At 61.4% G+C, this 57,671-nt stretch carries 48 protein-coding genes (1 of these 48 only partly in view); 24 read left to right on the top strand and 24 right to left on the bottom strand.

Annotated features, from left to right (window positions below; translation table 11 throughout):
* The first annotated feature begins 270 nt into the window (after positions 1–270).
* Entirely contained in the window at positions 271–474 is a 204-nt protein-coding gene (locus AC4CWF_RS00525) for a hypothetical protein (RefSeq protein WP_491283204.1), read from the top strand.
* Between the two features lie 73 nt (positions 475–547).
* Here AC4CWF_RS00525 and AC4CWF_RS00520 read toward each other — a convergent pair whose 3' ends face one another.
* Positions 548–784 carry an Lrp/AsnC ligand binding domain-containing protein gene (locus AC4CWF_RS00520; RefSeq protein ID WP_491283203.1) on the bottom strand — a complete coding sequence of 79 codons (237 nt, stop codon included), beginning with the start codon at positions 782–784 and terminating at the stop codon, positions 548–550.
* Between the two features lie 51 nt (positions 785–835).
* Positions 836–1,765, bottom strand: coding sequence for a LysR family transcriptional regulator (locus AC4CWF_RS00515; protein WP_491283202.1), 930 nt, complete (start codon positions 1,763–1,765; stop codon positions 836–838).
* A gap of 115 nt (positions 1,766–1,880) precedes the next feature.
* Here AC4CWF_RS00515 and AC4CWF_RS00510 point away from each other — a divergent pair, with 115 nt between their 5' ends.
* The 3 genes from AC4CWF_RS00510 to AC4CWF_RS00500 all read left to right on the top strand — a co-directional run bounded on the left by AC4CWF_RS00510 (position 1,881) and on the right by AC4CWF_RS00500 (position 5,880).
* Positions 1,881–3,164 carry an NAD(P)/FAD-dependent oxidoreductase gene (locus AC4CWF_RS00510; RefSeq protein ID WP_491283201.1) on the top strand — a complete coding sequence of 428 codons (1,284 nt, stop codon included), beginning with the start codon at positions 1,881–1,883 and terminating at the stop codon, positions 3,162–3,164.
* A 70-nt stretch (positions 3,165–3,234) separates the two neighbouring features.
* Entirely contained in the window at positions 3,235–4,776 is a 1,542-nt protein-coding gene (gene amaB / locus AC4CWF_RS00505; protein WP_491283200.1) for an L-piperidine-6-carboxylate dehydrogenase, read from the top strand.
* A 108-nt stretch (positions 4,777–4,884) separates the two neighbouring features.
* Positions 4,885–5,880 carry a P1 family peptidase gene (locus tag AC4CWF_RS00500; protein WP_491283199.1) on the top strand — a complete coding sequence of 332 codons (996 nt, stop codon included), beginning with the start codon at positions 4,885–4,887 and terminating at the stop codon, positions 5,878–5,880.
* Between the two features lie 2 nt (positions 5,881–5,882).
* Here the strand turns inward: AC4CWF_RS00500 and AC4CWF_RS00495 are convergent, their stop codons facing one another.
* Complete coding sequence (locus tag AC4CWF_RS00495) at positions 5,883–7,250, bottom strand: APC family permease (protein WP_491283198.1); 1,368 nt, start codon at positions 7,248–7,250, stop codon at positions 5,883–5,885.
* Between the two features lie 178 nt (positions 7,251–7,428).
* Here AC4CWF_RS00495 and AC4CWF_RS00490 point away from each other — a divergent pair, with 178 nt between their 5' ends.
* Positions 7,429–9,147 carry a catalase gene (locus AC4CWF_RS00490; protein ID WP_491283197.1) on the top strand — a complete coding sequence of 573 codons (1,719 nt, stop codon included), beginning with the start codon at positions 7,429–7,431 and terminating at the stop codon, positions 9,145–9,147.
* A 170-nt stretch (positions 9,148–9,317) separates the two neighbouring features.
* Here the strand turns inward: AC4CWF_RS00490 and AC4CWF_RS00485 are convergent, their stop codons facing one another.
* The 8 genes from AC4CWF_RS00485 to AC4CWF_RS00450 form a co-directional block, all read right to left on the bottom strand.
* A complete protein-coding gene (locus AC4CWF_RS00485; protein WP_491283195.1) occupies positions 9,318–9,833 on the bottom strand; it encodes a ferritin-like domain-containing protein in 516 nt (171 codons plus the stop codon).
* Between the two features lie 67 nt (positions 9,834–9,900).
* Positions 9,901–11,283, bottom strand: a complete 1,383-nt coding sequence (locus tag AC4CWF_RS00480) for an FGGY-family carbohydrate kinase (protein ID WP_491283194.1) — start codon at positions 11,281–11,283, stop codon at positions 9,901–9,903.
* The gene (rhaM, locus tag AC4CWF_RS00475; protein WP_491283193.1) at positions 11,280–11,600 is read right to left on the bottom strand and encodes an L-rhamnose mutarotase; all 321 of its coding nucleotides are present in this window, start codon (positions 11,598–11,600) and stop codon (positions 11,280–11,282) included. Before rhaM ends, AC4CWF_RS00480 begins: the two co-directional genes overlap by 4 nt.
* A complete protein-coding gene (locus AC4CWF_RS00470) occupies positions 11,597–12,610 on the bottom strand; it encodes an ABC transporter permease (protein ID WP_491283192.1) in 1,014 nt (337 codons plus the stop codon). Before AC4CWF_RS00470 ends, rhaM begins: the two co-directional genes overlap by 4 nt.
* On the bottom strand, positions 12,607–13,596 hold the full coding sequence (locus tag AC4CWF_RS00465; RefSeq protein ID WP_491283191.1) for an ABC transporter permease: 990 nt from the start codon (positions 13,594–13,596) through the stop codon (positions 12,607–12,609). The genes AC4CWF_RS00470 and AC4CWF_RS00465 overlap by 4 nt, the downstream gene beginning before the upstream one ends.
* A 10-nt stretch (positions 13,597–13,606) precedes the next feature.
* Complete coding sequence (locus tag AC4CWF_RS00460; RefSeq protein WP_491285517.1) at positions 13,607–15,076, bottom strand: sugar ABC transporter ATP-binding protein; 1,470 nt, start codon at positions 15,074–15,076, stop codon at positions 13,607–13,609.
* 275 nt (positions 15,077–15,351) lie between these two features.
* On the bottom strand, positions 15,352–16,356 hold the full coding sequence (gene rhaS, locus AC4CWF_RS00455; RefSeq protein WP_491283190.1) for a rhamnose ABC transporter substrate-binding protein: 1,005 nt from the start codon (positions 16,354–16,356) through the stop codon (positions 15,352–15,354).
* Between the two features lie 55 nt (positions 16,357–16,411).
* Positions 16,412–17,224 (bottom strand): DeoR/GlpR family DNA-binding transcription regulator, encoded by an 813-nt coding sequence (locus AC4CWF_RS00450; RefSeq protein WP_491283189.1) that lies wholly within the window; start codon positions 17,222–17,224, stop codon positions 16,412–16,414.
* A gap of 200 nt (positions 17,225–17,424) precedes the next feature.
* Here AC4CWF_RS00450 and AC4CWF_RS00445 point away from each other — a divergent pair, with 200 nt between their 5' ends.
* The 3 genes from AC4CWF_RS00445 (at position 17,425) to AC4CWF_RS00435 (ending at position 22,157) form a co-directional block, all read left to right on the top strand.
* Positions 17,425–19,521, top strand: a complete 2,097-nt coding sequence (locus AC4CWF_RS00445; RefSeq protein ID WP_491283188.1) for a bifunctional rhamnulose-1-phosphate aldolase/short-chain dehydrogenase — start codon at positions 17,425–17,427, stop codon at positions 19,519–19,521.
* A 170-nt stretch (positions 19,522–19,691) separates the two neighbouring features.
* Positions 19,692–20,984, top strand: coding sequence for an L-rhamnose catabolism isomerase (gene rhaI / locus AC4CWF_RS00440; protein ID WP_491283187.1), 1,293 nt, complete (start codon positions 19,692–19,694; stop codon positions 20,982–20,984).
* 186 nt (positions 20,985–21,170) lie between these two features.
* Positions 21,171–22,157 carry a crotonase/enoyl-CoA hydratase family protein gene (locus tag AC4CWF_RS00435; protein WP_491283186.1) on the top strand — a complete coding sequence of 329 codons (987 nt, stop codon included), beginning with the start codon at positions 21,171–21,173 and terminating at the stop codon, positions 22,155–22,157.
* A 9-nt stretch (positions 22,158–22,166) separates the two neighbouring features.
* Here AC4CWF_RS00435 and AC4CWF_RS00430 read toward each other — a convergent pair whose 3' ends face one another.
* A complete protein-coding gene (locus tag AC4CWF_RS00430; protein ID WP_491283185.1) occupies positions 22,167–24,665 on the bottom strand; it encodes an ATP-binding protein in 2,499 nt (832 codons plus the stop codon).
* Positions 24,662–26,827, bottom strand: coding sequence for a putative bifunctional diguanylate cyclase/phosphodiesterase (locus tag AC4CWF_RS00425; RefSeq protein WP_491283184.1), 2,166 nt, complete (start codon positions 26,825–26,827; stop codon positions 24,662–24,664). Before AC4CWF_RS00425 ends, AC4CWF_RS00430 begins: the two co-directional genes overlap by 4 nt.
* A 338-nt stretch (positions 26,828–27,165) precedes the next feature.
* On the opposite strand from AC4CWF_RS00425, the gene AC4CWF_RS00420 reads away from it, so the two are divergent.
* Positions 27,166–27,381, top strand: coding sequence for a hypothetical protein (locus AC4CWF_RS00420; RefSeq protein WP_491283183.1), 216 nt, complete (start codon positions 27,166–27,168; stop codon positions 27,379–27,381).
* Positions 27,382–27,512: 131 nt separating this feature from the next.
* Complete coding sequence (locus tag AC4CWF_RS00415) at positions 27,513–27,989, top strand: hypothetical protein (protein WP_491283182.1); 477 nt, start codon at positions 27,513–27,515, stop codon at positions 27,987–27,989.
* Between the two features lie 21 nt (positions 27,990–28,010).
* On the opposite strand, the gene AC4CWF_RS00410 is transcribed toward AC4CWF_RS00415, so the two are convergent.
* The gene (locus tag AC4CWF_RS00410; RefSeq protein WP_491283181.1) at positions 28,011–28,229 is read right to left on the bottom strand and encodes a DUF1674 domain-containing protein; all 219 of its coding nucleotides are present in this window, start codon (positions 28,227–28,229) and stop codon (positions 28,011–28,013) included.
* A 135-nt stretch (positions 28,230–28,364) separates the two neighbouring features.
* Here AC4CWF_RS00410 and htpX point away from each other — a divergent pair, with 135 nt between their 5' ends.
* From htpX to purH, 4 genes are all read left to right on the top strand, one after another.
* Positions 28,365–29,327, top strand: coding sequence for a zinc metalloprotease HtpX (gene htpX, locus AC4CWF_RS00405; RefSeq protein WP_491283180.1), 963 nt, complete (start codon positions 28,365–28,367; stop codon positions 29,325–29,327).
* Positions 29,318–30,727, top strand: coding sequence for an RsmB/NOP family class I SAM-dependent RNA methyltransferase (locus AC4CWF_RS00400; RefSeq protein ID WP_491285515.1), 1,410 nt, complete (start codon positions 29,318–29,320; stop codon positions 30,725–30,727). Before htpX ends, AC4CWF_RS00400 begins: the two co-directional genes overlap by 10 nt.
* A gap of 107 nt (positions 30,728–30,834) precedes the next feature.
* A complete protein-coding gene (locus tag AC4CWF_RS00395) occupies positions 30,835–32,520 on the top strand; it encodes a heparinase II/III family protein (RefSeq protein WP_491283179.1) in 1,686 nt (561 codons plus the stop codon).
* 130 nt (positions 32,521–32,650) lie between these two features.
* Positions 32,651–34,267, top strand: a complete 1,617-nt coding sequence (gene purH / locus AC4CWF_RS00390; protein WP_491283178.1) for a bifunctional phosphoribosylaminoimidazolecarboxamide formyltransferase/IMP cyclohydrolase — start codon at positions 32,651–32,653, stop codon at positions 34,265–34,267.
* 66 nt (positions 34,268–34,333) lie between these two features.
* On the opposite strand, the gene AC4CWF_RS00385 is transcribed toward purH, so the two are convergent.
* Together AC4CWF_RS00385 and AC4CWF_RS00380 are read right to left on the bottom strand one after the other, a co-directional pair.
* Entirely contained in the window at positions 34,334–35,668 is a 1,335-nt protein-coding gene (locus AC4CWF_RS00385) for an MFS transporter (RefSeq protein WP_491285513.1), read from the bottom strand.
* Between the two features lie 91 nt (positions 35,669–35,759).
* Positions 35,760–40,511, bottom strand: coding sequence for an NAD-glutamate dehydrogenase (locus AC4CWF_RS00380; RefSeq protein ID WP_491283177.1), 4,752 nt, complete (start codon positions 40,509–40,511; stop codon positions 35,760–35,762).
* 149 nt (positions 40,512–40,660) lie between these two features.
* On the opposite strand from AC4CWF_RS00380, the gene pdxY reads away from it, so the two are divergent.
* Together pdxY and AC4CWF_RS00370 are read left to right on the top strand one after the other, a co-directional pair.
* On the top strand, positions 40,661–41,530 hold the full coding sequence (gene pdxY, locus AC4CWF_RS00375; protein ID WP_491283176.1) for a pyridoxal kinase PdxY: 870 nt from the start codon (positions 40,661–40,663) through the stop codon (positions 41,528–41,530).
* A gap of 140 nt (positions 41,531–41,670) precedes the next feature.
* Complete coding sequence (locus AC4CWF_RS00370) at positions 41,671–42,312, top strand: carbonic anhydrase (RefSeq protein WP_491283175.1); 642 nt, start codon at positions 41,671–41,673, stop codon at positions 42,310–42,312.
* Between the two features lie 48 nt (positions 42,313–42,360).
* Here AC4CWF_RS00370 and AC4CWF_RS00365 read toward each other — a convergent pair whose 3' ends face one another.
* The gene (locus tag AC4CWF_RS00365; RefSeq protein WP_491285511.1) at positions 42,361–43,134 is read right to left on the bottom strand and encodes a lytic murein transglycosylase; all 774 of its coding nucleotides are present in this window, start codon (positions 43,132–43,134) and stop codon (positions 42,361–42,363) included.
* A gap of 234 nt (positions 43,135–43,368) precedes the next feature.
* The gene (locus AC4CWF_RS00360) at positions 43,369–44,403 is read right to left on the bottom strand and encodes an aspartate-semialdehyde dehydrogenase (RefSeq protein WP_491283174.1); all 1,035 of its coding nucleotides are present in this window, start codon (positions 44,401–44,403) and stop codon (positions 43,369–43,371) included.
* A 415-nt stretch (positions 44,404–44,818) separates the two neighbouring features.
* Here AC4CWF_RS00360 and AC4CWF_RS00355 point away from each other — a divergent pair, with 415 nt between their 5' ends.
* From AC4CWF_RS00355 to AC4CWF_RS00345, 3 genes are read left to right on the top strand one after another with little or no spacing between them, the layout of a single operon-like run.
* On the top strand, positions 44,819–45,889 hold the full coding sequence (locus AC4CWF_RS00355) for an MraY family glycosyltransferase (protein ID WP_491283173.1): 1,071 nt from the start codon (positions 44,819–44,821) through the stop codon (positions 45,887–45,889).
* A gap of 19 nt (positions 45,890–45,908) precedes the next feature.
* Positions 45,909–46,871 carry a UDP-glucose 4-epimerase family protein gene (locus tag AC4CWF_RS00350; protein ID WP_491283172.1) on the top strand — a complete coding sequence of 321 codons (963 nt, stop codon included), beginning with the start codon at positions 45,909–45,911 and terminating at the stop codon, positions 46,869–46,871.
* A 34-nt stretch (positions 46,872–46,905) separates the two neighbouring features.
* Entirely contained in the window at positions 46,906–48,810 is a 1,905-nt protein-coding gene (locus AC4CWF_RS00345) for a polysaccharide biosynthesis protein (RefSeq protein WP_491283171.1), read from the top strand.
* A gap of 3 nt (positions 48,811–48,813) precedes the next feature.
* Here AC4CWF_RS00345 and AC4CWF_RS00340 read toward each other — a convergent pair whose 3' ends face one another.
* From AC4CWF_RS00340 to AC4CWF_RS00320, 5 genes are all read right to left on the bottom strand, one after another.
* Entirely contained in the window at positions 48,814–49,647 is an 834-nt protein-coding gene (locus AC4CWF_RS00340) for a phosphatase PAP2 family protein (protein ID WP_491283170.1), read from the bottom strand.
* A 252-nt stretch (positions 49,648–49,899) separates the two neighbouring features.
* On the bottom strand, positions 49,900–51,009 hold the full coding sequence (gene leuB, locus AC4CWF_RS00335; protein WP_491283169.1) for a 3-isopropylmalate dehydrogenase: 1,110 nt from the start codon (positions 51,007–51,009) through the stop codon (positions 49,900–49,902).
* Between the two features lie 103 nt (positions 51,010–51,112).
* Positions 51,113–51,499 (bottom strand): RidA family protein, encoded by a 387-nt coding sequence (locus tag AC4CWF_RS00330; protein ID WP_491285509.1) that lies wholly within the window; start codon positions 51,497–51,499, stop codon positions 51,113–51,115.
* 20 nt (positions 51,500–51,519) lie between these two features.
* Positions 51,520–52,125: a 3-isopropylmalate dehydratase small subunit gene (gene leuD / locus AC4CWF_RS00325; protein ID WP_491283168.1), complete on the bottom strand. Its 606-nt coding sequence runs from the start codon at positions 52,123–52,125 to the stop codon at positions 51,520–51,522.
* A gap of 169 nt (positions 52,126–52,294) precedes the next feature.
* Positions 52,295–52,543: a hypothetical protein gene (locus AC4CWF_RS00320; protein ID WP_491283167.1), complete on the bottom strand. Its 249-nt coding sequence runs from the start codon at positions 52,541–52,543 to the stop codon at positions 52,295–52,297.
* Between the two features lie 111 nt (positions 52,544–52,654).
* On the opposite strand from AC4CWF_RS00320, the gene AC4CWF_RS00315 reads away from it, so the two are divergent.
* From AC4CWF_RS00315 to murA, 3 genes are all read left to right on the top strand, one after another.
* On the top strand, positions 52,655–53,560 hold the full coding sequence (locus AC4CWF_RS00315; protein WP_491283166.1) for an HpcH/HpaI aldolase/citrate lyase family protein: 906 nt from the start codon (positions 52,655–52,657) through the stop codon (positions 53,558–53,560).
* A 14-nt stretch (positions 53,561–53,574) separates the two neighbouring features.
* Positions 53,575–53,781 carry a DUF1737 domain-containing protein gene (locus tag AC4CWF_RS00310; RefSeq protein ID WP_491283165.1) on the top strand — a complete coding sequence of 69 codons (207 nt, stop codon included), beginning with the start codon at positions 53,575–53,577 and terminating at the stop codon, positions 53,779–53,781.
* Positions 53,782–53,919: 138 nt separating this feature from the next.
* The gene (gene murA, locus AC4CWF_RS00305; RefSeq protein WP_491283164.1) at positions 53,920–55,230 is read left to right on the top strand and encodes a UDP-N-acetylglucosamine 1-carboxyvinyltransferase; all 1,311 of its coding nucleotides are present in this window, start codon (positions 53,920–53,922) and stop codon (positions 55,228–55,230) included.
* A 13-nt stretch (positions 55,231–55,243) separates the two neighbouring features.
* Here the strand turns inward: murA and AC4CWF_RS00300 are convergent, their stop codons facing one another.
* Positions 55,244–55,687 carry a metallopeptidase family protein gene (locus AC4CWF_RS00300; protein ID WP_491283163.1) on the bottom strand — a complete coding sequence of 148 codons (444 nt, stop codon included), beginning with the start codon at positions 55,685–55,687 and terminating at the stop codon, positions 55,244–55,246.
* 209 nt (positions 55,688–55,896) lie between these two features.
* Here AC4CWF_RS00300 and AC4CWF_RS00295 point away from each other — a divergent pair, with 209 nt between their 5' ends.
* Both AC4CWF_RS00295 and AC4CWF_RS00290 read left to right on the top strand, forming a co-directional pair.
* Positions 55,897–56,871: a hypothetical protein gene (locus AC4CWF_RS00295; protein WP_491283162.1), complete on the top strand. Its 975-nt coding sequence runs from the start codon at positions 55,897–55,899 to the stop codon at positions 56,869–56,871.
* A gap of 40 nt (positions 56,872–56,911) precedes the next feature.
* Positions 56,912–57,671 carry the 5' portion of a Y-family DNA polymerase gene (locus AC4CWF_RS00290; RefSeq protein ID WP_491285507.1) on the top strand. It continues 674 nt past the right edge of the window, so only the first 760 of its 1,434 coding nucleotides appear in the window; it begins with the start codon at positions 56,912–56,914; its stop codon lies beyond the right edge, outside the window.

Below are 57,671 nucleotides of genomic sequence, written 5' to 3'. Positions count from 1 at the left end.
AGGAATTCGATTGAAGTTGCCGATCGACTCACATATGGTCCGCCATCAAGGACAAGCTGAAATTTTGCTCGTCCGGAAGAGCGCAACACCAACAGGGAGAGTGACATGTCGAAATCCGTCCGTAGTGCTGCCCTTCGTTGGCGTGCGCATGATGTGAAACGCGCGGGAATTTTCTCCACCCCGTGCTGTCGAATGTGACGCTTCACCTTCCAAGGATCTGAAAAGTCAATTCGTCGTGCTGTCTTGAACAGCCACACCAGGAGTATGACCATGCAAAAGCAGGTTATCGAATACGGCGGCGAGCCTGTCGGCATCGTCGTGCCCGATCAGGACCGCCTGAAGTTCATCGCCGTGAAGTTTCACGTCATTGATCTGGACGAACAACGGTTTGCGTCCGCAGACGAGGTTCGTCTTGCGATCCGCAACCATGTCCGTGCCCAGAGCGAAGCGATCGCGACTGCTGCGGTCGCCTGAGACTGACCCGATGGGACCAAAATCGAGCCGCCCAGACTCTGGCCCGGGCGGCTTTTTCATGGGTGCTGCGGGCTTAGAAGGCGGTAAAGGTCAGCGTCGTCAGGGAACGTTCGATGCCGGGAATGGTGGCGATCTTCTCATTCACGAAGCGGCCGATTTCCTCGCCTTCCGGCAGATAGATTTTCAACAGCAGATCCCAGTCACCGCTGGTGGAATAAAGCTCGGACACAAGCTCGGTCTTGTAGATGGCATCCGCCACTTCGTAAGTGGTTCCCGGCGCACAGCGCAACTGAACGAAAATCGGCTTCATGGCAGGTTTTTCTCCTCGGATCGGCTTTGACGATCTGGTGATGGTTGCCGACTATTGGCCGATGCGGCCGGAGCGCGCAAGCCGGTCCTTGCCGATCTCGCTGAGAAGCCAGTCGCGAAACGCCACCAGCGGCGGATAGTTTGCCCGGTCCGGCGGGTAGGCCAGGTGATAATCTCCCGTGCGCATATCCGTGTCGGGCACTGCCTCGACCAGCTGGCCAAGCTGCAGTTCGCGCGCAATGAGCACGCGCGGCAGAAGCGCCACGCCAAGGCCTGCGGTTGCAGCCTCCGCCATGGTGATGAACTGGTCAAACAGCATGCCGTGCAGGGCATCGAACGCGACGCCCTGCTGGCGAAACCACATCTCCCAGGCATCGGGGCGCGAGTTCAGATGCAGGAGCGGTCCTTTCAGCAGATCGTCTGCCCCTCTAAGGCCGTACCGGGCGAAAAAATCCGGGCTGCAGGCGGCAACCACCTCTTCGCCCATCAGCGTCACAAGCGTTGCTCCCGGCCAGCGCGGCGGACCGAAATGAATGGCGGCATCCAGCGTGTCGAAGCGAAAATCGAACGGTTCGAGCCGGGTGATGAGGTTCACCACCATGCCCGGATAGGCATCGAGAAAGTGCGGCATGCGCGGCGTCAGCCAGCGCGTGCCGAAGAACGGCAGGATCGCCAGGTTGAGCGTGCCGCCGGACGGATTGGCCCTGAGGTTGAGCGAGGCGCCGGAAATGCGCCGCAAGGCCTCGCGCACCTCGCGGGCATAGGTGTCGCCGGCAATCGTCAGGCGGATCGTCTGGCGTTCACGCAGGAACAGCGCCACGTCGAGTTGCTTTTCGAGCGCCGAAATCTGCCGGCTGACAGCGCTCTGGGTGAGGCCGAGTTCCTGGGCTGCCGCCGTGACGCTACCGGTGCGGGCAGCGGCCTCGAACGCGGCCAGCAGTGAGAAGGATGGCAGGAAGCGCCGGGGCGGCAGCATGGTCATTCCTCCAGAGAATGAACTGTTGAGAAGAATTCGATATTCACTGGCAGAAGCCGGCTGTAAAGATACGATCTGCGGCTTTCCGGAACCCTCCGGCCGCCTCATCCGGACATCCCCCATGCTCAACGATCCCCGCTCCCACGGCCTCTGGGAAAAGACCGCCCCCGCCCCGCCGGAAACCCGCGTCCTCAAAGGGACGGCCAATGCTGACGTGGTCATCATCGGCGGCGGCTATACCGGTCTTTCGGCAGCCCTTCATCTGGCTGAAGCCGGGCGCTCTGTGGTGCTTCTGGAGGCAAAGGAAATCGGTTTCGGCGGTGCCGGGCGCAATGTCGGGTTGATCAATGCCGGCATGTGGGTGATGCCAGACGATCTTCCAGGCGTGCTCGGCGCCACGCATGGCGAGCGCCTGCTCGATCTGCTCGGCAACGGGCCACAGGCGGTGATGGCGCTGATCGACCGCCATGGCATCGACTGCGAACTGACCCGCACCGGCACGCTGCATTGCGCTGTCGGCGAGGAAGGCTTGAAGGAAATCAAAGACCGCGCCCGCCAGTGGCAGGTGCGCGGCGCCCCAGTCAGCGTGCTTAATGCAGCAGAAACCGAACGGCGGATCGGCACCCGCGCCTATCACGGCGCGCTTCTCGACATGCGCGCCGGCACGCTGCAGCCGCTGGCCTATGCGCGCGGGCTTGCCCATGCCGCCGTCAAGGCGGGTGCCGCCCTTTATACGCAAAGCCCGGTCATCGGCTGGCGCCAGGCGCAAGGGCGCCACACGGTGGAAACGCCTGAGGGGTCCGTCATCGCCGACTGGGTGATCGTCGCCACGGATGCCTATACGACCGGCCCGTTCCAGGCTGTGCGCACCGAACAGGTCCGCCTTCCCTACTTCAATTTTGCCACCCTGCCGCTGTCCGACAATCTGCGCCGCTCCATCCTGCCGGAGCGCGAAGGGTGCTGGGATACGAAGGAAATCCTGTCCTCGTTCCGCATGGATGCCAGCGGACGGCTGGTGTTCGGCTCGGTCGGCGCGCTTCGCGGCACCGGCGCTGCCGTTCACCGCAACTGGGCCAAACGCGCCCTTGTCCGGCTGTTTCCGCAACTGGGCGACGTGGCGTTTGAGGCGGAATGGTATGGCCAGATCGGCATGACCGACAATGCGCTGCCCCGCTTCCACAAATTCGCAGATCGCGTCATCGGTTTTTCCGGTTATAACGGGCGTGGAATTTCACCCGGCACCGTGTTTGGCCAGGTCCTTTCGCGCCATGTGCTGGGAGAGATGGGTGAAGAAGATCTTCCCCTGCCTCTCAGCGCGCCGAAGGACCCGGCCTTTCGCACGCTGAAGGAAGCCTATTATGAAGCGGGCGCGCAGATTGCCCATTTTACCGGTGACCGGTTCTAGAGCCTGATGGTTCGACCAGCGCCGGACAGATATCAAAGATGACCCATACAGAAAGACGAGAAGGACAAAGATGACCCTCGCCACGCTCAACCTTACCGCCGAAACCGCTGCCATCCTTGCAAAGCTTGGCGTTGACGCTTCTGCCTATACCGGCGGCACGCTTGCTGTTCGCTCGCCAATCACAGGCACGGAAATCGGCCGCCTGCCGGAAATTTCCGCGCCCGATACGACAAAGGCCATCGATGCCGCGCACCAGGCCTTTCTGGAATGGCGCCAGGTGCCGGCACCGAAGCGCGGCGAACTGATCCGCCTGCTCGGCGAGGAACTGCGTGCGGCGAAGGCCGATCTCGGCCGCCTCGTTTCCATCGAAGTGGGCAAGATCACCTCCGAAGGTCTCGGCGAAGTGCAGGAAATGATCGACATCTGCGATTTCGCCGTCGGCCTGTCGCGCCAGCTTTATGGCCTCACGATCGCCACCGAACGCGCCGAACACCGCATGATGGAAACCTGGCATCCGCTCGGCGTCACCGGCATTATTTCCGCCTTCAACTTCCCCGTTGCCGTCTGGGCATGGAATGCGGCGCTGGCGATTGTGTGCGGCAATTCCACCGTCTGGAAGCCATCGGAAAAGACGCCGCTGACAGCACTGGCCACGCAGGCAATCTTTGAAAAGGCGCTCGCTCGTTTTATCGCCGAAGGCGGCAAGGCTCCGGCCAACCTGTCGACGCTGTTGATCGGCGGGCGCGAGATCGGCGAAGTGCTGGTCGACCATCCGAAGGTACCGCTCGTCTCGGCCACCGGCTCCACCGCCATGGGGCGTGCCGTCGGCCCGCGCCTTTCCAAGCGTTTTGCCCGCGCCATTCTGGAACTCGGTGGCAACAATGCTGCAATCGTCACCCCGACGGCCGATCTCGACCTGACCCTGCGCGGCGTTGCCTTTTCCGCCATGGGCACCGCCGGCCAGCGCTGCACCTCGCTTCGCCGTCTTTTCGTGCATGAAAGCGTCTACGACAACCTCGTGCCGCGCCTGCAAAAGGCCTATCAGTCGGTCACCATCGGCAATCCGATGGCGGACGGCAATCTTGTGGGACCGCTGATCGACAAGGCAGCGTTTGACAAGATGCAGACGGCTCTTGCGGCCGCAAAGGCCGAAGGCGGCAGCGTGACCGGTGGCGAGCGTGTGTCTGCCGATGAAGCCGCTGACGCCTATTACGTGCGCCCGGCCATCGTCGAAATGCCCTCGCAATGCGGCCCGGTGATCGAGGAAACCTTTGCGCCGATCCTCTACGTGGTCAAATATTCCGATTTCGACGCGGTGCTGGCGCTCCATAATGATGTGCCGCAGGGCCTGTCCTCCTCAATCTTCACCAATGACATGCGCGAGGCCGAAACCTTCATTTCCGCCCGTGGCTCCGATTGCGGCATTGCCAATGTCAACATCGGCCCATCCGGTGCGGAAATCGGCGGAGCCTTCGGCGGCGAGAAGGAAACCGGTGGCGGTCGCGAATCGGGCTCCGACTCCTGGAAGGCCTATATGCGCCGGGCAACCAACACCTTTAACTACGGCCGCACGCTGCCGCTGGCGCAGGGCGTGAAGTTCGACATCGCCTGAGTGCAAGATCGAGGGGGCAGCGGCGATGCCGTTGCCCCCTCCACGACAGGGGCCGCGCAACGCGCTAGTCTTCCGGCCGAATCGCCGATGACTTGGAAGGACCCCGCCATGACCTCCCCCCTCAATCTCCTCACCGACATCGACGGCGTGAGCGTCGGACACGCCACGGATCTCGCGCTCGGCTCAGGCGTCACTGCGGTGGTTTTTGATGAACCGGCCATCGCCTCCGGCATCGTTCTGGGTGGTGCGCCGGGCGGGCGCGATACCGCGCTGCTCGATCCATCGCTGACGGTCGAAAAGGTGGATGCGCTGGTGCTGTCCGGCGGATCGGCCTTCGGGCTTGACGCGGCCGGCGGCGTGCAGGCGGGGCTTCGCCAGATCGGCCGGGGCCTGCAGGTGGGCACAACCCGTGTGCCGATCGTTCCGCAGGCGATCCTCATGGATCTGCTGAACGGCGGCGACAAGGACTGGGGTCTGCATTCGCCCTATCGCGACATGGGTTATGATGCCTTCAAGGCGGCGGCCAAGGGGTCCTTTGCGCTTGGAAGCGTCGGCGCCGGCACCGGGGCGACCACGGCAACCTTCAAGGGCGGGCTCGGATCCGTCAGTGCCGTAACCGCGAACGGCCACCGAATTGCGGCCCTTGTCGCCGTCAACGCGCTGGGCTCGGCGACGGTTGGCGATGGTCGTCATTTCTGGGCAGCACCATTCGAAGAGGACGGTGAATTCGGCGGGCTTGGGCTTCCGGAGACATTCACAGCCAGCGATATATCCATGCGCCTAAAAGGTGTGAACCTCACGGCCACCACCATCGGCATCGTTGTGACCGATGCAATCCTCACCAAGGCGCAGGCGCATCGCCTGTCGATCATGGCGCATGACGGGCTGGCGCGTGCCATCCTGCCCGCGCATCTGCCGGCCGATGGCGATACGGTGTTTGCCGCGTCAACCGGCAAACACGCGCTTCACGATCCGCACGACTTCATGGCGCTTTGCCATCTGGCAACGCTCACCTTTGCCCGCGCGGTCGCACGCGGCGTGTTCGAGGCAAGTGCGCTTCCGGTCGAAAAGACCCAGAAAGCCTGGCGCGACCGGGCGGATTGACCTCAGACCGCCGGCTGGGCCTGCCGCTTCATCACGGTGACGGTGACGAACCACAGCACGACGCCCAGCGCAATCAGGATGCCGGCGATGGTATATTGCACCGGATCTCGCCCGGTCCACGGACCGGCCAGAAAGGCGCAACTGACGGCACCCAGCACCGGCACGATTGTCGGCGTGCGAAAATGCTTGTGCTCCACCTTGTCCTTGCGCAGCACCAGAACCGCGACATTGACGATGGTGAAGACGCAGAGCAGCAGCAGCGCCGTGGTGCCGCCGAGTGCCGGCACGCCACCGGCAAAGGTGATGAGCAGCGCGGCAATCAGCGTGGTGAAGAGGATGGCGACGAAGGGCGTTCGGCGCGCAGAATGCACCTTGCCGAGCACGGGCGGCAGCACGTTTTCCCGCGACATGCCGTAGATGAGCCGGCTTGCCATCATCATATTGATGAGCGCCGAATTGGCCACTGCAAACATGGTGATGAGGCCAAAAATGCCAACCGGAAAGCCGGGCGCCCCCGCCTGCACCACCTTCAGCAGCGGCGTTTCGCCCTCGCCCAGTTCAGCGGCCGGAACCAGCGTGATCGCGGAGATGGAAACCAGCACATAGATGATGCCGGTCAGCACCAGGCCGCCCAGCAGCACTTTTGGAAAGATCCGGCTCGGCTCCTTGCATTCTTCCGCCATGTTGACGCTGTCCTCAAAGCCAACCATGGCGAAGAAGGCGAGCGTGGTTGCCGCGACCACGGACCAGATGGCGCCGCGATCGCCCGCCGGCTGGAATGTCCAGGCGCGTGAGACATCGCCCTCTCCACCGGCAATCGCCCAGAAGCCAATGCCGATGATGAGCAGCAGGCCGGAGAGTTCGATGACGGTCAGCACCACATTGACCTTGACGCTTTCACCGACGCCGCGAAAGTTGACGATGCCGACCAGCGCCATGAAGGCGAGCGCGACGCCGGTGACACCGAAGGCGCCCGCATCAAAGCCGGTGGAGGCGGCGAAATTGGCCGCAAAAGCCCGCGAGGCTGTGGCCGCCGAGGTGACGCCGGAGGACATAACGGCAAATGCCACGAGAAACGTCACGAAATGGATGCCGAAGGCCTTGTGCGTATAAAGTGCGGCACCGGCAGCGCGCGGATATTTCGTCACCAGTTCCAGATAACTGAAGGCTGTCAGCAGCGCCACGATAAAGGCGACGAGGAACGGCAGCCAGACGACACCACCCACTTCCGCCGCCACCTGGCCCGTGAGCGCATAGATGCCTGTGCCCAAGATATCGCCAACGATGAACAGGAGGAGAAGCCCCGGCCCCATCACGCGCTTCAGCTCCGGCTGGCTGCCGAGATGCTCCGCCATCTTATTTTCCTGCATGATCCTCTCCCTCCAATGTTTGGCTTAAACGTCAACCATGACGCCCGGTTCCCCTTTTCCGGACCGGATCGCAAACATGCGGGAACAAGTCTCCCATCCCGCAGTTCGGGACCGAATGCTGCCGCTTTCCAGATTGGCGGCCGCGTACCTATGTCTCACAAAAACAGGAGGGATGACCATGGACGACAGGAAATCCGGCACGATGCCATCAGGCACGGATGACAAGGTTCTGACCAACCGGCAAGGCCATCCGATCACCAACAACCAGTCGCAGCGCACGGTGGGCGCGCGCGGGCCGGCAACGCTTGAAAACTACCAGTTCCTTGAAAAGATCAGCCATTTCGACCGTGAGCGCATTCCGGAACGCGTCGTGCATGCACGCGGTTTCGTCTGTTACGGCGAGCTGGAAGTGACCGGCAAGATCGGTGACGAGCCCGCATCGAAATATACGCGCGCCAAGCTATTCCAGACGGCGGGCAAAAAGACGCCGCTCGCCATTCGTTTCTCCACCGTCATCGGCGGCCGCGATTCCTCTGAAACGGCGCGCGATCCCCGCGGTTTTGCCGTCAAATTCTACACGGAGGACGGCAACTGGGATCTGGTCGGCAACAACCTTGCCGTCTTCTTCATCCGCGATGCGATCAAGTTTCCCGACGTCATCCATTCGCTGAAGCCGGATCCGGTCACCTTCCGGCAGGAACCGAACCGCATTTTCGACTTCATGAGCCAGACGCCGGAAAGCATGCATATGCTGACGCATCTGTTTTCCCCGCGCGGCATTCCCGCAAGTTATCGCCACATGGAAGGTTTTGGCGTCAACACCTACAAGATGGTGAATGACAAGGGCGAGACCGTGCTGGTGAAATACCATTTTCATCCACGCGCCGGCCTTGCTTGCCTCACGGCAGAGGAAGCCGCCAAGGTGCAGGGCCAGGATTTTGGCTCGGCCTCGAAGGATCTCTTCACGTCGATCGAGCGCGGCGATTATCCGCAGTGGGACATGTTCGTGCAGATCATGGAAGATCACGACCATCCCGAACTCGACTGGGATCCGCTCGACGATACAAAAATCTGGCCGGAGCACCAGTTTCCGCTGCGCCATGTCGGCACGATGACGCTCAACCGCAATGTCGAGGATTTCTTCAACGAGAACGAACAGATCGCCATGGGCACCGGCGTTCTCGTGGATGGGCTGGATTTTTCCGACGACAAGATGCTTGTCGGGCGCACCTTCTCCTATTCGGATACGCAGCGTTACCGCGTCGGCAGCAATTATCTGCAGCTGCCGGTCAACCAGCCGAAGAACGCCAAGGTTTCCACCAACCTCTCTGGCGGGCAGATGAGTTTTCAACGCGATCTGGCGCCCGGCCAGAACCCTCACGTCAACTATGAGCCGTCGATCCATGATGGGCTTCAGGAAAGCCCGCGCGAGGAGCCGAACCATCCGCCCGAAGTTCACGGCCGGCTGACCCGCGAAGTGCTGGAGCGGCGCAACGATTATGTGCAGGCCCGCGGCCGCTTCTGCACCATGATGGACTGGGAACGCGACGACCTGGTCTTCAACATGGGCGATCTCCTGTCGCAATGTCAGCGGGATGTGCAGGAGCGCATGGTCTGGCATTTCTTCATGGTGCATGACGAATATGGCCGGCGTGTCGCCGAAAAGCTTGGAATTACGGTCGGTGATATCACCCATCTCGGCCCGCTTCCGAAGCAGGTGCTGACGGACGAGGAGACAAGGCGCCTGCAAAATCTCGGTCGCAATGGCGACAAGATCGATCCGAGTGTCTGGGGCCAGTGGACGAGTTCGGTAAAGAACCACAAGGCGACAGCCGAAGAGGTTGTGATGGGTAAGCTTCCCAAGGCCGGCATGATGCAAAGCGAAGCGGCCGAATAACCGCTCGTCACGCGTTGCCGCCCACTGAAAGATCAGTGGGCGGAGACATCGGCGCTTCAGATCGCACCTATGACAGCAGGTCGAAAAACAGATGAGGCCCGGTGCTGCAAACAGGAAAAAGCCCGCGACAATTTTTTCGCGGGCTTTGGTGACAGCTGGAATAATGTCGATCAGACTTTTGCGGAAGCGCCGGCTTCCTTAAGAGAGGCAAACTTCATCGTCAGGCTGCGCAGGTTGTGGTCGATCCAGTTTGCCATGGCGACTTCTTCATCGAGATTGGCCTTAAGGCCTGCCGTGGCGGCTGGAAAATTGCCCAGTTCCGCGACTGTCAGCAGCGATTTATAGGCGGCGATCTCGTAATTTTCGAAAGCGAAATTGGCAAACGAGTTCTTTACGATCTCATCGCCGGCCATGCTGTGGCTGATGGCGGCCATCGCACCGCCCATGGACAGCGCCATGTCTTTCAGCGCGGAATTGCTTTCCGATAGCCCCGAAAGAATTTCCTCCAGCCGCTGGATCTGGCCCTCTGTTTCACGAATATGGGCTTCCAGCCGATCGGCCACTTCTGGGTAATTCTCGATCCGCGATACTTGCGGCTTCATGATGGAAAGAGCCTGGTTTTCCATGGCGTGGGCGTTCTTCAGCCCGGTTACGAAAATCGTACGTGTCTCATTGGCATCTGCCATGTCTGAGCCTCCTTGGGTTGCTGGAAAACTAACCGGCAACGCAAAGGATAGTTCCTGACGGTATGGTTCAGGTGAGATGCGAGCGCCAGAGAGCGCGGTATTCGCCGAGCCCGTCTGCCTCAAACGGCAAAACCGCGCGGCCACTTTCAGCGGGAAGATGCGCACCGCAGAGGAGGGCTGCTCCATGCGTGGTGCCGGTCGAGCCGTTCAGCGCCAGAACCGGACGGCGAAGAAGACCGGCCAGCGCCGAAAGATAGGTTTCGTTTGCAGCAAACGGCCCTTCGACCAGAACCGGCCCGCCAGCGCCTATAAGCTCCAGGCAGGCCTCAGTCATCAGCGCCAGATAAAGCGAGGCCGCCGCGCAGCGCTCGTGGCGATCGGGGCTGGGCACAGTTACTGCCTCGATCCACCGAAGACGCTTTCCGGGAAACGGGCCGGAGCCTTCCGCCACGTTGGGCAAAAGCATCAAGCCTCTCGACAGGACACCCGGCAGCGCCGAGGAAACGCCATCTTGGGGAAACGGGCCAAGTGCTGCCGCCAGCATTTCAAATTCGCGCCCACCCATAAACCGCGCCGAGGGAACCGCGCGGCCATAGGCGTCGACATTAGCCAGCGTATCACGGGCCGGGTCGAGGTGATCGAGATCGCCGCCGACGGCAAAGCTGACCACCCAGGTGCCGGTGGAAACCACCGAAAACGGCGGCTCGCGGCCCACCAGATGGGCAAGCAGCGAGGCGTTGGAATCGTGCAGGCCGCAAAACACCGGCACCGGTGCCGAAAGCCCGATTTCTCCAGCAAGATCCGGCAGGAGATCCCCCAGCCGATCAAAGGCGGACCGCACCGGCGCCATCAAGGAGCGGATGCCGAGGTCATCGACAAGGTTGGAAAACTGCCCTTCCCGCGGGCGCCAGAGATCGGTGTGGCAACCGAGCGAGGTCACTTCGTTTGCCGCAACGCCGGTCAGCCGGAAAGCCCAGTATTGCGGGTAGGTCATGATCGCAGCCACGCGGGCAAAATCATCCGCAAAGGCCGTCTTCTGGTAATGCAGTTGCGCGCCAAGGTTCAAGCCACCGGGAAGGGCCGGCGAAAAGGTTTCCGAAAAAGGCGGGCGCAGCGCCGCATAGGCCTCTTCGATGGCCTGCGGATAATGATGCTCGTAATCCAACACCGGAAGGGCGAGTTCTCCCGACGCATCGACAAGGGCTGCCGAGGCGCCATGGGTGGTGATCGAAATCGCATCGAAACCTGTTGTGCCCGCAAGCGCCTTCAGGGCCTCACGGAAAAAGGCCCAGAGGGCATCGATATCGTAGTGCGGATAGGGCGGCGTGGAGAGAACCCGGTTCGGCACGCGCCGCACATCCAGTTCCTCGCCGCTTGCACAATCGAGAATGACAACCTTGGCATTGGTCTTGCCGACATCGAGAACGGCAATGCGCGAAAACCCCGTCATGGCAGGTGGAACACCGTGACGAGATCGGCCGCGACGGGCGAATTGTCCGCGTTCGTCTCCATGATATCGGCCATATGCGCCCACCAGCGCTTCATCACCGGATGCTCCGGCAGCCTTGCCATCGTGTGATCGGCGGGGCGGGTGAGGACACCGAAGAGGGTGCCGGTCTCGCGGTCGAGATGGATCGAATAATCGCTGACACCGGCCTCGTGCAGGAGGTCCACCAGGTCCGGCCAGATTTCGTCATGGCGCTTGCGGTATTCGGCTTCCATGCCGGGCAAAAGCTTCATCTTGAAGGCGTGTTTTTCAAGGCTCATGCGCGTCTTGCCTGTTTGATACGGCGCGCCAGGATGGGCAGCGCGATGGTGACGATGAGGAGAAGGCCAACGAAGATCGACATGACGATGCCGGGCACGTTCAAGAGCCCGAGGCCGAAGGTGACAAGGCCCATGACGAAGGCGGCAATGACGACGCCGAGGATCGTGCCGGAACCGCCGAGAATGGAGACACCGCCGAGCACGACCATGGTGACCACTTCCAGCTCCCAGCCTTGCGCGATGGAGGGACGCGTCGAGCCCAGCCGCGAGGTGAGGCAGACGGCCGCAATGCCGCTCATCAGCCCCGTCAGCAGGAAGAGGATGAATTTCACCCGCTCCACCGGCACGCCGGAAAAACGCGCGGCAAACTCGTTATTGCCGATCACCATGACCTGCCGGCCGAAATTCGTCTTGTGCAGGAGAATGGCAAACAGCGCGGCGCAGAGGAGGAAGAGGCCGAATTCGAAGGAGAAGACCCAGAACAGATAACCCTGGCCGAAATAGGCAAAGCTTTCCGGATAGCCGCCATAGGCCTTGTCGCCCAGCGTGATGTAGGAAATGCCGCGAAACAGGCTCATCGTGCCGATGGTGACGACGATGGAGGGCAGCTTCAGCGCCGAGACCAGAAAACCGTTGAAGGCACCGCAGAGAAGGCCGGTGCCGATGCCGATGGCAACAAGCCCCGGCGTTCCGATGCCGGCCTGCGCTGCCGCTCCCATGGCGGTTGAGGCAAGCGCGATGATGGCGGCAACCGACAGATCGATCTCGCCGGCAATGATGAGGAGCGCCATGGCAAAGGCAACAAGTGCCTTTTCGGTAAAGTTGAACGTCGCGTCCGACAGGTTCCAGGCATCGAGGAAATAGGGCGAGGCCAGCGAATTGGCGATGAAGATCAGCACCGCCACGCCAAACAGCAGCACTTCCCAACTGGCAAGGATGCGGGTGAAGGGCGTGCCAAGCCGGTCGGGTATCGCGCGGCGAGCGGGAGCAGTGTTTACAAGATCGCTCATGCCGTCACCTCGGTCTTTTCGCGGTTGCGCAGAATGATGCGGCCCTTGCGTGCCTCGGCACGGGCGTTGAAAACCACGGCCAGCACGATCACCACGCCGGAAATCGCCATCTGGGCAAAGGGAGATATGCCGATGACCGGCAGCGCATTCTTGATGACGCCGAGAAACAGCGCGCCGAGCACGGCACCGGCGACGGAGCCGATGCCACCGGCAATCGAGATGCCGCCGATCACGCAGGCCGCGACGCTATCCAGCTCAAAACCATTGGCAATATCGACATAGGCCACCGCATAACGCGACACCCAGAGATAACTGCAAAGCCCCGCCATAGCGCCTGACAGCACGAAGGCGAGAAAGCGCGTGGCGCCGATATCGATGCCGGCATAAACGGCGGCCACCGGGTTTCCGCCGGAAGCGAAGGCTGCACGGCCGAATGGTGTGCGGGTCAGCACGAACCAGAAGAGCAGCACCACCAGCACCGCCACCCAGGAGAGAACCGGCAGTCCCAGCAGCACCGTGCGGGGCACGTTGAGGAAGGTCGGCGTCATCTGGTGGGCGTTGACCCAGCTTCCGCCTGAGAGCACGAACGCCATGCCGCGATAGATGGTGAGCGTGCCGAGTGTGACGACAATCGGCGGGATCTGCAGGATCCACACGAGAAAGCCGTTGATCGCGCCCAAAAATGCGCCGATGCCCAGCGCCATGACGATCAGAATGACCAGCGGCAGATCGGGAAAGGCGGCATTGGTCATGGCGACCGCCATGCCGGTGAAGGCAAGGTTTGCCGCCACCGACAGGTCGATGGATTTGGTGAGGATCACCGTCATCTGCGCCAGCGCCAGGATGATGAGGATCGACGTGTCGTTAAAAATGTTGACGAGATTGCCCGGCTCGGCAAAACCCGGCGCGCGGGTGGCAAAGCCTGCAATCATCAGCGCGATAATGCCGGTGAGCAGGATCTCGCGGTTTTTCAGAAATCGTGTCATCGCGGATCCCTCACGCATTGCCGGTGGCGGCACGCACCAGCACTTCGGCTGAGGCCTGCGCCCGGTCGAAAACTCCCGCCTGCAGCCCCTCGCGCATCACCATGACCCGATCCGACATGCCCAAGATTTCCGGCAGTTCGGAGGAGACCATGATGATGGAGAGACCCTGGGAGGCAAGTTCGGAGATGAAACCATGCACGGCGGCCTTCGAGCCGATGTCGATGCCCTTGGTCGGTTCATCGAGAATGATCACCTTCGGCTGCGTCGCGAGCCACTTGCCGATGACGACCTTCTGCTGGTTGCCGCCGGAGAGCGTGCCAACCGGCACCGAAAGGGCCGCCGCCCGCAGGTCCAGCCGCTCGGCATATTGCCGGGCCAACTTTAACTCGTTGGCGGCATTGAGGAAGCCGGAGCGCGAGGTTTTGGCAAGCGAGGGTAGTGACATGTTCTGGAAAATCGGCATGGGCAGCGCCAGCCCATGGCGGCCACGCTCTTCCGGCACATAGACGATGCCGGCCGCAATCGCCTCTGCCGACGAGCGGATTTCGATACGATTCCCTTCAAGCGTCAGCCGGCCGGACGACGGTTTGGTGATGCCAAACAGCGACTGGCAAAGTTCCGAGCGCCCGGCGCCGATGAGGCCGTAAACACCCAAGATTTCGCCGCGCTTCAGTTCGAAGGAAATGTCGTGGAATTCGGTTGGATGGCAATAACTTTGAACCGAAAGCACCGTCTGGCCAATGTCGACCGCGATCTTCGGAAACGCATCATGGACGTCGCGCCCGACCATCAGCCGGACGATTTCCGCCTGCGGCGTTTTCTTCAAGCGTCCCTGCCCGACCGCCTTGCCATCGCGAAAAACCGCAAAGTTCTCGGCGATTTCATAGACCTCGTCGAACTTGTGGCTAATGAACAGGATCGCCTTGTCCTGGCGCTTCAGCCCTTCCACGATGCGGAAGAGATCATCGATTTCCTTGCGCGAGAGCGCCGCCGTCGGCTCATCCATGATGACGATACGCGCTTCGACCGACAACGCACGCGCAATCGCCACCAGATGGCGCTGGGCAATCGAGAGATCCTTGAGGCGGATCGTCGGATCGATGTCGCTTTCCAGCTGGCGGAGCAGGTCGCGCGAACGGGCATGGATGGTGCGCCAGTCGATAGTGCCGAAACGGCCGCGCGGGGCATGGCCGAGAAAGATGTTTTCACCGACCGTCAGTTCGTCAAACAGCACGGTTTCCTGATGGATGGCGGTGACGCCGGCATCGATTGCGGCCTGCGCGCTGGCAAAACTGATCGGCTTGCCATCGATCAGGATCTCACCCTCGTTGGGGCGGTAGATGCCGGTGAGGATCTTGACGAGTGTGGATTTCCCCGCACCGTTTTCACCGATCAGCGCTGTCACCTGCCCCGGATAAAGGCTGATGGAGACCTGATCGAGCGCTTTTACGCCGGGAAAAATCTGGCTGATGCCGCGCATTTCCAGAACCGGGGCGGTATTGTGTGTCGGTGCCGCGCGATGGCGGCTATCTTGTATCTGGGGGGCGCCGTTCATCATGCATGGCCATTTCGCTGAATGTTGATTGCACCGGGCGTGGCCCCCTCACCCGGCCTCCGCTCCGCTCGGCCACCCTCTCCCCGAGGGGAGAGGAGAAACCAGGCGTTGCGGCAAACCCCTTCTCCCCATCGGGGAGAAGGTGCCGGCAGGCGGTTGAGGGGGCGGAACACGCTTACCGTTCAAGGGACCTTCGACGATCAGAAGATCTTCGAGAACTGGTCGATGTTCTTTGCGTCATAGACAAAGGGATCGGCCATCGCGGCTTCGCCATTGTCGCCGATCTTGATCGAGCCCATGCGGCCCGTCTTCACTTCGGTGCCCGGCTTGCCGGTCGCATCACCCTTGACGAGGTGATAGGCGATCTGGGTTGCCGAATAACCGAGGTCGATCGGGTTCCAGATTGCAAATTCCTTCGTCGCGCCCGACTTGATGGCGCCGGCCATTTCAGACGGGAGGCCAAGGCCGGTCACGTAGACCTGACCGATCTTGCCGGCATCCTTCACCGCCTGCGAGGCGGCGAGCACACCAACCGTGGTCGGGGCAACGATCACCTTGACGTTCGGCTGCGAGGTGAGAAGGCCCTGGGCTTCGCGGTAGCTCTTGTCGGCGAGGTCATCGCCATAGACGGTGGTTGCGAGGTTGAGGCCGGGGAAATCCTTCAGCTGCTTCTTCATCTCGCCGATCCAGATGTTCTGGTTGGTCGAGGTGGTGGTGGCAGACAGAATGGCGAAATCGCCCTTGCCGCCGGGCAGATGGTCCTTGGCAAGCGTCAGGCACATCTTGCCGATCAGCTCGTTGGAGGACGGGTTGAGGTGCATGATGCGCCCGGCCGGTGCCACGCCCGAATCCCAGGAGATGACCTTGATGCCCCGCTGTGCGGCCTTCTTCAGGGCCGGCACCACGGCATCCGGATCGTTGGCGGAAATTGCGATGGCATCCACACCTTGCGCGATCAGCGAGTTGATGACTTCGATCTGGCCTTCGGCCGTGGTCGTGGTCGGGCCGGTATAGATGATCTTGACGCCGCCCAGTTCCTTGGCGGCCTCTTCGGCGCCCTTGTTGGCGGCTTCAAAGAAGCCGTTGCCGAGCGACTTCACCACCAGCGCGATCTTGATGTCGGCGGCAGAGGCAAAGCCTGCCATGGAAACGGAAGCTGCAAGCGCAAGCGTTGCTGCACCCAGATGTCTTCTCGATAATTTCATGTTCATTCCTCCCAATTAAAGACCGTTCTCTCCCCTTCTTCGGCCGGTCGTCTCCTCACGCGACCGAAGAAGTATCCTGTCTGCCGGCGGCTGCCACGGGTTTGACCGTGATCAGCTTCACGCCTGCATTTTCCACCATCGCGGCCGCCTCGTCGGTCACGCCGTCGTCGGTGATGATGGTCGAAACATTTTCCAGCGGGCAGAGGATCATGCTGGAGCGCCGGGCAAACTTGCCCGAATCGACCAGCAGGATCAGCTCATCCGCCTGGCGCATCAGCCGCTGCTCGCTCTGGATCACCAGCGCATCCGGCTCCATCACGCCAAGCGCCGAGATGCCTTGCGCACCGACAAACATGCGGCGCGCATAAAAATTGCGGATCGCGTCGTTTTCGAAGGGCGACAGAATCAGGCTCTGGTCGCGATAGATCGCGCCGCCCGGCACTGTCACCGTGCATTTCGACTGCTTGACCAGATGTTCGGCAATCGCGAACGAATTGGTCATCACCTGCAGGCGGCGGGCGGACATGAAATGCACCATCTGGAATGTCGTGGTGCCTCCGTTGATGATGATCGAATCACCTTCTTCGCAGAGTTCGACCGCTGCGCGCGCAATTGCGCGTTTCTTATCGATATTGACCGATTCCGACACGCGAAACGGTCGCGCCGCCAGATTGCCAAGCTGCGGCGGATGCATGGCTTCCGCCCCGCCGCGCACCCGGCGCAGCTTTCCCTGCACATGAAGGGCCGCAATGTCACGCCGGATCGTCGCCTCGGAAGCCTCCGTTAACTCAGCAATATCCTGCACCGTGATCACAGGTTTTTCCTGGATCGCGCTCAAGATGATGCGATGGCGTTCACGTTCGTGCATGGGGTCCTCCTTGCTGTCGATATAGTCTTAGCAAAAGATCGCTGTCAATCATAATCAATCACAAATCCCTATGTTGCGCCGCACAATGAAAACTTATGATCGTTTTTGATTGACAATCGTGATGTGCCTGCGCGATATCCTGAAGCCAACCGAGGTGGCTTGGAATGAGCGCCTTGAACAACAGATCTGGGAGGATTTCCATGACGGGCCAAACACACCTTCTCGAAAGCCGCTGGGACGATGCCCATGCGGCAAACCTCGATGAACCGGGCAAGCTTCTTTACCGCTCCAACCTTCTGGGCGCCGACAAGCGCATCACCAATTACGGCGGCGGCAACACGTCCGCCAAGGTCATGGAAACCGATCCGCTGACCGGGGAAAAGGTTCAGATCCTCTGGGTCAAAGGCTCCGGCGGCGATGTCGGCACGATCAAGCTCGATGGTTTTGCAACGCTGTACCAGGAGAAGCTGGAGGCGCTGAAGGGCATCTACAAGGGCGTCGAGGATGAAGACCGCATGGTGGGCTTCCTGCCGCATTGCACCTTCAACCTCAATCCGCGCGCGGCCTCCATCGATACGCCGCTGCACGGTTTTGTGCCGTTCACGCATGTCGATCACATGCATCCGGATGCAATCATCGCGATTGCCGCCTCAAAGAATTCCAGGGAACTGACGCAACAGATTTTTGGCGCCGATATCGGCTGGCTGCCCTGGCGCCGCCCCGGTTTCCAGCTGGGCCTCGATCTCGAAGCCTTCGTGAAGGCCAATCCGACGGCAAAGGGCGTGGTGCTGGAAAGCCATGGCCTGTTTACCTGGGCAAATGATGCCAAGGATTGCTACCTGCTGACGCTCGAGATCATCAATAAGGCCATCGCCTGGTTTGCCACGGAAACCGAGTGCAAGGTGATCTTCGGTGGCGCCGTCACCCAGAGCCTGCCGGCCGAAGAACGCCGCACGATTGCCGCCCGCCTGATGCCGGAGATCCGTGGCCGCATCGGAAAACTTGAGCGCAAGCTTGGCCATTTCGACGATCAGGATGCGGTTCTGGAATTCGTCAATTCCGCAGACCTGAAGCCGCTCGGGGCGCTCGGCACCTCCTGCCCCGACCATTTCCTGCGCACCAAGATCCGCCCGCTGATTCTTGATTTCGATCCGGCGCAGCCGGATGTCGATGCGGTTCTCTCCGGCCTCGATCAGGCGCTTGAAGACTACCGCGCCGATTACACGCGTTATTACCAGGCCTGCAAACACGACAACTCGCCAAAGATCCGCGACCCGAACCCGGTGATTTTCCTCGTTCCCGGCGTCGGCATGTTCTCCTTTGCGAAAGACAAGGCGACGGCCCGCATTGCCGGCGAGTTTTATGTCAACGCCATCAACGTGATGCGCGGCGCCTCAACCGTGTCCGACTATCAGGGCCTGCCGGAGCAGGAAGCCTTCGATATCGAATACTGGCTGCTGGAAGAGGCAAAGCTGCAGCGTATGCCCAAGCCCAAAAGCCTTGCCGGCCGGGTTGCCTTTGTGACCGGCGGTGCCGGCGGCATCGGCCGGGCAACGGCGGAACGGTTGGTGGCGGAAGGCGCCTGCGTGGTGCTGGCCGATATCGATGCGGACGCGCTTTCCTCGACGCTTGCCGATTTCTCCAAACGCCACGGCGCCGATTCCGTGCGTTCGGTAAAGCTTGACGTGACGCAGGAAACTGCTGTCATCGACAGCTTTGCAGCAGCGTCCGTCGAATTCGGTGGCGTCGACATTCTCGTCTCCAATGCCGGCATCGCCTCTTCGGCACCGGTAGAAGACACCACGCTTGCCATGTGGGACAAGAATATCAGCATTCTCGCCACCGGCTATTTCCTTGTTTCACGTGAAGCATTTCGTCTTTTCCGCCGCCAGAAGCTCGGTGGAAACGTGGTCTTCGTCGCCTCCAAGAACGGCCTTGCCTCCTCCCCCAATGCGTCGGCCTATTGCACCGCAAAGGCTGCCGAAATCCATCTGGCGCGCTGCCTGGCGCTGGAAGGGGCCGATGCCGGCATCCGCGTCAACACTGTCAATCCCGATGCGGTTCTGCGCGGCTCCAAGATCTGGAACGGCGAATGGCGCGAACAGCGCGCGGCTTCTTCGAAGATCGAGGTGGACGATCTGGAAGAACATTACCGCAAGCGCTCGATGCTGAAGCTCAACGTGTTTCCGGAAGACATTGCCGAAGCGATCTATTTCCTCGCGTCGGATCTTTCGGCGAAATCCACGGGCAATATCATCAACGTGGATGCGGGCAACGCGCAGAGTTTTACGCGATAAGGGCCTTGCGTCCGGATCCTATGCTCCTCACCCTCTCCCCGCCATGACGGGGAGTTGGTTCACGTAACGCTTGAACGCGCCGGAGACAGCACCGCATATCCCTTCTCCCCGCAAGCGGGGAGAAGGTGGCGGCAGCCGGATGAGGGACGCATCCTTTGGGAGGAAACACAATGACCGAACCGACAATTTCGAGCGATCAGATCGCCGTACACAATCAACAACACGCAGCCGCCCTTGCATCCGATTATTCAGCACTGGGCGAAAAGCTTTCCCGCAGTGGCATCGATATCAACGCCATCACGGCAAAGGTGTCGGACTTCTTCGTGGCCGTCCCCTCCTGGGGTGTGGGCACCGGCGGCACGCGTTTTGCCCGTTTTCCGGGCCCCGGCGAACCGCGCCACATCTTTGACAAGCTGGACGATTGCGCCGTCATCCAGCAGTTGACGCGGGCGACACCCACTGTTTCGTTGCACATTCCCTGGGACAAGGCTGACCCGAAGGTCTTGAAGGACAAGGCCGCATCGCTTGGCCTCGGCTTCGATGCGATGAATTCCAACACGTTTTCGGACGCCGCCGATCAGGCGCATTCCTACAAATACGGCTCGCTTAGCCACAAGGATGCAGCAACGCGGGCGCAGGCGATCGAGCACAACATCGAATGTATCGAACTCGGCGATGCGCTCGGCTCAAAGGCGCTCACTGTCTGGATCGGCGACGGCTCCAATTTTCCGGGCCAGACGAATTTCACGCGTCAGTTCGAGCGGTATCTCGATGCCATGCGCGAGATCTACAAGGCGCTGCCGGATGACTGGCGGCTGTTTTCCGAACACAAGATGTACGAGCCGGCCTTCTATTCGACCGTCGTGCAGGATTGGGGCACCAATTACCTGATCGCCCAGACGCTCGGTGACAAGGCCTTCTGCCTCGTCGATCTCGGCCATCATGCACCCAATACCAATATCGAGATGATCGTCGCCCGCCTCATCCAGTTTAAAAAGCTCGGCGGCTTCCACTTCAACGATTCGAAATATGGTGATGACGATCTGGATGCCGGTTCGGTGGATCCCTACCGCCTGTTCCTCGTCTTCAATGAGCTTGTGGATGCGGATCATCGCGGCGTGAAAGGTTTCCACCCCGCCCACATGATCGACCAGAGCCACAATGTCACCGATCCGATCGAAAGCCTGATCTCCTCGGCCAACGAGATCCGGCGCGCTTATGCGCAGGCCTTGCTGGTGGACCGTGCCAGCCTTGACGGTTTCCAGGAGGAAAACGATGCGCTGATGGCAAGCGACACCCTGAAGCGCGCTTATCGCACCGATGTCGAGCCTATTCTGGCAGAAGCGCGTCGGCGGGCTGGCGGGGCGATAGATCCCATCGCAGCCTATCGTTTAAGCGGCTATCGCGCGACAGTTGCAGCCCAGCGTCCTGCAGTCAAAGGAGGCTCCGGCGGCATCGTCTGAGCCCTCACAGGGATGTGTGCCTGGTGGAGTATCCCCAAACCAGGCACACAAACTATTGCATTAGCTAAATAAAATAAAGTTCATTAACTGTAATTCTTAATCAGATTTTAAAAACTTCGCGTTCGCCCCCTTCGCACCGCAACACAGTTTGATACACTGTCGGCTATTGGTAACGGGGTCGAGACTATGGTGGATGTAACGGAGCGGGCGCGACAGGCAGGCAGCGGACGCGAGGCGCCCGGCGGCATTGTCGTTCAGCATCCCTCCAAAGCCAATGCGGAACGGCAGATCTTGCCGCGAGGCGGTGACGCCCTGCCGATCGAGCTGAGCTTTGCCACGGCCTCCTATGAGCAGCTTGAGGTGCGCCTTGATCCTGCCCAGAAAACCCTCTGGTATTTCATGCGCCCGACGCAGGCGCCAAGTTATACGCCTGCCCTTCTCAAGGATCTGAGCAGCCTTCGCGGCCGCATCCAGCAATTGTTCGAGCGCCCGGGCGACGAGTTGCCGCTGCTTTATCTGGTCAACGGCTCCAAGCAGCCGAACATCTTCAACCTCGGTGGCGATCTCGGCTATTTTGCCGAGCATATCCGCAGGCGGGATCGTGAGGGTCTTCGCCGTTATGCGCTGGATTGCGTCGACCTCGTCTATTCGTCATCGCAGAGCCTCGATCTGCCGATCTTCCTGATTTCGCTGGTGCAGGGCGATGCGCTCGGCGGCGGCTTCGAGGCAGCGCTTGCCTCCGACATCATCATTGCCGAGCGCAAGGCAAAGTTCGGCCTGCCGGAAATCCTCTTCAACCTCTTCCCCGGCATGGGCGCCTACAGCTTCCTGTCACGACGCCTCGACCCGACACGCGCCACGAAGATGATCATGGGCGGGCAGATCTATACCGCCGACGATCTCTTCGAAATGGGTCTCGTCGACATGGTGGTGGAGGATGGCAAGGGTGAAGAGGGCGTTCGCGAATACATCGCCCGCAACAGCCGCAAGCACGCCATCCAGCGCACCATGCGTGATGTGCGCCGCCGGGTAAACCCGCTCACCCATCAGGAGTTGATCGACGTCGTCGATCTCTGGGTGGATGCGGCGATGGCGCTTGAAGATGCGGATCTGCGCAAGATCGACCGGTTGCGCGGTGCCCAGACCAAGCGCATCGAGGCGAGCCTCGGTTAACGGGGCGTATTACGAAGCAAGGCGCGATTGTACTTCCCGCTGAAACCTCTGAAACTCGCTGTTGAGCAGGTTGAGGTGGATTTCGCCGCGCTGGCTAAGCTCCGGATCGTTGATCTCGCGCCATTCCAGGCAGAGCTGGTAGATGCGCGCCGCCCCGACATTGGCAGCGGCACTGCGCAGGGCATGGGCGCAGTTGCGAAAGCTCTGGACGTTTTCCTCCGCAACCGCATGGGCAAGTTCGCTGAGCGCGTCGGCGGAATCGCTGACGAACTGTTCCAGCAGCTGATCGACGAATTCCGTGCCACCCAACTGCTCCAGCGCCTCGCAGGTGGCCGCATCGATGATCGGACGGTCGGCCGCGAGAGGCGAAGCGACGGGCGCGTCCACCACTTCGGCAACCGGCTCGGGCATGGTGTCGCCAATGATCGCCGCAATGGTTTCCAGGAGACGCCTTGGTTCGACGGGCTTTGTCAGGCATTCCGCCATGCCGGCTGCAAGGCAGCGCTCGCGCGCCTCGTCCGTGGCATCGGCGGTGACGGCAACGACCGGGATTTCCTTCGTGCCAAGCGCTGCGAAACGATAAAATTTCACCGCCTCGATACCGTTCATCACCGGCATGTTGAGATCCATCAGCACGAGGTCGAGATCGCCCTTCAGCATGCGCTCGACGGCGGCCTCGCCGTTTTCGACCACTTCGTAATGGTGACCGCTGGTTTCCAAAATCTTGCCAAGCACCATCTGGTTGGTCTTGTTGTCGTCGGCAATCAGCAGCCTGAAACGCCGCCCGGTGCGCACCGGCACCTGCATCTCGGCCTGCCTGTCGGCGCTTTCCCTGGTCATGGCCAGGAGTAGGGACAGGTTGTTTGGCGCGTCGGGCGCGACGACGGAGAAAAACAGGTGGCGCATGACGGGCGTCAGGCGCACGTCCGCTGGCTGGCGCTTGACGAGAACCAGAAGCGGGGCATCGTCGAGCGGGAAGGCATCGAGCAGCAGCCGCGCCACGCGCGCCGGCGAAGGATCGCGGATCTGCGAATCGACCAGCACAAGCGGTCGCCTCACCCCTTCGCCCTGCAATGTCCGCACCGCCGCCACCGCCGCTTCGACGGTCGAAACCCGCCGCGCATCCTGATAGGCCCCAGCCGACAGCGGGCTCGACCCGAGATACACAAAGACCGGAAGCGTGATCTCTTCCTGTTCTTCGAACACGGCCTCGACCGGCAGGTGAAAGAAGAAGGAACTGCCCTCGCCCGGTGCGCTGACAACCCCGATTTCGCCGCCCATCGCGCGGACCAGCTGGCGCACGATGGCAAGCCCAAGCCCGGTGCCGCCGAAGCGGTCCATGATCGTGCCATCCGCCTGGGTAAAGCGTTCGAAGATGCGCCCATGGGCGGAGGGATCGATCCCGATGCCGGTATCCGCGACCTCCACATGCAGGCCTGCGCCATCCGCAGTGGACTTATAGTCCACCTCGATCCGGATATGGCCGCTTTCGGTGAACTTGACGGCATTGCTGGCAAGGTTGAGGAGGATTTCTTCCAGATGCCGGCGGTCGGCCAGCACAAATTGCGGTGTGTTGGCGCCGACATGCAGGGAAAGCCTGAGGCCCTTTGCATGGGCTGCCACGCCCGCCATGGCCTTCACGTCCTGCAACAGGCGCGGCAGGTCCACCTTTTCCGGCAGGATCTTCACCTGACCCGCCTCGATGCGGGAGAGATCGAGAAGGGCTTCGATCAGCGACAGGAGCGAGCGGCCGGAGCGGCTGATGGTGCGCACCATATCCTTGTGCTCACTCTTCAGCGCCATGCCCATCAGGAGATCGCTGAGGCCGATGATGGCGTTGAGAGGCGTGCGCAACTCGTGGCTCATGCTGGCCAGAAACAGGCTTTTGGCGCGGCTTGCCTCTTCCGCCTCGCGTTTTGCCTCGGAGAGCTTGCGCACGAGCTTTGCCGTATAGGCGGGAATGACGATCAGCGCGCCGATGAGGCCGATGGAGAGATTGATCTCATTCTGCCAATAGGGTGTGGTCAGCACCACGGCCAGAAAACCGGTGACGGCCGCCACAGCCGCAATGGCCAGATAAACGATGCCGAAACGAAAACCATTGCCGAGGACGGCCCAGAAATAGACGAGAAACAGGGCAGCGCCCGCCTCGCCGCTGACATGCAGCCCATAGGAAAACGCCCCGACATCCGCAACGATGCCGGCGACCCGGCGATAATGGCTGACGCCCGGGTAAAACAGGATATGCAGAAAGAGGCCGAAGGCAAAAATCTCGAACAACACGACCGGTGCGGCCGCCACGTCGAGGGCTGAAGAGGCGGCATCAGACCCGAAGATCTGAGCAAGCACCAGATAGATGATGATACCGGAGGAGAGAATCAGGCGGTTTGTCGTCAGCTCATGTTCGGTATCCGGGCGTGACCGCAGCATTGCCCGCAAATGACGCAGCGAGACCGAGAGCGGCTGGCCAAACAGCCGGCGGGGATCAAGGGGAAGGGCCTGCCTCATGCACTGATTCCCAGCCCCTGCGGATCAAGGCTCTGTTGCCCGCGCACCAGATCGATGAACTGCGCGGCCGGCATCGGGCGCCCGAAGAGATAACCCTGCATGACATCGCAACCATCGACCTTCAGCAGCGTTGCCTGCGCCTCCGTCTCGACACCTTCGGCAACGACGGTGAGGCCAAGGCTGTGACCGAGATTGGCAACCGTGCGCACGATGGCATGGTCGCTCGGATCCTCTACCATGTTGCGGACGAAACACTGATCGATCTTGATGCGATCGATGGGAAACTGCTTGATATAGTTCAGCGACGAATAACCGGTGCCGAAATCGTCGATAGAAATGCCCACTCCCGAGGCGCCGATCTGCTTTAACGCGGATACGACGCTCTCGGTGTTCTCGATGACGATGTTCTCGGTGATCTCGATCTCCAGAAAGCTGGGATCCAGGTCGGCGGCAGCAAGCGACCGCATGATGAGGTCGGCCACGTTGACCCGACGGAACTGGACCGGCGACAGGTTGACGCTGATCCGCAGGTCCGAAAGCCCCAGACGCTGCCAGTTGCGGGCCTCCCGGCAAGCCTCGGTCAAAACCCATTCGTTGATCGGCACGATCAGGCCGTTTTCTTCCGCCCGCGGCAGAAAACTGCCCGGCGTCACCAGTCCCTGTTCCGGGTGCTGCCAGCGCAGCAGCGCCTCAGCGCCGATCACTGTGCCGGAGGCGGCCGAAATCAGCGGCTGGTAGTAGATGACGAACTGACCCTCATCGATTGCGGTGCGCAGCTTGCCATCAAGAATGGCGTTGTTGCGCATGCGCTCGGCCATGTTCGTTTCGAAGAAACGGAACTGGTTGCCGCCATTTTCCTTGGCCTGGTACATGGCAAGCTCAGCATTCTTGACGAGCTTGCTGACATCGGTGCCATCGACCGGATGCGCGGTAATGCCGATGCTTGCGCCACAGGAAAATCGTTTCCCCTCGCTGGTGAACGGCTGGCCCAGGGCCTCGATCACCTGACGGGCACGGGCGGTGGCATCCGGATCGCCGCTGCCGATCGATTGCAGCATGGCAAACTCATCGCCGCCAAGCCGCGCCACCATATCGTCCGGCCCTGCCAGATGTTGCAGGCGGCGGGAGACTTCCTTCAGGAATTCGTCACCGGCATCGTGCCCGAGCAGTTCGTTGATGCTCTTGAACTCGTCGATATCGATGAAATGCAAGGCAAAAGACCGATCGCCACGCCGTGCGCGGGCAACCTCCCGGCGCAACCGGTCCAGCAGGAAGTTGCGGTTGGGCAGGTTGGTCAGGGCATCGTGGCGTGCCACATGCAACAGATGTTCTTCGGCCCGCTTGCGCTCGGTGATGTCGAGTGCGCTGGTGACGACGCCGACAACGGTCTCGCTGCTGTCGCGAAGCGGCGACTTGGTCGTCAGGAAAACCCGCCTGTCGCCGATGGCACTTGTCATCTCGCGCTCGAAGCTTTGCAGGGGCTGGCCGCTCAGAATGACCTTGCGATCCAGCATGCGGTTCGGCCCGGCAATTTCCGCATCGACCAGAAGGTCGCTGCTCTTGCCGACAAGGCTTGCCGGATCGCGCGCCATAAATTCGCCGACGAACGCATTAACGAAGAGGATGCGGCCCTCCGGATCGCAGGCACTGACCATGGCCGGCACCGTATCGATAACCTGCGCCAGCCTTTCGCTGGAATCGCGCAGCACCGCTTGGCGCGATTGCTCGCTTGATGCAAGCTCGACGGCCAGATAGCGGGCGCGGCTTTCCAGCAGCAGTTGCTGCTTGCGCAGCTTCAGCAGGTTGCGTGCCCGCGTGATGAATTCCTGATGATCAATGGGGCTTTGCAGGAAATCGGTGGCGCCGGCCTCCAGCGCGCGCATGCGAAAGCTGCGCTCCTCATAAACAGTGATGACAATCACCGGGATCTCGGAAAAACCGTGCAGCGCGCGCACCGCACGAATGAAACCGGCGCCGTCCATGACCGGCATCTTGAAATCGGTGACAATGAGATCCGGAACCAGCCCCGCCTCAAAGGCGGCGATGGCGCTTTCCGGATCCGCAAAGACGCGGATAACCACGGCATCTTCGATCGAGGATGCGAGCCTCTCGAAGATGCGTCGGTTGGTTTCCTGGTCATCGAGAATCGCAATTAGGGGCATTCTGGATTCCGATATCATATCGACGGCCGGCAGATCGGCGGCAGACATGGTCATGCTGCAAAGGTTTCATGCCGTTCAAGGCACACTTGCGCCACGTTAGGCAGTAAACCGTTAACAGTTTGATACTGGATCAGGTTAGACGCAGGCTCTTGCTTTGAAGTGCAACGATAGATCGGTCCCGAAACAGGATCTGCAAATACTGGTGTTCATTTTATGACAGTTTGACCGTGGCTGCACGACAACACCCGCAGCGTCCCGGACCTCTGCAAGGCAGGCTTTGCTTTGACCGCCGCCATCCGAGCACCTATTGTAAGCCATGGTAATCCAACGGAGGCGAGATGCCGTTTTCCTCCTATGACACGCTGGAGACGAAGGATCTGCGTATCCTCCGCGACGTGCTGGAAGAGGTCTGTGCTGAGCGGGCGCTCGCCGTTGACGGCGACGAGGCCCATGCCATCGGGCGATCGCTGATCGACTGGTATCTGTTCGGGATCCGCCAGCCGGACGAGTTGAGAGCCATGCTCGATCCGCTGCCCTCCGATACGACCGGCTGATCCGGACACCATACCCCTATCGCACAGAGGTCAGCCGCAACCCTTGCTTTCGTCCCATGACTGCCATGAGGATGACGGCAGATCGAATCGCCGGGACCCGGCAGGGGCCAAGGCGCCGGAAATGGATAGGCATGGCGAAGAAACACAAGCGCAGCGCGCTCGAAAAACTCCAGAAGCACTGGCAAAGAGCAACTGCCGACGAGCGCCGGACGTTTCTTGCCGGCGTCTACGGGAAAGGGGGCGACCTGGATGGTGCGCAGCCCAGTGAGACCTTCCAGAACAGGCTCGATATTGGCGACGAAATGATCGCAAACGGCCGCTACCTGCTGCCGCTGACGGTTGCCCGCATTGAAAAGATCATGATCGCCCGTCGCATCGGGCCGTCCGAGGTGATGGCCGAAATGGGCTTTGCCGGACAGGGCACGGCTTTGGCCCGCGCACTCATTCGAAAGGCCAGCATCCGGCTTATGGTCATTTCAGCCCTTCAACGCTGGTTGCGCGTCAACGAGGCCGCAGAGATGGCCGAACCGGGCGATGGCGCGCGACACCTTCAGCCCGACGCTTCGGCCGAACGCCCACCGGAGGTGCGTGTCGTCGCGCACTCCTGAAGCCGCACCGGTGGCAGCGCCTTAGAAATCGATGGCGCGGCCGTTGATTTCCCAGTCTCCGAAGCGGGCGGGATCGGCACCGCCACGCCCGCCGCGCTCTGCGGGCATCTCCACCGGCTTTTCGCGGGCGCGCCGCTCCTCGGCTTCCTGAAGCGCACGCTGTGCGGCGGGCGAAAGCACCTTCGGAGCCGGGTCCGCCGTGGTTTCGGTTTCGATATTGTCGTTGTCCGGCATCTGCATGGCAAAACGTCCTTGCGTTGCGGGGAATATTGAAAACACGCCCCGGATAACCACATTCCTCTACGATCAATGCGCCTTTACGATAAAATGCGGCGCGCATGAAGCGCCGCGATCCCATTCCTCGGAGAACCGACGATGAACATGATCCGCACCGCCATGCTTCTGGCCTTCATGACGGCTCTCTTCATGGGCGTCGGCTTCCTGATCGGTGGCCGCGCCGGCATGATGATCGCACTTGTGATCGCGGCCGGCATGAACCTGTTCTCCTACTGGAATTCCGACAAGATGGTGCTTTCGGCCTATCGCGCGCAAGAGGTTGACGCGAACAATGCGCCGGAATTCTACTATATGATCCGCGATCTCTCGGCCAATGCGGGGCTGCCGATGCCGCGCGTCTACATCTATGACAATGCCCAGCCGAACGCCTTTGCGACCGGCCGCAACCCGGAAAACGCCGCCGTTGCTGCCTCCACCGGCCTTCTGGAACGGCTTTCGCCGGAGGAAGTGGCGGGTGTGATGGCGCATGAGCTTGCCCATATCCAGAACCGCGACACGCTGACCATGACGATTACGGCAACGCTTGCCGGTGCGATTTCCATGCTCGGCAATTTCGCCTTCTTCTTTGGCGGCAACCGAGAGAACAACAATCCGCTCGGTTTCATCGGCGTGCTCGTCGCCATGATCGTGGCACCGCTTGCGGCCATGCTCGTGCAGATGGCGATCAGCCGCACGCGCGAATATTCGGCCGACAAACGCGGCGCTGAAATCTGCGGCAATCCGCTCTGGCTTGCCTCGGCGCTTGGCAAGATCGCCGGTGCTGCCCAGACGATCCGTAGCCAGGATGCCGAGCGCAATCCGGCCACCGCGCATATGTTCATCATCAATCCACTGTCGGGTGAGCGGATGGACAACCTGTTTTCGACCCATCCCGACACCGGAAACCGCATCGCCGCCCTGCATTCCATGGCATCGAGCATGCCCATGACCTCGACGCGCCCTGCAACGACTGCTAGACCCACGCGCACATCGCGTTCCGTGCCGACAACCGGCCCGGCGCGCCGCAACGATGACGAACCGCGCAAAGGTCCCTGGTCTTGACGGCAGACGACAACAAGAAGAAACGACAGAAGCCCTCCACGCCACGCCCGAGCGAAGACGGAGCGCCAAGACATCCGGTGTTTGCCGACAAGCCGGGCCTTGATGTGCGCATCGCCGCCTCCAAGATCCTCGCCGCCGTCATCGACAAAAAGACGCCGCTCGATGGCATGCTGGATGCCGGCCACGGCAACCCGGCCTACCGCGCCTTGAGCGAGGCGGACCGCTCGCTGCTGCGCGCCATCCTCAACACCACGCTTCGCCACCTTCCGCGCATTGAAAAAAGCCTGTCGATGATGCTCGACAAGCCGCTGCCGGAGGGCGCGCGCGCGCTCCAGCACGTTCTGACGACGGCAGCCGCGCAGATCCTTTACCTCGACATTCCCTCGCATGCCGCCGTTGACCTCGCCGTCGAGCAGGCGCATCGCGATCCGCGCAACCGACGTTTTGCCAAGCTGGTCAACGCCCTTCTGCGCCGCATGGTGCGCGAGCGCGACGAAATCCTTATCGCAAGCGAGGCCATCTCTCCGGTGCCCGGCTGGTTTTATGCCCGTCTCGTCAAATCCTATGGCGAGGCTGAGGCACGGCGCATTGCCGAGGCGCAACTGACGCCAGCGCCAATCGATCTCACCGTCAAGGCCGACGGACAAGCCTGGGCCGAGCGGCTCAACGCTCGCCTTCTGCCGACCGGAAGCCTGCGGCTTTCAGCCTTTGAGGGCGGCATTCCCGCTGTTGATGGTTTCGAGGATGGCGCCTGGTGGGTTCAGGATGCCGCCGCCAGCATTCCAGCCCAACTGTTCGGGCAGATCAAGGACAAGCGCATTGCCGATCTCTGCGCCGCACCCGGTGGCAAGACGGCGCAGCTCTGCGCGCTCGGGGCCGAAGTTATTGCCGTCGAGATGTCGGGCAATCGTGCTGTGCGTCTCACCGAAAACCTCGCCCGCCTCAATCTGTCCGCCGAGATCGTTCAGGCAAACCTCTTCGACTTCAAGCCGGAAGAGCTTCTGGATGGCGTGCTGCTCGATGCCCCCTGCTCGTCTACCGGCACCACCCGTCGGCACCCGGACGTGCTCTGGACCAAGGACGCAAAGGACATCGAAAAGCTGGCGGAACTGCAGGGCCGCATGCTGCGCCATGCCCTGACGCTGGTGAAGCCCGGCGGGCTGGTGGTGTTTTCCAACTGCTCGCTCGATCCGCTGGAAGGCGAGCAACTTGTGGCGCAATTGCTGCGCGACGATGCCTCGGTCAAGCGCGTGCCGATCCGGCGCGAGGACTGGCCGGGGCTGGAAGAGGCGATCAACCCGCTTGGCGAATTCCGCACGACGCCTGCCATGATCTTGCCGAGCGAAGGTCATGCCGGTGGCATGGACGGGTTTTTCGCCTGCGTTCTGCAGCGCGGGTAAGGATTTATTCACCATAAGCGCGCACATTCGGGACTTGTAATGGACTGCGGCCGTTTCAGGAGAAGTGGCAGGCGGGAGGGGTCCATCAGGGATTTCCGGATTTGACGATGCTCATGGCAGAGCGCCGACACCATGTTGCTCTCTGGACGACGGAGGCCCGCAGGCGCCTCTGCCGGCGCATGACTACGCTTGGGATGGCGCGTTGCCGCGTGCTGCTCGACGTGCCGGACCGGCTGGTGGTGGCACCGACCGACCTGCGGTCCGTCGATCCCTATATTGCCGAGGAGATCATGGAGGGGCGCTTTGCACTGGCCGGAAAGCTGCTGGAGGCCGGCGACATCTCGCCTTTCCTGATGCAGCTTCCCTCGCGCGCCTTTGCCGATCGCCTGCATTCCTTCGCCTTCCTGCGGCATATGCGGGCAATCCGCACGCCCCAGGCGCGCACGCGCGCCCGCAGCCTCGTCTCGTCCTGGATGAACCTGCACAACCGCAAGATTTCCGGCATTGCCTGGGAACCGCAGGTGGCAACCGAACGGATGATCGCCTTCCTCTGTCATTCGCCGGTCGTGCTGCAGGGGGCTGAAAGCGGCTTTTACCGGCGCTTCATGAAAAGCCTTGCCGTCCACCGCCGTTACCTCAGCAAGGTGGCCGGCTGCCTTGGAGACAGCGAAACACGGCTGCGCATCCATATCGCGCTGGCCATGGCCTCGCTAGCCATTCCCTCGACAGACAAGGCCATCCGCCGCGAAGGCCACAGGCTCGACCGGGAGCTTGAGCGCCAGATCCTTGCCGATGGCGGGCACGCCTCGCGCAATCCGCGTGCGGCACTCGAACTGCTGCTCGACCTCTTGCCGCTGCGCCAGACCTATATCAATCTTGGCCAGGACGTGCCGGGCAAGCTCATCCCGACGATCGACCGGATCTTTCCGGCGCTGCGTTTCTTTCGCCACCAGGACGGCGACCTCGCCCTGTTTAATGGCGCAAGCGCCACGCCCGCCACCGAGCTGATGTCGGTGCTGCGTTATGACGAAACCGGTGGAAAGCCGTTCAAGGCCCTGCCCCACAGCCAGTATCACCGCCTGACCGCCGGAGAGACGATCCTTCTCATCGATGCCGGAAAGCCGACCTCGCCGGAACTGTCGCGGTCGGCGCATGCCGGGTGCCTGTCGTTTGAGATGTCAGCCGGGCGCAACCGTTTCATCGTCAATGCCGGGGCGCCAAAATTTTCGGGCCGCGATTTTCGCCTGCTGTCGCGCTCGACGGCGGCTCATTCCACTGCAACGCTTGGCGAAACCTCCTCGGCGCGCATCCTCACCTCAAGTTTTCTCGGGCCGATGATGGTGGATGGGCTGGAGACCGTGGAGGCACGGCGCTGGGACGATGCCTATGGCAATGACTGGGTGAAGGCCTCCCATGATGGGTATCTGAAAAACTTCGGCTACATCCACCAGCGCGAAATCGGCCTTGCGGCGAAGGGCAACAAGATCAAGGGGCACGATCACTTCTTCATGCCAGACGGCGCGGGCGGCAAGGCCGGTCGTTCCGTGCCGGGCACGCTGCGCTTCCACGTGCATCCCGCCATCCTCATGCAGAGGCTGCAGGCCGATACGATCCGCATGGCAGCCCCCGATGGAGAAACCTGGCTGTTTTCCGTGCCCGGCCAGACGGTCGCCATCGAGGAAGACGTGTTCTTCGCCGATGTCTCTGGAATACGGGGCAGCCATCAGCTGGTCGTCGAGTTTTCCCTGCCGGACACCTGCGACCTGCGCTGGATGCTGAAGCAGCAGGTTTGAGCGCAAAACGACCGTCTGCGCGCGTCAGGCGGCCGCCAGCCGTTTCCTCCGGCGCCAAGCTGTGCTAACGCGGCGCGGATTGAGGCGCCCGCCGCAGACGGGGCCAAGTTACCCAGCACGGAGTTCCCCGATGGCCGTCGTTTCCAAGATGATCCCCGCCCCCGACAAAGTGAAAATTCGCACGGCGCTTCTGTCGGTCTCCGACAAGACCGGCATCGTGGAGCTGGCCCGCGCGCTTGCAGATCACGGCGTGAAGCTTCTGTCGACCGGCGGCACGTTCAAGGCGATCCGTGAGGCGGGCCTTGATGTGACCGATGTGTCTGATGTCACCGGCTTTCCGGAAATCATGGACGGCCGCGTCAAGACGCTGCATCCGGGTGTGCATGGCGGGCTTCTTGCCATCCGCGACGATGCCGAGCATGTGAAGGCGATGGAAGAGCACAAGATCGGCGCGATCGATCTTGCCGTCATCAACCTTTATCCGTTCGAAGAAGTCCGGGCTGCCGGCGGCGATTATCCGACGACGGTCGAAAACATCGATATCGGCGGTCCGGCGATGATCCGCGCCGCCGCCAAGAACCATGCCTATGTGACCATCGTCACCGATCCGCAGGATTATCCGCAGCTGATCGAGGCGATGCGCGCCGACGAGGGCAAGACGGCTTACGCCTTCCGCCAGAAGCTTGCGGCCCGTGCCTATTCCCGCACGGCCGCCTATGACACGATGATTTCCAACTGGTTTGCCGAAGCGCTCGATATCGAGATGCCGCGCTACCGCACCGTCGGCGGCATTCTGGCCCAGGAAATGCGCTACGGCGAAAACCCGCACCAGTCCGCCGGCTTTTACCTGACCGGCGACAAGCGCCCCGGCGTATCGACGGCAACCCTCATCCAGGGCAAGCAGCTTTCCTACAACAACATCAACGATACGGACGCGGCTTACGAACTGGTCAGCGAATTTCCGGCCGAGATGGGTGCTGCCTGCGCCATCATCAAGCACGCCAACCCCTGCGGCGTCGCCATCGGTTCCTCGCTCGTTGATGCCTATGGCCGGGCGCTTGCCTGCGACAGCACCTCTGCCTTCGGCGGCGTGATCGCGCTCAACCAGATGCTGGATGCGGCAACGGCAGAACAGATCATCAAGCTGTTTACCGAAGTCATCATCGCGCCGGATGCCTCGGAAGAGGCCAAAGCGATCATTGCGAAAAAGCCAAACCTGCGCCTGCTCGTGGCCGGTGGCCTGCCGGATCCGCGCTCGCGGGGCCTCACCGCCAAGACCGTCTCCGGCGGACTTCTCGTCCAGACCCGCGACAATGGCATGGTGGAAGATCTCGATCTGCGCGTCGTGACCAAGCGCGCGCCGAGCGAGCAGGAACTGATCGACATGAAGTTTGCCTTCAAGGTGGCAAAACATGTGAAATCGAACGCCGTGGTCTATGCCAAGGACGGCCAGACGGCCGGCATTGGCGCTGGCCAGATGAGCCGCGTCGATTCCGCCCGCATCGCCGCCCTGAAGGCTGAAGAGGCCGCCAAGGTGATGGGCTGGGCGGTACCGATGACGCAAGGCTCCGCCGTTGCCTCCGAAGCCTTCCTGCCGTTTGCCGATGGTCTTTTGTCGATGATTGCCGCCGGCGCCACCGCCCTCATCCAGCCGGGCGGCTCGATGCGCGACGAAGAGGTGATTGCGGCCGCCGACGAACATGGCGTTGCCATGGTGTTTACCGGCATGCGCCATTTCCGCCACTGATTGCGGTCGAGCCTCAAACCATCCTGCAAAATGCCCGGGTTACGCCCGGGCATTTTTCGTTGAGGATCAGCGCTCTTCCGGGCGCTCCACGGCCGGATAACGGGTTCCGATCAGAAGAACGAGGCCGGCGAGAAGAAACAGAATGAGCATGGCCATACCGAGCCGCGCCGAGCCTGAGGCATAGGTGACGAGCGAGAAGGAGAGCGTTGCCATGAAACTCGTGGCGCGGCCGGACAGCGCATAAATGCCGAAATAGCGCCCGGCCTCATCCGGATGCACGCTGCGCGACAGATAGGAGCGCGACGAGGCCTGCACGGGACCAAACGCCATGCCGATCAGCGCGCCGAAGAGCAGATAAACCTTTTCGGCCGCGGTCGAGAAAACCCCGCCGGTATCGACAGGCGACAGCGGTACAAGCCCGAACAGGATGTAACCGGGCGCCGTCGAGATGATGCCGAGCGTTGCGATGAGCAACAGAACAAGGCTGAGGATGACGACGGTTTTTGAGCCGGACAGCCTGTCGATGTGGCCGGCAGCAAGGCAGCTGAAGATCGCGACGACATTGATGAGGATGCCGAACAGGCCGATTTCGAGCGTCGCCCAGCCGAACATGCCCGCCGCAAAGGCGCCGCCGAGGATCAGAAGACCGTTCACGCCGTCCTGGTACAGCATGCGGGCGATGAGAAATCGAAGGATCGTGCGGCGTCGCGCCACCAGTTCGCCCAGCGTGGCGGAAAGCTCCCGCACACCGGAGACAACGGCGGTTTTCATTGGTTCGCCGCGCTTGGCATCCGGCGTGAAAAAGAACATCGGCAGGATGAAGAGAAGATACCAGCCGGCAGCCAGAGGTCCCGTGATGCGCGCATCTTCGCCGAGCGCCGGATCGAGCCCGAAGAGCGGCGCCATGCCGAGGATCGTCACCCCCGTCTTCGGATCGGCCGCCAGAAAACCGACGACGAAGATCAGCACCACCATGCCGCCGAGATAACCCAGCCCCCAGGCGGTGTTGGAGACACGGCCCACCTCGCTTGCCGGCACCAGCCGCGGCATCATCGAATCATTGAACACGATGGAAAATTCCGCCGCGATCGAGGCAAGTATCATAAAGGTAACCGGCCAGACGAGGGCTGAGCCCGGGGCTGCAAACCAGAGCATCGCCAGCGATGCAATCTTCACCACGGCAAAACAGGCGATCCACGGCTTTCGCGGGCCGGACTGATCGGCAATCGCACCGAGGACCGGCGACAGAAGCGCGATCACGATGGAGGAAACGGTTGCCATGTTGCTCCACATGGCCTGGGCTGCCACGGGATCCTCTGTGAGGCGGGCGACGAAATAGGGCCCGAAGACGAAGGTGGTCACCACCGTGAAGAAGGGCTGGGCTGCCCAATCGAACAGCATCCAGCCCCAGATTCCGCGGGACGGCACCTTGGGCACCGTCCCGGAGTTTTCAAACGTCACGGCGCTCCTCCCGTTTCAGAGCGCCATTGGATCACCGAACCCCGGTCTGGGCAAGGTCCGTGAACAGGCTGGCCGCCACCATCATCCGGGCCAGTGTCGTGTCGCCGCCTTCGCTCAAGGCCAGCAATTCGCTGCTGATGCGGTTGAGGCGCACCCGGTCGTCGGCAAGCCAGGCTTCCAGCGGCTTGTCGTCGGCACCATGCGTCTGGAGCGCAATCGTCACGATATCCCGCCTTGCCGCTGCGATCTGCTGCAGGGCGCGGATGATGGCGAGGTTTTCGTAATGATCGGCCGTGCCGAACCGTTCGCCCGCCTCCAGGAAACGATTGACCCGGAACGTGTCGGTGGCGTGGAAATAAACCTCCGTTGCCCGCGACAGGGGCGCACCGCTGCGCTCGGAAATCAGCATGATTTCCGGCACCAGCACTAAGTTGGGCAGAAGGTCGAGTTCGCCTGCAAGCGCGGCCGGCACGCCCTCGATGGGTGCGGCACCTTCGCCTGCCGCCGTGCTGCGGATGGTGCTGCGCAAGCCGTCGATGCCGGCCCGGATGCGCTTGATGGCATCTTCCACCGGAGCAGCAACAATGCCGGTCTGCAGGATGAAGATGGTGGCGCCGAAGAAGATCTCGCCGATACGCTCGTAAAGATCGTTCTGGACCTCTCCATCCAGCGTGCCATCCAGCGCATCGACCGCCGCCCAGAGTTTTGGCAGGTCGTAGGCATCGCGGGCGATGAAGGCGGCTTTCACCACATCCACCTGCGCGCGACCGCTGATATCGCTCATCATCTGGGCAAAGCCCGGACCGCCGCGGTTGATCACCTCGTTCGCCAGCACCGTTGCGATGATTTCGCGGTGCAGACGGTGGTGAGCAATGTCATTTGCATAAGCCACCTGCATGGGGCCCGGGAAGTAGGCCGTCAGCACAGCGCCAAAGTAGGGATCATCCGGCAGATCACTTGCCACGATCGCATCAAACAGTACGATCTTGGCATAGGAGAGAAGCACGCCCACTTCCGGGCGCGTCAGCGGCTTGCCGGCGGCATACCGTTCGGCAAGTTCGGCATCATCCGGCAGCGTTTCCACCTTGCGGTTCAGCTCGCCGCGCCCTTCCAGCGCCGACATCAGCCGCGACAGTTCCTCGCGGTTGCGCACGCCGCGCCGGGTCGTCAGTGAAATGGCCAGCGATTGCAGGTAGTTGTTGCGCAGCACGAGCGCCCCGACATCCGCCGTCATGGAGGCCAGGAGAATATCACGCTTGTCGCGCGGCAGGCGTCCATCCTGCATGGCGGGGCTGAGCGCAATCTTGATGTTGACCTCGACGTCGGAGGAATTGACGCCGGCCGAGTTGTCGATGGCATCGGAGTTGCAGCGTCCGCCGGAGAGCGCATAGGCAATGCGGCCCTTCTGCGTGACACCGAGATTGGCGCCCTCGCCGATAACCTTCGCCCGGACTTCGCCAGCGGTCACGCGGATCGGGTCATTGGCGCGGTCACCGACTTCCGCATCCGTTTCGGACATGGCCTTGATATAGGTGCCGATGCCGCCGAACCACAGAAGATCGACCGGGCTTTTGAGGATCGCCGTGATGATCTCGAAGGGCGTCGCGACATCCTTGTCGATCCCGATGGCAGCCTTCGCCTCCGGCGTCAGCTTTACCGATTTTTCCGTGCGTGGAATGACCATGCCACCCTTGGAGAGAACCGAGCGGTCAAGATCCTGCCAGCTGGAGCGCGGCAGGGCGAACATCCGCTCGCGCTCGGCAAAGGTCTTTTCCGTATCCGGATCCGGGTCGATGACGATGTCGCGGTGGTCAAAGCAGGCAATCAGGCGGATATGCCGCGACAGCAGCATGCCGTTGCCAAACACGTCGCCCGACATGTCGCCGACGCCAGCCACGGTAAACGGCGTGGTCTGGATATCCACGTTCATCTCGCGGAAATGGCGTTTGACTGCCTCCCAGGCGCCGCGGGCGGTAATGCCCATCTTCTTGTGGTCGTAACCTGCCGAACCGCCGGAGGCAAAGGCGTCGTCCAGCCAGAAGCCCGCCTCCTGCGCCAGGCCGTTTGCCGTATCGGAAAAGGTCGCCGTGCCCTTGTCGGCAGCGACAACGAAATAGGGATCGTCGCCATCGAGCCGCAGCGTATCATCAGGACCGACGATCTCGCCGCCGACGATGTTGTCGGTGATCGACAGGAGCGTGCGGATAAAGGTCTTGTAGGCTTCGCGGCCGGCATTAAAGAAGGCATCGCGCTGGGCGGGCGACGGCAGCTTTTTCGGGAAAAAGCCGCCCTTGGCACCCACGGGCACGATGACTGCGTTCTTCACCTGCTGGGCCTTCACAAGCCCCAGCACTTCCGTACGGTAATCCTCACCGCGATCCGACCAGCGCAACCCGCCGCGGGCCACCTTGCCGAAGCGCAGATGAACGCCCTCCACTTCCGTGCCATAGACAAAAATTTCGCGGAAGGGTTTTGGCTCCGGCAGGCCGTCCAGCAGTTTTGGATCGAGCTTGAAGGCAATCATCGGTTTGGGCAGGCCATCGGCACCGGTCTGGAAATAATTGGTGCGCAATGTCGCATCGATGGCGTTGACATAACGGCGCAGCGTGCGGTCGTCATCGAGATTGGGAACCGCCGTCAAGGCCTCCTCGATGGCGGCATGATGGCGGGTGAGCAGCGCCTCGCGCTCGCTGTCGTCCAGTTTCGGATCGAAACCATCGCTGAACAGGGCAAAGAGATCGCGGCTGATCGTCGGATAACGCACCATCGTATCGGCGATATGGGCCTGCGAATAAACGATACCCGTCTGGCGCAGATAACGCGCATAGGCCCTGAGCACGGTCACTTCGCGCACGGAGAGCCCAGTCAGGAGAACAAGCCGGTTGAAGCTGTCATTGTCGGCGGAGCCATCGAAGGCCGAGAGGAAAGCTTCCTCCACCAAAGGCGCCTCGCGCTCCATATCGATCGAGCGATCGTCATGAAGCTGAAGCTCCATGTCATGCAGCACGATGCGCGTGCGGCCTTCCGTCAGCACAAGGTCGAAGGTGCGCTCGCTCACCACCTGGAAGCCGAGATTTTCCAGAAGCGGTACACGCCGCGACAGGGCAAGATGGCCCCCGGCATGGAAGATCTTCAGAGACAGGATGCGCCGCGCGCCGTCCTTGCGCTCGTAAAGCGCAATGCGGATCGGCTCTCCCCCGGCGCAGGCGAGGATATCGGGCAGATCGGCAAAGGTCTCCTCGGGCGAAAAAGCTTCCTGGAAGGCGAAACTGGTTTCAATGGCCGGGCTGTCGGGTCCGGCAAGTCCGGCAAAACGATCGGCCCACGGGGTCGAGATCTCACGGATCGCCTCTTCCAGCTGCGGTTGGGGAATGTGAGGCGTATTGCCGAGCCTGCGGCCGATGATGAAATGCACCCGCGCATTGCCGCCTTCGGGGAAGGCCGGATAATAGGCGGAAACATGGCCTTCGAAGGTTGCTGCGAGATAGGCACCGATCTTCTCGCGCACCACCGAATTGTAGTTTTCACGCGGTACGTAGACGAGAATGGACACGAAGCGATCAAAATGGTCGATACGTGCCAGTGCCCGCACGCGCGGCCGCTCGGCAAGCTCCATGATCTGCTCGCAGTAGCGCGCCAGAAGATCCGGATCGATCTGGAACAGGTCGTCACGCGGATAGGATTCCAGCGTATTGCGCAGCATGCGGCCGGAATGACTGAGCGGATCGAAAGCGAAATGCTCCTCCACCCGGGCCGCCTTGGCGCGCAGCAGCGGAATTTCGCTCACCGAATGGGTATAGGCGGTGCCGGTAAACAGGCCGACGATACGCAGTTCGCCCGTCACCCTGCCCTCGGCATCAAAACGCTTGACGCCGACATAATCCATATAGGCGCGCCGGTGGACTGTGGATTTCACATTGGCCTTGGTGACGATAAGGAAATCCTCGCCCTGCAGAAACTGCAGGATTTCCGGTGTCGTTGTCACCTGATCCTTACCCTGGCGCAGTACAAGCACATCGGGATCCGAGAGAATGCCGAGGCCTCTTCCCTCGCCGCGCTCCAGCGTCGCCTGAGGGCCGTCGCCGGAATAGATATATTCACGCATACCAAGGAAAATGAAATTGCCATCGCGCAGCCATTTGAAGAAATCGAGCGCCTCGTCCCGTTCTCCCTTGCGGCCGGTGATCGGCGCTTCCTTCATCTCGCGGCTGGCCCCCTTCAAGAGGGAGAGCATCGGCTTCCAGTCGGTAATGACGGCATGGACCTTGTCGAGCACCTGGCGCAGCCGCGCCATCAGGTCTGCGGCCTGCTCGTCCGTGATCGGTGCCAGATGAATCTGGATGAGGCTGACATGCTCGCTCGCCGCCTGGCTTCGTTCGTAGGAATAAAGCCCCGGCGCCTTGCCAGGCTGCACGTCGAGGATCGGATGCACGGCAAGCGTGATATCCCGGAAGGTGCTGGTTACCTCACCCATCACCGAATCGAACAGGAAAGGCATGTCGCGGTCGATCACCGTCAGCACCGACACCGGCACGCCATTGGGGGCGACGCCCGTAACCGTTGCAACGGAGATGCGCGCGGTCTCGCCCGTCCAGGCCTCAAGCTCTCGCCCGGCATATTCGGCAGACGCCGCCAGCATTTCCGGCGAATAGGCGGCAACGTCGTCATTGCTTGCCCGGCCAAACAGAATATCCGGATCAAGCCTGACGCCGCCGCTTTCCGCCCAGGCGGCACGGGCCAGTTGGATCTGCTTTTCCCGCTTCGGATTACGCTTGGCAGCCATGCTTTCCTCCCTTTGCTTCGTTATGAGCTATTCAACCGATGTTTGAGGCATTAAGGCAGCTCTGGAACAGGTTCTCGCATAGTTTTATGAGTTTTATTGACACCAGACCGTGAAAAATCGACCCAATCGTTGAAAACAGGCTTTTCCTCATGTCCGACACCCATGCCGTCATCGTTATTTCGAGCCATGTGATTCGCGGTTCCGTTGGAAACCGCGCTGCCGTGTTCGCACTCGAGACGATGGGCCTGCCCGTCTGGGCGCTGCCGACCGTCATCATGCCCTGGCATCCGGGCCATGGCCCCTCGACGCGGGTGGTGATACCGGAGGATCAATTCGAGAAGATCATCGAGGATCTGATCCGCGCGCCCTGGCTTTCCGAGGTGAAGGCGGTGCTCACGGGTTATTTCGGCCACGCCTCGCAGCCGCCGCAGGTTGCCCGCCTGATTGCAGCGCTGAAGGCAAAAAATCCGGACCTTCTTTATGTCTGCGATCCTGTCATGGGCGATAAGGGCGGCCTCTACGTGCCGGAGGCGACGGCTGTGGCGATCCGGGAAGACCTTATCCCGCTTGCCACGCTTGCGACGCCAAACCGCTATGAACTCGCCTGGATGTCCGGTGCCGATCTCGACACCAATGCGGCGATCATGGATGCGGCCCTTTCGCTGGGACCGGCAAAGATGCTGGTGACCTCGGCCGTGCCGATGATGTCCGGCGGCACCGGCAATCTTTACCTCACGGGAAAACACGCACTGCTTGCCGAACACCGGCTGATCGAGAATGCACCCAACGGCCTTGGCGACCTGATGTCGGCGGTGTTTCTTGCCCGGCTTCTGTCCGGCATGGATGAGGAAAAGGCACTGCAACTGGCAACCGCCAGCGTGTTTGAGGTTCTGGCCCGCACCGCCAAGCGCGGCGGTGACGAGTTGACGCTGGAAACCGACGCGGCCAGTCTCTCCACGCCGATGGCCATGGTGCAGCTGCGCCACCTCATGCATCCGTCCCGCAGCATCCGCCGCTAGCCGCCAGGCCCCAAGAAATGCACGCTGAAGGCGTGTTTGAACAAACGGGTTCAACGCAGAAGGATTGTGCCTCGTCAATTCCGGTTTCTGCCGGGGTCGTGACTGTTGATCTTCCTCGCACGCAAGGCTAATCAAAGCGCATGACAGATTTTCCGCCCTCCCTTCTTTCCGGTTACGACAACTTCATGAGCGGCCGCTACAGCGGGGAGCGCGAGCGCTACCGCACCCTGGCCGAAACAGGCCAGAAACCGCATACGCTGGTGGTGGCCTGTTGCGACAGCCGGGCAGCACCTGAGACGATTTTCGATTCAGGACCCGGCGAACTTTTCGTCGTGCGCAATGTCGCAAACCTTGTGCCGCCCTACGAGCCGGATGGCCAGTATCACGCAACCTCGGCAGCACTCGAATATGCCGTCCAGGTGCTGAAGATCCGCGATATCGTGGTGATGGGCCATGGCCGCTGCGGCGGTATCCAGGCAGCGCTTGATCCCATGGACGAGCCGCTGTCGCCGGGTGACTTCATCGGCAAGTGGATGGGCCTGCTGCGCCCGACCGCCGAACAGATCCCAAGCCTTGATGTACTGACCCAGTCCGAACGTCAGACAGCCCTGGAACGGGTGTCGATCCGCAATTCCATCGCCAACCTGCGCACGTTTCCCTGCGTGAAGATCCTTGAGGAAAAGGGCCGCATGCGTGTCCACGGCGCCTGGTTCGACATCTCCACCGGCGAGCTGTGGGTCATGGATGCCAAGACCGGCGACTTCATCCGGCCCACTCTCTGAGCCGGATGGTTGACCTCGGGCGCCGGATACCGGGTTGACCGGACGGGCTTATTGCCCGTCGATCTTGGCGCCCATATAGGCAATCGCCTGCTGGTAGACGGTGGCGGCATTCCAGCCTTCGATGGCGGTAAAGTTCGGCTGACCCTGCTGATAACCTGCACCGCGCTGCCAGCCATGCCCGACGAGGAAGTTTGCCGTCGAGGCGAGCGCATCGGCGCGCGAGCGCACCATGTCGATATGACCGTCGCCATCGCCATCGGCACCGTAACGCAGCACGTTCAGCGGCAGGAACTGTGTCTGGCCGATTTCGCCATGGGCAGCACCCTTGGCTGTGGGGCTGAGATCGCCACGCGCCACAAGCTGCAGGGCCGCATAAAGCTGTTCGGTAAAATAGGCCGAGCGGCGGCAGTCATAGGCAAGCGTTGCCACGGCCGACAGCGTATGCTGGTCGCCCATGAAACTGCCAAAACCGGTTTCCATGCCCCAGATCGCCAGGATCGGTCCAGCCGGAACGCCGTAGCGGCGTTCGATATTGGCAAACAGGGAAGCATTGGAAGCCTTCATCGTCTTGCCGCGTGCGATGATGGTGGTGGCACCACGCTTCTGCAGGAATTCGTCGAAGGAGAGCTTGAAGCTCTTCTGGCCGCGGTCGGCGCGGATCGTCGGGCGATTGTAGCTGACGCCGGAAAAGGCCTGCTGCACCACGGAGGCCGGAATGCCCTGGGCCGGTGCCTGCTGCTTGAATGCCTGCACCCAGGCATCGAAGCCCGACGCATCATTGCCGCAGCTGGCAGCCTGCGCGGCAGAGACCGTCAGCATCATCGCAGCGCCGACAGCGCCACCCAGAACAGTTTTCAACATTCGTCAGATCCCATGCTTGTCTTGGAAACGCTGCTCATCTTGCGCGTCTCCCGTTGCTCGTCTGGGTTATGGGTGCGCTCGTGGCTCTCGACAACCTTTCCGTCCATGAAAAGATCGTGATCCGCCCGAACGAAAAAGCCCCGCCCTGAAGGCGAGGCTTTATCATGTCATGCTTACCAAAAGGTAATTTTTCGTTCAGGCAGCCTGCTTGCGCGGCTTGATCAGGCCACGATTGACGAGAAGCTCGGCAATCTGAATGGCATTCAGGGCAGCACCCTTGCGCAGGTTGTCGGAAACGACCCAGATGTTGAGGCCGTTCTCCACCGTCGCATCCTCGCGGATACGCGAAATGAAGGTCGCATCTTCGCCGGCGCATTCCAGCGGCGTGATGTAACCGCCGTTTTCATGCTTGTCGATGACGAGGCAACCCGGGGCTTCGCGCAGGATGTCACGGGCCTGATCGGCGGTGATCTCGTTTTCGAACTCGATGTTGACCGATTCCGAATGGCCGATGAAGACGGGAACGCGCACGGCCGTGCAGGTGACCTTGATCTTCGGATCGAGCATCTTCTTGGTTTCGGCCAGCACCTTCCACTCTTCCTTCGTGTAGCCGTCTTCCATGAAGCTATCGATATGCGGAATGACGTTGAAGGCGATGCGCTTGGTGAACTTCTTGGATTCGACCGGATCGGCGACGAAGACGGCGCGCGTCTGGGTGAACAGTTCGTCCATGCCTTCCTTGCCCGCGCCGGAAACCGACTGGTACGTGGACACGACGACGCGCTTGATCTTGGCAAAATCATGCAGCGGCTTCAGCGCCACGACCAGCTGGGCCGTCGAGCAATTCGGGTTGGCGATGATGTTGCGACGGGTAAAGCCGTCGATCGCATCCGGATTGACTTCCGGAACGATGAGCGGAACATCCTGATCATAACGCCAAGCGGACGAGTTATCGATGACGACGCAGCCCTGCGCGCCGATCTTCGGCGACCACTTCTGCGAGATCGTGCCGCCTGCCGACATCAGGCAGATATCGGTATCGGAAAAATCATAATGCTCGAGGTTGGACACCTTCAGCACCTTGTCGCCGAACGACACTTCGGTGCCCTGCGACCGTGCGGAGGCAAGCGCCACCACTTCATCGACGGGGAAGCCGCGCTCGGAGAGAATGTTCAGCATTTCCCGGCCGACATTGCCGGTTGCGCCGACCACTGCAATCTTGAAACCCATTTTCCTGCTCTCTTTCTCTTCTCTCCTCGGGCTTTGAGGGGGAAACACGATAAAAACCGTGCTTCCTTGTCCCCGGCCGAACCGGGGAGAGAGCGGTAGGCCAGAGACGTCAGACGGTTTTCGTCGTCGTTTTGGCCTTGGTTTTGGAGGATACGCATGCGAAAAGCGGCGCTCCGGCCACATGTGCCGGACCAAATGAAGCTGCGATGTGACTGTCGCTGCGATACATTCTTGCTTCCCTTCGGATGAACTCCTTAGAAGATTTCGCAGGCGAGTCAAGCGTTGCTGAGGCGCAACCTTTTCTTCCCGACGCCGTTGCGGGCCAGATGATGGCCCATGAGAGCATGCCGCATGAAAAGGACGCGCAATTTGCGAGTGATCGACCGCCGGAACCTGCAACCGGGAGCGACCGCCGATGCTGAGTGAGCTTGTCAGCCTCCCGCGCCCTGGCATCCTTGCGGCCTGCGCTCTCACAAGCGCGCTCTGCGTTTTCGTGATCATCGCAAAGGCCCGCGATCTCGGCCTCGTGCAGGCGCCGGTGGCGCGCTCCTCGCATGTGCGGCCAACGCCAACCGGCGGCGGCATCGGCATCGTTGTCGGCACGCTGCTTTGCGGCCTGCTGATGCCCGGCGGCAACGGGCAGACGCTGTCACTGCTGCTGCTCGGCGCCATCATGGCCGCCATCGGCCTTTTTGATGACTGGCGACCGCTGGCTGCGCGCGTACGCCTGCCGTTACAGGCAATAATCGTTTTTCTTGCCATCTGGATCACCGACGGAACGGTGGCAATCGCCGGCAATGCCGGAGCGGTTTTCCAGCTCGCAGCCGGCCTTCTTCTGCTGCTCGGCGGGCTCTGGTGGGTCAATCTGTTCAACTTCATGGACGGCATAGACGGAATTGCCGGCCAGCAGGCGGTCATGATGATGATCTCTGCCATGGCAATCGCCGCTATCGGCACACCAGAGGCGATCGACAGCGGGGCGTGGTGGCTGATGGCGGCCACGGCGATCTCGACGACCGCCTTCCTGCTCTTCAATTTCCCCCCGGCGCGCATCTTCATGGGTGATGCCGGCAGCACGTTTCTCGGCTTCATCATCGTGGCCATGGCCATGACGAGCCTTCACACCGGGTGGCTGACCCTGCCGCAATGGTTGATCCTTTCGGCACTGTTTGCAAGCGACGCCACCGTGACGCTGATCATCCGCTATCTGAGGGGTGAAAACCTTGCCGAGGCACACCGCTCACATGCCTACCAGCGCCTGGCGCGGCGGTTCGGCGGCGCGCGGCCCGTCACCCTGTCGGCCTTCGGCGTCAACCTTTTCGTCATCCTGCCGCTGGCGCTCCTCACCAGTGACACCGGTTTTGGCTGGTTTACGGTGTTTCTGGTCTATCTGGCCACGGCCGGACTTGCGCTTCTCGCCGGTGCAGGCCTTCCCGATCACGAAACGGCAAGCACATCCACCTATCGAAAGCTGTTGAAACGATGAGCAGAAGGACGACAAGCGCGTGTATCTGATCACTGGCGCCACAGGTTTTGTCGGGCAAGCCCTCTGCCGGATGCTGGAAGAGCGCGGCCTGCCGTTTCGTCCGGCAAGTCGTCTCCCCCGCCCGGGCCATTACACGATCGGTACCATCACCGGGCAGACCGACTGGGGGCAAGCGCTTGCTGGCGTCGATACCGTTATTCACCTTGCCGCACGCGTGCATGTGATGCAGGAAACGGCAAGCGATCCGCTTGCCGATTTCAGGGCGATGAATGTCTATGCCACGCTCAATCTTGCCCGCCAGGCCGCAGATGCCGGCGTGCGCCGGTTCGTTTTCGCAAGCTCCATCAAGGTGAACGGCGAAAGCACACCGGAGGGCAAAAGCTTCAGCGCCGACGATCCACCGGATCCGCAGGATGCCTATGGTCTCTCCAAGGCCGAAGCCGAGCGGGCGCTTCTCGCCTTTGGCAAGGAGAGCGGCCTGGAGATCGTGATCGTGCGCCCGCCGCTGGTTTATGGTCCAGGTGTCGGTGCCAATTTCGCGCTGTTGATGCGCCTTGCCGGCAGCGGCCTGCCCTCCCCCTTTAGCGCCTGCGACAACCGCCGCTCGCTGGTCTATGTCGGCAATCTCTGCGACCTTCTCCTCACCGCCGCACATCATCCGCGAGCAGCCGGACAGGTTTTTTTGGCAGGCGATGGCGAGGATCTTTCCACGCATCAGTTGTTCAGCCGGCTGGCGCAACTGCAGGGACGTCATGCCGCAAGCCTGCCGATCCCTCCCAGCCTGCTGAAAACACTGGCAAAGTTGACCGGAAAGACTTCAATCAGCGACCGCTTGCTTAAGAATCTGCAGGTGGATATAGGGAAGGCCGGTTCACTGCTCGATTGGGTCCCCCCCTATCCGGTGGCCTACGGTCTGCAGCAAACGGTGGCCCGGGAAAAATCACCCGGATCGTCACCCAATCAGGGCAAGGCGGCCCCATGATCGGCGCGAAAGGCTTCAAGATGCGAGCAGTTGCATGGCTTTAACTGACGTGCTGCGACGCATGATTGAGGAAATGCCGCGTTTCTGGAAACGCGTGCTGCTGATCGGCTTCGACGTTGTGGCACTGATCGTCGCGCTCTGGGCCAGTTATGCGCTGCGCTATGCCGTGTGGTGGCCTGACGTTTCGCCGGAGCGCATTCTCCTCGCCTTTCTTGCCCCGGCGATTGCCATCCCGATCTTCATCCGCATGGGGCTTTACAGGGCTGTCATCCGTTATCTCCCCGATACGGCCATCTGGACGATCCTGAAGGCCATGGGCATTGCGACGATGATCTGGGTCATCCTCGTCTTCCTGATGGAGATGTCCGGCCGCGGCATTGTTCCCCGTTCCATTCCCTTCTTCTATTTTGCCATCGGGACGGCCCTCGTCGGGGGCTCGCGTTTCACCACCAAGATCATCCTCAGCCACGGCACCGGCCTGCGCCGCGATGAGCAGCCGGTGTTCATCTACGGCGCCAGCGCCTCCTCCGTGCAACTGGCGCAGGCGCTGCGCGGCAGCGGAAACCGCTTCATCGTCGGCCTGCTGGACGAGGATCCTGACCACCATGGCCGCGATGTCGGGGGGTATCGCGTCTTCAATCCGGCAAACCTGCCGCGGCTGATCGAACAATACGGCGTGCAGGAAATCATCCTGTCGCTCTCCACAATCTCCGCCGACCGGCGGCGCAGCGTGATCGGCAGCATCAGCGGGCTTGGCGTAAAGATCCGCACCGTTCCGGATATTTCAGACCTGGTGGATGGCCGGTATCTTGCAAACCAGATCCGCGAGATCGAGATCGACGAATTGCTCGGCCGCTCCTTCGTGCCGCCGGATCCGCAACTGATCGACAGTATCGTAGAGGGCCGGGTGATCATGGTCACCGGCGCCGGCGGCTCCATCGGCTCGGAACTCTGCCGGATGATCGTGCAGTGGAAGCCGAAATGCCTCGTGCTGTTTGAGGCGAACGAATTTGCGCTCTACAAGATCGAGCGGGAACTGGCAGGCCTTACCCGCTGCCAGATTGTGCCCTTCCTCGGTTCGATCACCCATCAGGCGCGGGTGAAGCAGGCAATCGACACCCACAAGGTGGATGTGCTTTATCATGCGGCTGCGCACAAGCATGTGCCCATGCTCGAGGTCAACGCGCTGGAGGGTATCGAGAACAATGTTTTTGGCACGCTGACGGTCGCAAAGACCGCCTTCGAGGCCGGTGTCGGCAATTTCGTGCTGATCTCGTCGGACAAGGCGGTGCGCCCCACCAATGTGATGGGTGCCACCAAGCGCTGGGCCGAACTGATCATCCGGCAGATGGCTCTGGAGGCTGAACGCAGTGGCAGCGGCCAGCATTTCTGCGCGGTGCGCTTCGGCAATGTGCTTGGCTCCAACGGCTCGGTCGTGCCGCTGTTCAAGCAGCAGATCGCCGATGGCGGCCCGGTGACCGTCACGAACCCGGAGATGACGCGTTATTTCATGTCGACCCAGGAGGCGGCCGAACTGATCGTGCAGGCGAGTGCGCTTTCCGTCGGGGGCGATATCTTCCTCCTGGAGATGGGTGAGCCGGTCCGCATCGGTGATCTCGCAGAAAACATGATCCGGCTGGCCGGTTTTACCGTGCGCAATGCTGAAAACCCCGATGGCGGCATCGAGATCCGCGTGACAGGCAATCGCCCGGGTGAAAAACTGTTCGAGGAACTGTTCTACGACATGGCGAACGCCATGAAGACGCAGCACCCGAAGATCCTGCGCGCCGACACCAAGATCGGCTCCCATGACGATGTGCTGAAGGCCCTGCAGGCCCTGAAGGCCGCCGTGGATACCGAAGACGAGGCGGCGGCCCGCACAGTGCTGTTCCGCTTCATCGGGCTTGACTGTCCGGGCACAAAAAACACTGACGCCTGAAGTCTATCGGGCGAGCACCGGTTCCAGCCTCAGGGCGGTGGATGGCTGTGGCGAATGTGCGCGCGTTCGCCCGAGGCGCAATTGCGGCAGGCGGCTCCAGTCGGGGCGCTCCAGCGGAACGGGGCGGCAAAGCTGCGGCAAGGCACCATTCTGTGCCCGGAACAGAAGTCCGTAACGCGCAAACATCCCGGCGGTAAAGATCGAGAACCACGCTCCGAACACCAGGCCGGCCATGACGTCACTTGGATAATGAACGCCGATGATGACGCGGGAAAAGCCGAGCCAGAGGCCAAGCACCAGGCAATGTACACGGTAAGCCGGAGCCATCAGGGCAATCGCCATCATCAGGGCGCCGATGGTCGTCGCGTGGCCGGACGGAAAACTTTCGAAATGATAGCTGCCATGAAAAGGTGAAAAGCCGAAAGCGCCCCAGTCCGCCTGCGAAGGGGGCCGCACACGGCCGATCAGCCGCTTGGCAAGGTTCGCCGCAAGACCTGAAAGCGCAACCGTCAGAAAGATATAGGCCGCGAGATGGCAGAGGAAAAATGCCTGCAGGCGGTGCCTTGCCGTGCGAGCAAGTCGCCCCCGGCAAAGCGCTTCGAAGAACAGCATGGCGCAAGCCATCAGGATCCAGCCGGATTTGCCGAAATCCGTGACGAAGCTGCCGATCGGCTTCAGGATGGAGGGCGTGCGCGCCACATAGGCCGATACCGGCTCATCCAGCAGGAATACCGACAGAAGAACGAGATTGAGCGCGACAAAAAGACAGGAAAAGTGACAGTCCGTGCGAAAACTTCCGCAGTAACGGTCATGACGCCGCCTCAGCTTTTCAATCATCCCATATGCTCCCCAAAGCCTATACAGATCCTAACCGGGATTTATGACAGGGATTTTGGCAAGGACCGCCGTTGGCATGATAAAGACAGGCCCGTTGATCTTGCGGGCGCCGGTTAAAGTGGCCCAGACTTTGAGGAACGGGCCGCCGGCTTTTCACGGCAAGAGCGATTGGAAGCTCGAGGGGTAAAAAAAATGCCCCGCACTGGGCGGGGCATTGCAGGTTTCAGTTATGCGCAGACCCGTTGGCCAGCATCAGGCAGACAGGGCCTTGAATTCGGCAAGGATGGCATCGCCCATTTCCGACGTGCCGACCTGCGTGCAGCCTTCGGCCATGATGTCGCCGGTGCGGATGCCCTTGTCGAGCACGTTGGCAATCGCCTTTTCCAGCCGGTCGGCTTCTTCGACCTTGTTGAAGGAATAGCGCAGGCACATGGCAAACGACGCGATCATGGCGATCGGGTTGGCAATGCCCTTGCCGGCAATGTCAGGTGCCGAACCGTGGACGGGCTCGTAGAGCGCCTTGCGCTTGCCGGTTTTTCCATCGGGTGCGCCAAGCGAAGCCGAGGGCAGCATGCCGAGCGAACCGGTCAGCATGGCCGCGACGTCCGACAGCATGTCGCCGAAGAGGTTGTCGGTGACGATCACGTCAAACTGTTTTGGCGCGCGCACCAGCTGCATGCCGCCGGCGTCAGCCAGCATGTGCTCCAGCACCACGTCGGAGAATTTTGCCTTGTGCGTTTCGGTTACCACCTGGTTCCACAAGACGCCCGACTTCATCACGTTGCGCTTTTCCATGGAGCAGACGCGGTTCTTGCGGGTGCGCGCCAGTTCGAAGGCAACACCCGAGATGCGCTCGATCTCGTAGGTATCGTAGACCTGCGTATCGATGGCGCGCTTCTGGCCGTTACCAAGATCGGTGATCGTCTTCGGCTCGCCGAAATAAACCCCACCGGTCAGCTCGCGCACGATGAGGATATCAAGCCCTTCAACCAGTTCCGGCTTCAGCGAGGAGGCATTGGCAAGCGCCGGATAGCAGATCGCCGGGCGCAGGTTGGCAAACAGTTCAAGATCCTTGCGCAGGCGCAAAAGGCCGGCTTCCGGGCGAACATCATAGGGAACCGCATCCCATTTCGGGCCGCCAACGGCGCCGAACAGGACCGCATCGGCATTCATCGCCTTTTCCATGTCGCCTTTGGAAATGGCGGCGCCATGCGCATCGTAGGCTGAGCCGCCGACCAGGCCTTGCTCGGTCACAAAACCGGCACCCAGTGCCTCGTTCATGTGGTCGATGATCTTCACGACTTCGGCCATGGCCTCGGGGCCGATACCGTCACCGGGAAGCAGGAAAAGCGAATGAGACATGATGATGCGTGTCCTTGAGAAATTGGCAGGCATGATGCGCCACGGGTGGCGCCTCCCCAGCTTCGCCCGCGCCTGCCGCAGGACGAAGCCGCAGACTGTTTTTTTATTCCGAACCTGCGCCGCGCCGCGCGGTGACCTCGATTTCGATCTTCATTTCCGGGCGCACCAGGCCGCAGACCACCATGGTGGCTGCCGGACGGATGGCACCGAAGACATCGCCCAGTACGGGGACGATGGCATCGTAATGGGCGAGGTCGCTGAGGTAATAGCGCACGCGCAGCACGTCGTTCAACGCACTCCCTGCCTCCTCAAGCGCCTTGGCAATCGTGTGGAGGGCGTTGCGCGTCTGTTCGCCGACATCGTCAGGCATGACCATCCGGCTATAATCATAACCGGTGGTGCCGGAGACATAGATCATGTCGCCATCCACGACGGCGCGCGAATAACCGATCGTCGCTTCAAAGGGAGAGCCCGACGAGATGCGTGTCACCACCGGAGCCTCCTCACATGTCAGAGCCAGGGGCGCTCGGCCTGCATCTTGTTTTCAAACGAGGCGATGGCGCCATCGCTCTTCATTGTGGTGGCGATGTCGTCGAGGCCTTCCAGCATGATGTGCTTGCGGGCCGGATCGATGTCGAAGGTGATCGTGCCGCCATCGGGACCGGAAATTTCCTGCGCTTCCAGATCCACCGTCAGCACGGCATTGGAACCGCGCGAGGCATCGTCCATCAGCTTGTCGAGATCGTCCTGCGAGACCACGATCGGCAGGATGCCGTTCTTGAAACAGTTGTTGTAGAAAATGTCGGCAAAGGACGTGGAGATGACGCAGCGGATGCCGAAGTCCAGAAGCGCCCAGGGTGCGTGCTCGCGCGAGGAGCCGCAGCCGAAATTGTCGCCGGCGACCAGGATCTTGGCGTTCTGGTAGGCGGGCTTGTTGAGCACGAAATCGAGGTTCGGCGAACCATCTTCGAGGTAACGCGCTTCGGCAAACAGGCCGGTGCCGAGGCCGGTGCGCTTGATCGTCTTCAGGTAATCCTTCGGAATGATCATGTCCGTGTCGATGTTGACGACAGGAAGCGGCGCAGCAACGCCGGTGAGCTTGGTAAATTTATCCATGATCTGCCTCCGCGAGACTTGTTCTGCGGATGCTGCCATAGACCAATTTCAGGGAGATTTGAAGGCCGGTTTGCCATCAAACGGTACGCCGAACCTCTGGATCGACGTACCCGTCATCACATTGTGATCTGAACTGCTTAAAGACAGAGCCGCTGACAGGCGATCGCCTTTAAAGATCGATGATTGTGCCGCGACCGTCGTTCCAGACGCGCATGTCTTTTGCCTGCGCCGAATTTTTGGCGCCCGATGCCTTGGCGCGCACCGGAACGGGTTTATGGCGAAGGGTGAGCGCTCTCACGGCCGTAAACACAGTGAGCATGGCGGCAAAGGCAAGCGTAATGGATGCCGTGAGCACGACAACAGCGGTGATGGCGGCAATGCCGGCAAGGCCAAGGAAGAGTGCGCGGATATTCTGCATGGTTTTGAACCTTTCTTCTTGTGGAAATGTGGGCTTTTCTCTCGACACTTGCAAGGGCTTTTGCCCTACTGCGCTCTTGCGCCTCATCACAAAGCTTGTCACAAAGTCGCGATGTCCCATTCGCTTGCTCCGGCTCTTCGCCCGCAACGCTCGCTTTTGAGCGTGCCCGCCATCAACCAGCGCGCGCTGGACAAGATTTCTTCGCTTGCCTGCGACGGTGTGATCTTTGATCTGGAGGATTCGGTCGCACCGGAAAAGAAGGACGAGGCACGCGCCAATCTCTCGGCCTTCTTCGAGCAGCCGCCGGCTGGCAATCGCCTCTCGATCATCCGCATCAACCCGCTTGCTTCGACATTAGGCGCGGATGATCTGGCACTCGTTGTCTCCACCCGCCCCGATGCCGTGCTTTTGCCGAAAGTGGAAAGCGTCGCTGACGTTCAAGCCGTGGAACACGCCCTCAACGAGGCCGGCGTGCCCGAAACCACAAAAATCTGGGCGATGATCGAGACGGCCAAAGGCGTGCTTCATGCGGGCGCCATCGCTGGTTCACGTGAAACATCTGTGCCGCGGCTGGAAGGTTTGGTCGTTGGCCTGAATGATCTGCGCAAGGAAACCCGCGTGCCAGCGCGACAAGGCCGCAGCTTTCTCATTCCCTGGCTGATGCAGGTGGTGCTTTCCGCCCGCGCCCACGGGCTCTGCGTCATCGACAGCGTGTTTAACGATTTTCGCGATGCAGACACTTTCGAGAGCGAATGCCGCCAGGGCCGCGACATGGGCTTTGACGGCAAGATGCTGATCCACCCAGCCCAGATCGGCCCGGCAAACCAGCATTTCGGCCCGGATCCCGAGGCCGTCGCAGAGGCTGAGGCCATCATCGCCGCCTTTTCGACACCGGAGGCGCAGACCCTCAACGTGATCAACCTCAACGGCCGCATGATCGAGCGGCTGCATCTGGTCGAGGCCGAACGGCTTGTGCAGCTGGCCCATCGGATCGAAAAAACCAATCTTATCGATTAAAGAAAGACTGACCCATGAAAGTTTACCGCTTCCTCACCGGCCCCGACGATTCCTCTTTCTGCCACCGGGTGACGGATGCCCTCAACAAGGGCTGGGACCTGCACGGCTCCCCAAGCCACACGTTCAACGTGGCGGAAAACAAGCTCTATTGCGGGCAGGCGGTGGTGAAAACCGTCGAAGGCAAGGACTATCATCCCGACATGAAGCTCGGCGAGCAATAAGCCTCGACAGGCCTGCCGGACGCCATTCCCCGCATGGGCAGGGCTGCGCCTTGAACGATGACGATGCCTTACAACGGCCGGGAAATCCGTGCCTTTGGGGGCATCGATTCGCACCCCAGACACACGGATGAGACGAAAATGGCAGAACCAAGAGCGGCTGAACGCGTAGAATATATCGTCGAAGGCGGCCATCGCCTTTCCGGCGCTATTGAGCCCTCGGGAAACAAGAATGCGGCGCTGCCGATCATTGCCGCCGCGCTGCTGACCGACCAACCCGTCGTGCTTACCAACGTGCCGCGCATCCGCGACGTGGAGGCTCTGGTGCAACTGCTTTCATCTCTCGGCGCCGAAACCGCCTGGACGGACCACAATACCTTGCGCATCCATGCGCGCGACGTGCGCCCGGCAACGCTGGATCCGGATCTCTGCTCGCGTATTCGCGCCTCCATTCTGCTCGCCGGACCGGTTCTTGCCCGCTGCGGAGAAATCACCCTACCGCCGCCCGGCGGCGATGTGATCGGCCGGCGGCGTCTCGACAGCCATTTTCTGGCCTTGCGCCAGCTCGGCGCGCAGATCTCGCTCGAGGGCGATTATGTGTTTCGCGCGACAAAACTCGTCGGGGCGGATGTGTTCCTCGATGAGCCCTCGGTGACTGCGACGGAAAACGCGCTTTGTGCCGCCGTAGCGGCGTCCGGCACCACGATCCTGCGTAATTGCGCCTCCGAGCCGCATGTTCAGGATCTCGCCCATTTCCTCGTGGCCATGGGTGCCCGCATCGAAGGCATCGGCACCAATTGCATGACGATCCACGGCGGTGCGCCGCTTTCGGGGACAAGCCACCGGATCGGGCCTGATCATATCGAAGTCGGCTCGCTGATCGGGCTTGCGGCGGTGACCGATTCGGATCTCAGAATCACCAATGCCGGTGTGCAGCATCTGCGCTCCACCCTCATGGGCTTTGAGCGGCTGGGCATCCATTGCCGGATCGAGGGCGACGATCTGATCGTGCCATCGGGCCAGGCGAAACGGATCGAACCGGATTTCGGCGGCCATGTGCCCAAGATCGAGGATCAGCCCTGGCCGGCCTTCCCGGCCGATACGATGTCGATTGCCATCGTCACCGCCACGCAATGCGAGGGCATGGTGCTGATGTTTGAAAAAATGTTCGAATCCCGGATGTTCTTTGTCGACAAGCTGATCTCGATGGGCGCCCGCATCGTGCTGTGCGATCCGCACAGGGCCGTGGTTTCCGGACCGAGCCCGCTGAAAGCCGCACGGCTGGAAAGCCCCGACATTCGCGCCGGCATGGCCATGCTGATCGCTGCCATGGGTGCTGAGGGCACATCGATCATCAACAATGCCCAGCAGATCGAACGCGGTTATGAACGCATCGACGAGCGGCTGAACGCCTTGGGCGCGCGCATAAGGCGCATTCCCGCGCGCACCTGACGAGGGAAGGCGGCTAACCTGTTCGGTCAGCCGCGTCCTCGACGCTTTCCTCGATCCGCTCCATGTCGTCATCGCTAAGGCCGAAATGGTGGCCGATTTCGTGGATCAGCACATGGGTGATGATATCGCCCAGCGTTTCCTCGTTTTCCGCCCAATAGTCGATGATCGGCCGGCGGTAGAGGCGGATTCGGTTCGGCAATTCGCCGGTTTCCATGCTGAAACGCTCGGAAATGCCACGACCTTCGAAAAGCCCCAGAAGATCGAAGGGCGTCTCAAGCGCCATATCCTCGAAAATCTCGTCGTCGGGAAAGTCCTCGATCTCGATGGTGAGGTTTCCGGTCAGCGCACGGAACTCTTCCGGCAGGTTTCCATAGGCCTCGATTGCCAGCGATTCGAACGTGCTGATGGTGGGGGCGTGGCGATCACGCCAATCATCGGTCTGGTCGACACGGGCCATAACTGCTCCTTTTTCAACGAGCATATAAGGTTTCTGGAAAAATATTTCGAGTGCGGATTCAAGCAAGAGGTGGGGAGGGTGAACGAATCTCATGGGGGCCGCTGTTGACTCTTCGGAGCAGCTCTGGAATCCATAAGAACATAACATGAACAATTGAGGCGAAGAGGATCCTGGAGATCCGCGCCTCGACAAGAAGTGGAGCTGACGTCATGGCGCGATCCGCCCTGGCGCAGGAGACTGTTTTTGCCCTGCGCGAAACGATAGCCCGGCTGGAGGGCAAGCCTATCCCGGCCCTTGCCGCTGCACAGGCGCAAGCGGTGGCAGAAGGGCAGGAGAGGGCACAAGGCCGGCCGGTCCGGCTTAAAACCGGCATTGCTGCGCTGGACGAGGCGCTGGACGGCGGGTTGCCCCTCGATGCGATCACCGAGATCCGCAGCCGCGGTTTTTTCGATGCAGGGTCTGCCAGCGGTTTTACCGTTGGGCTTTCGGTGCTCATCAAGGCACGCGCACCGAAGGCGGAAAATCTGCCTATCCTCTGGATTTCAGACCGCATGGCGACCCAGGAGGCGGGGGCGCCTTATCTCATCGGCATGCGCGGTTTCGGCCTTGGCACGGAGCCGTTTTTTCAAGCTCTGCCGAACCGGCTCGACGAGGCGCTGTGGCTTGCGGAAGCAGCCCTTGCAAGCGGCGCCTTTGGCGTGACCATTCTGGAAACCCGCGGCAATCCCAAAGCCTTCGGGCTGACGGAAAGCCGGCGGCTGGCGTTGCGGGCAAAGGCGGCGGGGCGGCCGCTTCTGCTTTTGCGCCATGCCGCAGAAGAAGAGGCCTCGAGCGCTGCCTTCCGGTTTCTGACCCAGCCGGCATTTGCCTCACACCGACGCCTTCCCGATGGATCGATGCTTGGCGGCAGCATCGGCCCCTCAGTTTTCCGTCTCACATTGGAAAAGAGCCGCAACCCGGCTCCGCTCTGTCTCTCCCTGGAGTGGAATCCCCATGACCGCCAATTCAATTGCGTCGACACGCCAAGACATGCTGTTCCTGAAAGGCAGCCGGCAGCGCATTCTGGCGCTCTATTTCCCAAAACTTTCGACAGACCGGATCTTGCGCCGGCGCCGGGGTCTATCCTGGCGTTTGACAGGCCGGCACGCGGGCGGGCCGATGGATCCTTCGAGCGCGCGTCCTGAGGATGCGCCTCTCGTCTGCGCCGGCCGGCGCGACAATGCCATGCGTCTCACCGCCCTTGACGAACAGGCGCAGGCGATAGGCCTGAAACCCGGCCAGGGGCTTGCGGAGGCGCGCGCCATCTGTCCGCATCTCGTCGTCATCGACGAAGACGAAGCAGCGGACCGACGTTTTCTCGAAGCGCTGGCCGACTGGTGCGACCGTTATACCCCGCTGGTGGCGCTGGAGGGTTCTCACGGCCTGTTCCTCGATGTCACCGGTTCCGCCCATCTTTTTGGCGGTGAAGCAGCGCTTCTTGCGGAAATCCTGAGCCGGATGACGGCGCTCGGCATGGCGGTGCAAGGGGCTATATCCTCGGCGCCCGGACTTTCATCGGCCGTCGCCCGTTTCGGGGAAAGCCGGGTGATCGAGGACAGCGACATCGAGGCCGTGCTTGCCCCGCTTCCGATCGCAGCGCTGCGCGTTGGCGCCGATGTGGTGCAGGCGCTGGCAAAGGTGGGGCTGAAACAGGTGGGTGACCTTCTGGAAGCGCCGCGCGCGCCGCTGGCCCGCCGCTTCGGCGCCCATCTTCTGCTGCGGCTCGATCAGGCGACCGGTCTGGACGAGGAGGCGATTTCGCCGCGCTTGCCGGTGGCGAGCCTGTCGGTCGAGCGGCGGCTGGCCGAGCCGATCCAGTCGGAGGAGGATATTCTGACCCTTGCTGCGCAGGTGGCAGAGGCCCTGAAACCGAGCCTTGAGGCCCGCGCTGCCGGTGGCCGGATGTTCGAGCTGGTGCTGTTTCGCGTTGACGGCAAGGTGTTTC

Source organism: Neorhizobium sp. PAMB6630 (genome assembly GCF_058242775.1).
The sequence above is the reverse complement of the archived record's forward strand: the minus strand, read 5'-3'. Positions and strand labels throughout refer to the sequence as shown.

Coding starts and splice junctions, on each gene's coding strand:
- AC4CWF_RS00435 (WP_491283186.1), top strand. CDS start 21,171: ATGGTGGATGTAACGGAGCGGGCGCGACAGGCAGGCAGCGGACGCGAG.
- AC4CWF_RS00465 (WP_491283191.1), bottom strand. CDS start 13,596: ATGACACGATTTCTGAAAAACCGCGAGATCCTGCTCACCGGCATTATC.
- leuD (WP_491283168.1), bottom strand. CDS start 52,125: ATGGATAAATTTACCAAGCTCACCGGCGTTGCTGCGCCGCTTCCTGTC.
- AC4CWF_RS00495 (WP_491283198.1), bottom strand. CDS start 7,250: ATGCAGGAAAATAAGATGGCGGAGCATCTCGGCAGCCAGCCGGAGCTG.
- AC4CWF_RS00500 (WP_491283199.1), top strand. CDS start 4,885: ATGACCTCCCCCCTCAATCTCCTCACCGACATCGACGGCGTGAGCGTC.
- AC4CWF_RS00410 (WP_491283181.1), bottom strand. CDS start 28,229: ATGCAGATGCCGGACAACGACAATATCGAAACCGAAACCACGGCGGAC.
- purH (WP_491283178.1), top strand. CDS start 32,651: ATGGCCGTCGTTTCCAAGATGATCCCCGCCCCCGACAAAGTGAAAATT.
- AC4CWF_RS00310 (WP_491283165.1), top strand. CDS start 53,575: ATGAAAGTTTACCGCTTCCTCACCGGCCCCGACGATTCCTCTTTCTGC.
- AC4CWF_RS00450 (WP_491283189.1), bottom strand. CDS start 17,224: ATGCACGAACGTGAACGCCATCGCATCATCTTGAGCGCGATCCAGGAA.
- AC4CWF_RS00295 (WP_491283162.1), top strand. CDS start 55,897: ATGGCGCGATCCGCCCTGGCGCAGGAGACTGTTTTTGCCCTGCGCGAA.
- AC4CWF_RS00430 (WP_491283185.1), bottom strand. CDS start 24,665: ATGAGGCAGGCCCTTCCCCTTGATCCCCGCCGGCTGTTTGGCCAGCCG.
- htpX (WP_491283180.1), top strand. CDS start 28,365: ATGAACATGATCCGCACCGCCATGCTTCTGGCCTTCATGACGGCTCTC.
- rhaM (WP_491283193.1), bottom strand. CDS start 11,600: ATGAGCCTTGAAAAACACGCCTTCAAGATGAAGCTTTTGCCCGGCATG.
- AC4CWF_RS00340 (WP_491283170.1), bottom strand. CDS start 49,647: ATGATTGAAAAGCTGAGGCGGCGTCATGACCGTTACTGCGGAAGTTTT.
- AC4CWF_RS00315 (WP_491283166.1), top strand. CDS start 52,655: ATGTCCCATTCGCTTGCTCCGGCTCTTCGCCCGCAACGCTCGCTTTTG.
- AC4CWF_RS00480 (WP_491283194.1), bottom strand. CDS start 11,283: ATGACGGGGTTTTCGCGCATTGCCGTTCTCGATGTCGGCAAGACCAAT.
- AC4CWF_RS00525 (WP_491283204.1), top strand. CDS start 271: ATGCAAAAGCAGGTTATCGAATACGGCGGCGAGCCTGTCGGCATCGTC.
- AC4CWF_RS00520 (WP_491283203.1), bottom strand. CDS start 784: ATGAAGCCGATTTTCGTTCAGTTGCGCTGTGCGCCGGGAACCACTTAC.
- AC4CWF_RS00445 (WP_491283188.1), top strand. CDS start 17,425: ATGACGGGCCAAACACACCTTCTCGAAAGCCGCTGGGACGATGCCCAT.
- murA (WP_491283164.1), top strand. CDS start 53,920: ATGGCAGAACCAAGAGCGGCTGAACGCGTAGAATATATCGTCGAAGGC.
- AC4CWF_RS00415 (WP_491283182.1), top strand. CDS start 27,513: ATGGCGAAGAAACACAAGCGCAGCGCGCTCGAAAAACTCCAGAAGCAC.
- AC4CWF_RS00365 (WP_491285511.1), bottom strand. CDS start 43,134: ATGATGCTGACGGTCTCTGCCGCGCAGGCTGCCAGCTGCGGCAATGAT.
- AC4CWF_RS00370 (WP_491283175.1), top strand. CDS start 41,671: ATGACAGATTTTCCGCCCTCCCTTCTTTCCGGTTACGACAACTTCATG.
- AC4CWF_RS00485 (WP_491283195.1), bottom strand. CDS start 9,833: ATGGCAGATGCCAATGAGACACGTACGATTTTCGTAACCGGGCTGAAG.
- leuB (WP_491283169.1), bottom strand. CDS start 51,009: ATGTCTCATTCGCTTTTCCTGCTTCCCGGTGACGGTATCGGCCCCGAG.
- AC4CWF_RS00385 (WP_491285513.1), bottom strand. CDS start 35,668: ATGCTGTTCGATTGGGCAGCCCAGCCCTTCTTCACGGTGGTGACCACC.
- AC4CWF_RS00420 (WP_491283183.1), top strand. CDS start 27,166: ATGCCGTTTTCCTCCTATGACACGCTGGAGACGAAGGATCTGCGTATC.
- AC4CWF_RS00515 (WP_491283202.1), bottom strand. CDS start 1,765: ATGACCATGCTGCCGCCCCGGCGCTTCCTGCCATCCTTCTCACTGCTG.
- AC4CWF_RS00345 (WP_491283171.1), top strand. CDS start 46,906: ATGGCTTTAACTGACGTGCTGCGACGCATGATTGAGGAAATGCCGCGT.
- AC4CWF_RS00320 (WP_491283167.1), bottom strand. CDS start 52,543: ATGCAGAATATCCGCGCACTCTTCCTTGGCCTTGCCGGCATTGCCGCC.
- AC4CWF_RS00395 (WP_491283179.1), top strand. CDS start 30,835: ATGCTCATGGCAGAGCGCCGACACCATGTTGCTCTCTGGACGACGGAG.
- AC4CWF_RS00490 (WP_491283197.1), top strand. CDS start 7,429: ATGGACGACAGGAAATCCGGCACGATGCCATCAGGCACGGATGACAAG.
- pdxY (WP_491283176.1), top strand. CDS start 40,661: ATGTCCGACACCCATGCCGTCATCGTTATTTCGAGCCATGTGATTCGC.
- AC4CWF_RS00510 (WP_491283201.1), top strand. CDS start 1,881: ATGCTCAACGATCCCCGCTCCCACGGCCTCTGGGAAAAGACCGCCCCC.
- amaB (WP_491283200.1), top strand. CDS start 3,235: ATGACCCTCGCCACGCTCAACCTTACCGCCGAAACCGCTGCCATCCTT.
- AC4CWF_RS00355 (WP_491283173.1), top strand. CDS start 44,819: ATGCTGAGTGAGCTTGTCAGCCTCCCGCGCCCTGGCATCCTTGCGGCC.
- AC4CWF_RS00470 (WP_491283192.1), bottom strand. CDS start 12,610: ATGAGCGATCTTGTAAACACTGCTCCCGCTCGCCGCGCGATACCCGAC.
- AC4CWF_RS00380 (WP_491283177.1), bottom strand. CDS start 40,511: ATGGCTGCCAAGCGTAATCCGAAGCGGGAAAAGCAGATCCAACTGGCC.
- AC4CWF_RS00425 (WP_491283184.1), bottom strand. CDS start 26,827: ATGCCCCTAATTGCGATTCTCGATGACCAGGAAACCAACCGACGCATC.
- rhaI (WP_491283187.1), top strand. CDS start 19,692: ATGACCGAACCGACAATTTCGAGCGATCAGATCGCCGTACACAATCAA.
- rhaS (WP_491283190.1), bottom strand. CDS start 16,356: ATGAAATTATCGAGAAGACATCTGGGTGCAGCAACGCTTGCGCTTGCA.
- AC4CWF_RS00300 (WP_491283163.1), bottom strand. CDS start 55,687: ATGGCCCGTGTCGACCAGACCGATGATTGGCGTGATCGCCACGCCCCC.
- AC4CWF_RS00360 (WP_491283174.1), bottom strand. CDS start 44,403: ATGGGTTTCAAGATTGCAGTGGTCGGCGCAACCGGCAATGTCGGCCGG.
- AC4CWF_RS00460 (WP_491285517.1), bottom strand. CDS start 15,076: ATGCGCGGCATCAGCCAGATTTTTCCCGGCGTAAAAGCGCTCGATCAG.